Here is a 57,671-nt window from a genome sequence, read left to right as displayed (position 1 = left end):
TTGCTGTACAAGTTTAAAAAAAAGGACAAATGTGATATACTAAAGGACGAGTATTCTATTAGAATTGGAACAAATCATATGAAACAAACAATTATTCTATTATATGGTGGACGCAGTGCAGAACGTGAAGTGTCTGTCTTGTCAGCTGAGAGTGTCATGCGTGCGGTCAACTATGATCGTTTCACAGTCAAAACCTTCTTTATCAGCCAGTCCGGTGATTTTATCAAAACCCAAGAATTTACCCAAACTCCTGGACAAGATGAACATCTCATGACCAATGAAACGATTGATTGGGACAAGAAAATTGCTCCAAGTGCTATCTACGAAGAAGGAGCGGTTGTTTTTCCAGTTCTTCATGGACCTATGGGAGAAGATGGTTCTGTTCAAGGTTTCTTAGAAGTCTTGAAAATGCCTTATGTCGGTTGTAACATCCTATCTTCAAGCCTTGCCATGGATAAAATCACAACTAAGCGCGTTTTGGAGTCTGCTGGGATTGCCCAAGTTCCTTACGTAGCGATTGTTGAAGGGGATGACTTGGCTTCTAAGATTGCTGAAGTTGAAGAAAAATTAACCTATCCAGTCTTTACTAAACCATCCAATATGGGATCTAGTGTCGGTATTTCTAAGTCTGAAAATAAAGAAGAACTCCATCAAGCTTTAGAGCTTGCCTTCAAGTACGATAGTCGTGTCTTGGTAGAACAAGGAGTCAATGCACGTGAAATCGAAGTTGGTCTCTTAGGGAACTATGATGTTAAGAGCACGCTACCTGGTGAAGTTGTCAAAGACGTAGCCTTCTATGACTATGAAGCCAAGTATATCGATAACAAGATTACTATGGATATCCCAGCTAAGATTAGTGATGATGTAGTAGCAGTCATGCGTAAAAATGCAGAAACTGCCTTCCGTGCTATTGGTGGACTTGGCTTATCACGTTGTGATTTCTTCTATACAGATAAGGGAGAAGTTTTCCTAAACGAGCTTAACACTATGCCTGGATTTACCCAATGGTCTATGTATCCCTTGCTTTGGGACAATATGGGGATTAGCTATCCAGAACTAATCGAGCGTTTGGTTGACCTTGCTAAAGAAAGCTTTAATAAACGTGAAGCGCACCTATTGTAAAGATAGCTATAAGGGCGGGGAAGGACTCCTTGCCCCTTTTTAAAGGAGTAAATATGAAACTTACGATTCACGAAGTTGCGCGTGTCGTCGGTGCAAAAAATGATGTGACTAGCTATGTGGATAGTCCACTAGTTAAGGCAGAGTTTGATAGTCGATTGATTTCTGAGGGGGATTTGTTTATTCCTCTCAAGGGAGCGCGTGATGGTCATGACTTTATCGAGACAGCTTTTGAAAATGGCGCTGCTTTAACCTTATCAGAGAAGGAAGTAGAAGGCCATCCTTACATTTTAGTAGAGGATGTTTTGGTAGCCTTTCAAGCTCTTGCATCCTATTACCTTCAAAAGATTGGTGTCGATGTCTTTGCTGTCACAGGTTCAAATGGGAAGACTACGACCAAGGATATGTTGGCTCATTTGCTTTCAACAAGCTACAAAACCTACAAAACACAAGGGAACTACAATAATGAGATTGGCCTTCCCTACACGGTTCTCCATATGCCAGATGATACCGAAAAGCTGGTCTTGGAAATGGGGCAGGATCACCTAGGAGATATCCATCTTTTGTCTGAATTGGCTCATCCAAAAACAGCAATTGTGACCTTGGTTGGAGAAGCTCATTTGGCCTTCTTCAAGGACCGTTCTGAAATTGCAAAAGGGAAATTACAAATCGCTGATGGGATGGAAAAGGGTTCCTTACTTTTGGCGCCAGCTGATCCTATTGTAGAGGATTATCTACCTGCTGATCAAAAAGTAGTTCGTTTTGGTCCAGGTGCAGAACTCGAAATTACAGAATTGATTGAGCGTAAGGATAGCTTAACCTTCAAGGCCAATTTCTTAGAGCAGGCTCTTGACTTGCCAGTAACAGGTAAGTACAATGCGACTAATGCCATGATTGCATCTTATGTTGCTCTTCAAGAAGGAGTGACTGAGGAGCAAATCCGTCAAGCTTTCCAAAATCTAGAATTGACCCGCAATCGTACCGAGTGGAAAAAAGCAGCCAACGGTGCGGATATCCTATCAGATGTCTACAATGCAAATCCAACAGCTATGAAGTTGATTTTGGAGACTTTTTCAGCCATCCCAGCCAATGAAGGTGGCAAGAAACTCGCAGTTCTGGCGGACATGAAAGAACTTGGAGACCAGTCTGTTCAACTTCATAATCAGATGATTTTGAGCATTACACCCGATGCCCTTGATACCGTAATTTTCTACGGTGAAGACATTGCTGAATTGGCTCAACTAGCCAGTCAAATGTTCCCAATTGGTCATGTTTACTACTTCAAGAAAACAGCTGACGAAGATCAGTTTGAAGCTATGGTCAATCAGGTTAAGGAGAGTCTTGGCGCACATGACCAGATTCTGCTTAAAGGTTCGAACTCTATGAATCTAGCCAAGCTAGTAGAAAGCCTAGAAAATGAGCACAACTGATTTCGCCAAAGCTATTCAGAGAATGTTAGCTATCACTGATACTGGGTTGACCTATTCCAAGGATCCTTATGACCGTGAACGTTATGAGGATTTACGTCAGATTTTATGGAGTGTCTTGCAGGATCAAACGGAGCTCGATCAAGAGGAATTGACTGCAATTTTAAAACCAACAGGTAGCTATGCAACTCCTTTGATGGATGTAAGGGCATGGATTGTTCAAAATCAGAAGATTTGCCTGGTTAGAGGGCAAGGAGAGGATACTTGGGCATTACCTGGTGGCTTTTGCGAGGTAGGATATTCTCCCAAGGAAAATATCCGAAAAGAAGTTCAGGAAGAAACAGGCTTTTCTGCAGAAGTAGGCTCTTTATTAGCGGTTTTTGATACCAATCGCTTTCAACTTCAGAACAAACAGTATGCCAAGTTCGTCTTTGACTGTCACTTATTAGATGGACAATTTCAAGAAAATCAAGAAATTGCAGAACTTGAATTTTTTAATATCAAGAATCTCCCTCCCCTATCTGAAAAACGGATAACCCAAGAACAAATGGAAATTCTATGGCAGGTCTATCAGGGTGAGCGGGAACAATATGTCGATTAGAAGCTTTGTTTTATATTAAGATCGACAGTTTCTTTTACACAAAATTATATGAAATAAATGTAAGCTAGGCTCTATAGAGATGAGTAAGGGGCCTGCTTATATGAAAATGAGGAAAGTTACATGAATGTTTGGGATGCTTTATTTAGCACGCAGCCGACGGAGCCACCCCAGTTTGACCTTCTTTGGTATGGAAGTCTATTTACCTTATTAGCATTGACTGTGTTTCTTGCCTATCGTTATGGTGAGAAAAAGGCCTGTCAGCGATTTTTCCAGATTTTACAGGCGGTACAGCTAATCCTGCTCTACGGATGGTATTTAGTAAATCAGATGCCTCTAACTGAAAGTCTACCCCTTTATCATTGCCGTTTGGCTATGTTTGTAGTGCTTTTGACCCCGGGTGTCTCTAGAGTCAAACAGTATTTTGCTGTGCTGGGAACCTTTGGAACTTTGGCAGCTTTTATTTATCCAGTGCCAGATCCCTATCCCTTCCCCCACATTGCTATCCTGTCCTTTGTTTTCGGTCACTTAGCCCTTCTTGGAAATTCCTTGATTTATCTCTTGAAGGACTACGATGCTAGCTTATTGGACTTCAAACGAACCCTAATCATCACATCTTCCCTTAATGCTGTGATTTTTGTGGTTAATCTAATGACGGGTGGAGATTATGGCTTTTTGACAAAACCGCCATTGGTTGGAGACCACGGTCGTCTGATCAATTATCTTGTGGTTACGCTATTCCTGACTTGTGCCATTTATTTAGTCTCTAAAATTTTTCAGACAATCCTTCAGGAACAGGAAGAAAAAAGGTTGAGAATCTGGCAGAAATAAAAAAATATTTTCCCAATCTCTTGACTTTTATCTGAGAATTTTGATACAATAATAGACGGTATTGTTTACCCCATTTGTAAGGCCCCGGAACCTTTCAAATAACTTGCGGACCGGAACATCCGCCCTGTAAACAAAAACGATATTCATATAGGAGAAATCATGAACAAAACTACATTCATGGCTAAACCAGGCCAAGTAGAACGCAAATGGTACGTTGTTGACGCAACTGATGTACCTCTTGGACGCCTTTCAGCAGTTGTTGCTAGCGTACTTCGCGGAAAAAACAAACCAACATTCACACCACACACTGATACAGGTGACTTCGTAATCGTTATCAATGCTGAAAAAGTTAAATTGACTGGTAAAAAAGCATCTGATAAGATCTACTACACTCACTCAAACCACCCAGGTGGATTGAAATCAATCTCTGCTGGTGAACTTCGTTCTAAAAATGCAGTACGTTTGATCGAGAAATCAGTTAAAGGTATGCTTCCACACAATACTCTTGGCCGCGCTCAAGGTATGAAATTGAAAGTATTCGTTGGAGCTGAGCACACTCACGCTGCACAACAACCAGAAGTTCTTGATATTTCAGGACTTATCTAAGGAAAGGAACAATAAAGTATGTCACAAGCACAATATGCAGGTACTGGACGTCGTAAAAACGCTGTTGCACGCGTTCGCCTTGTTCCAGGAACTGGTAAAATCACTGTTAACAAAAAAGATGTTGAAGAGTACATCCCACACGCTGACCTTCGTCTTGTAATCAACCAACCATTCGCAGTTACTTCAACTGTAGGTTCATACGACGTTTTCGTTAACGTTGTAGGTGGTGGATACGCTGGTCAATCAGGAGCTATCCGTCACGGTATCGCTCGTGCCCTTCTTCAAGTAGACCCAGACTTCCGCGATTCATTGAAACGCGCAGGCCTTCTTACACGTGACTCACGTAAAGTTGAGCGTAAGAAACCAGGTCTTAAGAAAGCTCGTAAAGCATCACAATTCTCAAAACGTTAATCAATACGATTATATCAACGTTTACAGACATTCAAGAATTATCTCTTGGATGTCTTTTTTGTTTCAAAAAATCAAAGTTCACCCCAAAATTCACCCCATATTCACCCCATCAATTTTTTAAACTACGAAAAGCAATATCACCTACAGTCTGATTGACTTTATCTTTGATATTAACGTAAGTTTTTGTAATCTCTTTATCACTATGAGTAAGAGCTTCTGAGATGGCTTCAAGAGAAACACCTGCTTGTTTAGCAAGATGTTGGAATTTATGAGGTCCTTGATGGATATTATTTTTCTTCATAAGTATGTTATAATGTAGATACGATATGAAAAAATTAAGATATCTCTTTAAATGCTGTAAATGTCACTTTGTGTGAACATGAGTACATTTGAATTTAGAGAATGATAGGAGATGCTTTACAATGATAAGTTTAGAGCTGATGTCTGAAGAAAATAGCATAGATGTTTATTCTTTTGAAAAAGAAAATCGGGAGTATTTTGAGCGAAGTTTACCTCCTAGACCAGCTCACTATTTTGACTTAGAAGGTTTTAAAGAAATTACAAGGGAATTGTTAAGGGAACAAGAGAATCATGATGTCTATATGCATCTTATTAGAGATGCACAAGGTGTTATGGTTGGAAGAATCAATTTAAGTGTTTTAGGGAAGGATAGAAAAACAGCAGAACTTGGATATAGGATTGGAGAAAATGTTACCAATTTAGGTTATGCAAGTGAAGCGGTTAAACTCGTTTTAGAAAAGGCCTTTACTACTTATGGTTTACATAAAATCATTGCAGGAACGGCAACAGGCAATCTGGCCTCTCAGAGAGTGCTTTTAAAAAATGGTTTTACCTTTAGTAAAATCATAGAAAATGACTTTCAAATGCATAACGAGTGGATTCATACGGCAGTATTTGAGACAAGGAATCTATAGCATCATCATTACCAGTCGTTTGCCAAACCTCAATATTTCTAGTAGACATTCGTCTACTTTTTTTATATAATAAAACTAAACCAAAACGGTTGAAATTTAGAAATAGAATCAACCTACGATGAAACATCACACTAGGAGGGAAGTCATGTACCAACCAGAAAAACTTAAGGCTCGGAGAAAAGAGCTAAAGCTAACACAGAAGGAAATTGCAGAGCAGCTTGGCATTAGTTTTCAGGCTTATTCGGCTTGGGAACGTGGTGTCAAGGAGCCTTCTAAAGAGAAGGTTTCACAACTAGAAGAGATTTTAAAAGTACCAAAAGGTTATTTCACCCAAATTGAGATTGTTCGTATCTATAATAGCCTCTCTAGCCAAGGGAAAGAAAAGGTGGTAGTCTATGCTCGCAACCTGGTTCAAGAAGAACAAGCTAAGAAGGTAACGGCAATGCCAGAAAAACTTTTCGAGTATCATGTCTATGAACGCATGTCGGCGGGTATTGGAGCTTCAGTTTATGATGATCGAAACTTTGACACGGTTTACTTTAATGAAGAACTAGCTCACGATTTTGCTTCCTGGGTCTCTGGAGATTCTATGGAACCCAAGTATCAAAATGGTTCAGTGGCTCTGATTCGAGAGACTGGATTTGATTATGACGGTGCTGTCTATGCAGTGGTTTGCAACAACCAGACCTATATCAAACGGGTCTATCGAGAGGCAGAAGGTTTACGTCTGGTCTCAATCAATCCTAAATACAAGGATATTTTTATCTCCTATGAGGAAGATCCGAGGATTGTAGGCATTATCGTGGGTAATTTTGTACCGATGGAGGGATAGGCTATGGGCTACTTTGATTATTCCAGAGAGCCCAAAAGTGATATTGCCTTTATCGATATGAAGTCCTTTTATGCCAGTGTTGAGTGTGTGGAAAGAGGACTTCATCCTCTTAAAACCTCCCTTTGTGTCATGAGTCGAGCGGATAATTCTGTTGGGCTTATTCTTGCCTCCTCACCTATGTTCAAAAAGGTCTTTGGGAAAGCAAATGTAGGCCGTGCTTATGACCTGCCCTTTGATATTAAGACGCGTAAATTTTCCTACTACAATGCCAAAAAACAAGGCCTACCAACAGATCCAACCTACGTAAAATTTATCGAGGATTGGGCTCAAGTGACCGTCATTGTCCCTCCTCGGATGGATAAGTATATCGCAGTTAATATGGAAATTCAGCGCATTTTCCAGAATTATGCCAGTCCAGATGATATTTATCCCTACTCTATTGATGAAGGTTTCATTGACCTGACCAGTTCGCTCAATTATTTTATCCCAGACCAGCAGATTTCTCGCAAAGATAAGCTGGATATGCTTTCGGCTCGTATCCAGAGGGATATCTGGCGGCAAACAGGGATTTACTCGACGGTCGGCATGTCTAATGCCAATCCTCTGCTTGCTAAGCTGGCTTTGGATAATGAAGCCAAGCGAACACCAACTATGCGAGCCAACTGGTCTTACCAAGATGTGGAAGATAAGGTCTGGTCCATTCCAAAGATGACCGATTTTTGGGGGATTGGACATCGGATGGAGAAGCGCTTGAATGCCTTAGGGATTCGTTCAATTAAGGAATTGGCCAATAGCAATCCTGACGTTCTGAAGAAAGAACTTGGTCAAGCTGGACTTCGCTTATGGTTTCATGCCAATGGGATTGACGAGAGTAATGTTCATAAACCCTATAAGCCAAAATCTCATGGTCTGGGCAATTCGCAAATTTTACCGAGAGATTATGTTAAGCAGCGAGATATCGAAATTATACTCCGAGAGATGGCTGAGCAGGTGGCTATCAGGCTTCGAAGAGCTAGTAAAAAGGCGACAGTGGTATCTATTCATCTTGGTTTTTCTAAGCAGGAACAAAAACGCTCCATCCATACCCAGATGAAGATTGAGCCGACCAATAACACCAGTATTTTGGTCAGCTATGTATTGAAATTATTCCATAGTAAATACACTTCTGGTGCTGTTAGGAGTGTTGCCGTTAGTTATTCAGGATTTGTGGACGAATCCTTTGCTTTGATTTCGCTTTTTGATGATGTTGATAAGCTAGAAAAAGAAGAAAGGCTCCAGACGGCCATTGATTCTATTCGAGAGCAATTCGGATTTACTTCTCTCTTGAAGGCGACTGCCTTAGAGGATGCATCGAGAAGTATTGCCAGAAGTAAGCTGATCGGAGGGCATTCTGCTGGAGGATTAGATGGACTCAAATGATTGATCGTTCTTACTTACCTTTTCAATCCGCGAGGGACTACCAGGATCCAGGAATGCAGAAGTGGATGGGATTTTTCTTATCGGAGCATACGAGTTCACTCAGTGAAGAAAAAAATAGTGTCGATTTGTCGACTGATTTGACTCCAGTTGAGAAGTTGTTACTGCTTTCCCAACTATACGTCGGACGACTAAGAGGTTCTTTTGTGGTCAAGGAGAACAATCATAAAAGCACGATATTGGGTGAAGTAAGAGAATTATCTCCTCAAGAAATCTCTGTTAAAACGGATGAGGGTTATAGATTGATAAGGGTAGATGATATTCTCGCAATCCAATTATGTCAGGAGGAAGTTCATGACTAGAAAAGAGCTATATGAAAATAAATTGCAGATGGATTATTTCTCAGATGACTACATTCGTTTCGAGGAAGATTTTCAAAGGTATTCTGCCATGAATGTACCCCTGACTTTCCTGATTGACGACATTCTACGAACCATGGCCATCAACCAAAAGAACTACTTTGTCTTAAACAAGGAAAATGCCAAAGATGGTAGGGAGCATCGATTTTATTTTAGGGTGAAGATGTTCGAAAATAAAGCCGTTAGAGGTTTTAAGTATACTTTTTGTATTTAGACAACGAAGATGCTAGGATAAAAGTCTTTAAAATCAAAAAAACGCATACTATCAGGTATTGAAAAAACTTGATAATATACGTTTTATCATAGAAAGATCTATTTCATTTTCTATTAAAATTAAGTTATTGTCCAGCCGTCGATTGATTATTGCAGATTAACTTTATTTTTCAAGATATAGTAGGTTCCGAGATAGAAGGCTGCGCTGAGGATTAGGTCTTTAAAGATTTCAGCGGACATCATCATGCTATAATTCAAGCTTGGACTAAACATGTCGACAAATCCAAGGACTATGTGGATAACAATATAGGCTAAGACAGCGAGGGCTGTACGGTATTCATTAAAGAGCTGTCCAATTGAAATAGACAAGTAGATGCAAAGGATGCCTGCTACAGTGCTTATGAAAAATGAAATCAAGGTTAACCAGAAATTCTCGATATAATGTACGAATAAGTAATCAAAAAAGTAGGAATCAACCATATTTGGGTCAATGGTTGCAAAGATAATATAAATACTTAGGAAAAAAACTGCTGAACTGATTATAGACCAAATGAAGGCTCCCAAGAGTTTGGCTAAGATAATCTGGTGTTCGGAAACTGGCAAGGTCAAAGTGAGATAGCCTTGGCGATCGTAGACACTACCCTTGAAGCGACGGATGATCAAAATCAAGGTTGAAATACTTAAGGTAATAAGTAGTCCACCAAAAACTAGAGCCAGAAAAACTAACATAATCATTTGTTGATCGGGAGTATCGATAGATTTTAGGGAACTAGCTTGAGCCCCGATAAGGACAGAAAGTGCCAGTACAGCACCATAGAGGGCTAAATACCATTTGTTAACATTTTTAAATTCATAACGAACTAAATTCCAAAACATAATAATCTCCTTTAACTAGGCTTTGAATTCGTGGCGGAAGAGTTGGTCGATAGACTCTCCAGACTCATAGCGAATATCATCCACATTTCCTTGACGGACGACTTTTCCATCCTTTAGGAAGATAATTTCATCCAAGATTGGTTCAATATCTGAAATCAAGTGGGTTGAAATCAAGACAGTCGAAGTTGGAGAGTAGTTGTTGATGATAGTGTTCAAAATATAGTCACGCGCTGCGGGATCGACACCACCGATTGGTTCATCAAGGATATACAAACGAGCATCACGACTCATGACCAGAATCAACTGAACCTTTTCTTTGTTCCCTTTTGAGAGTTTCTTGAAACGGCTATTTTCATCGATACCAAGGTCACGAAGAAGACCTTGAGCACGTTCTAGATTGAAATCTTTGTAGAAGGTCTTGAAATAAGTGAGAGCTTCCTTGACCTTCATCTGCTCGTTGAGGTAGGTCGTGTCAGGTAGATAAGACACAATGGCTTTTGTTTCGGGACTAGGCTCCGTATTGTTGATAAGAATACGTCCTTGTTCAGGTTGGAGCAAGCCATTGATCAACTTAATCAAGGTTGTCTTTCCAGAACCATTTGGGCCAAGGAGACCAACAATCTTACCAGCTGGGATTTCAAGGGAAACATTTTTTAGGGCGGGATTTAGTCCATAGGATTTTGAAACATTTTCAAATTCTAATAAGGTCATAGTTTAAACTCCTTCAATATAATCTCTCAAAACAGTCGGTAGTTCTTCTTTTTCATAGCCAAATTCTACCATGCCTGTTACAAACTGTTGCAGCTGTTCTTCTGACAGTTGCTTACGGGATTGGAGGATCAAGTCCAAATCCTCTGTGACAAAGCGTCCAGATGTCCGCTTGGTATAGACAAAGCCTTCTCTCTCCAAGTCCGATAGGGCGCGCTGGATGGTGTTGGGATTGACACCTGCCTCGCTAGCCAATTCTCTAACGGTTGGAAGCTGTTGATTGGGCTCGAGTTTATGAGAAATAATCTGCAATTTGATTTTCTCCATAATCTGCAAATAAATGGGTTTATTGTTATCAAATGTCCAAGACATCACGATCTCCTTTCTAATTACCTTTGTGTTAATTCAATAATACAACAAAACAAAAAACTTGTCAAGCTAAAAGGAGAATTATTTTGGGAATTGTTTAAAAAATGGTATAATGAAAAGAAAACGACAAGGAGGGAAAGGCATGCGTTGTCCAAAATGTGGTGCTACAAAATCAAGTGTGATCGATAGTCGCCAGGCTGAAGAAGGAAATACAATCAGAAGAAGACGTGAGTGTGAAGAGTGTCAGCATCGTTTTACAACCTATGAACGTGTTGAAGAGAGAACACTAGTTGTGGTCAAAAAAGATGGTACACGGGAACAATTTTCAAGAGATAAAATCTTTAACGGGATTATTCGTTCAGCCCAGAAACGTCCAGTGTCCAGTGATGAAATTGGCATGGTGGTCAATCGCATCGAACAAAAACTCCGTAGTCGCAATGAAAATGAAATTCAGAGTGAGGTTATTGGCTCCTTGGTTATGGAAGAGTTAGCAGAGTTAGATGAGATTACTTATGTACGTTTTGCCAGCGTTTACCGTAGCTTTAAGGATGTGAGTGAGCTTGAAAGCCTACTCCAGCAGATTACACAATCCTCTAAAAAGAAAAAGGAAAAATAAATGAAGCCAAATGACCGTTTTTCTTTTGTAAAGAATAATCGGGTGTCGCAAGATACCTCATCAATGGTGCAGTGCTACCTCCCGATTATCGGTCAGGAGGCGCTGAGCCTCTATCTTTATGCTGTGACTTTTTGGGATGGTGGTCAAAAGGAACATCTCTTTGCAGCCATGCTCAATCATCTGAATTTTGGGATGGATACCCTTTTAAAGGCTTTTAAAACTCTGACAGCCATGAAATTGGTGACCCTCTATCAGCAGGGGGAGGCCTATAACTTGTTACTCCATCCTCCCTTATCAACTCAAGAATTTTTACAACATACAGTTTATCGGACCTTGTTAGAAAAAATGATTGGGGATAGTGCGGTTGCAGCCATGAGACAGGCAAGTATTGAGGGAGAGCCTATCTCGGTGGCCTTGAGTCAAATCTTTCCTCAGTTATCTGAGTCTGCGAGTCAAGAAACCTCTAGCAGTCAGCCTGCAGCAGATGATTTTGATTTGGAGCATTTCCGTCAGCTCATGGCTCGTGATGGTCTTCGTTTTCAAGATGAGACTTCGGATGTTTTGGCCTTGTTTGCAATAGCTGATGAGCAGAAATGGACCTGGTTTGAGACTTATCAAGTAGCCAAAGCTACAGCAGTGTCGCAAGTGATTTCTGTCAAACGCATCCGTGAAAAGATAGCGCAAAAGCCTGTGACTTCTGACTTTAGTCCCAAGGAGGCGACCATTATCCGAGAGGCTAAGAAAAAGACAGCCTTGCAGTTCCTTGCTGAGATTAAGCAGACTCGCAAGGGAAATATTACTCAGACTGAACGGGACCTTCTCCAGCAGATGGCAGCCTTGGGTTTGCTGGATGAAGTGATCAATGTTATCTTGCTCCTAACATTTAATAAGGTTGATTCAGCCAATATCAATGAAAAATACGCCATGAAGGTGGCTAATGACTACGCCTATCAAAATATTCGTAGTGCCGAGGAGGCTGTCATCCGTATTCGTGAACGTGGCCAAAAAGCAAAAACGCAAAAGCAGAATCAGACTGCCCCAGCAAAAACCAATGTGCCTAAATGGAGCAATCCTGAATATAAGAATGAAACCAGCGAAGAAACTCGCTTAGAACTAGAACGTAAGAAAAAAGAAATGTTAGCTCGATTAGAAAAAGGAGGAGACTAGATGGAAAGTGTCGGAGACGTACTTAAGCGTCAACCAAGCCGATTTCAGTATCAGGATTTAGTCCAGCAAATTGTGAAAGACCCTGATGTTGCGGCCTTTATCCAGAAAGAATCCCTCAGTCAGGAGGAGTTGAACCGAAGTATTTCCAAGTTTAACCAATACATCACTGAGAGAGATAAGTTCCTCCGAGGAGATACAGACTATATTGCCCGTGGCTACAAGCCTATCCTAATCATGAACCATGGCTATGCAGATGTCTCTTATGAAGAGACTCCGGAGCTAATCGCAGCAGAAAAAGAAGCGGCGATTAAAAACCGTCTCAAGCTAATCAATCTTCCAGCTAGTCTTAAAAAAGCTAGCTTAGCTCAAGTAGATTTGGATGATTTGGGACGCTTGCCAGTTTTTGAAAAGCTCCTAGCCTTTGTGGAGCAATATCCAGCTATTCGAAAAGGTCTCTACTTATATGGAGACTTTGGTGTGGGTAAAAGTTTCATGGCGGCTGCCCTAGCCCATGATTTGTCAGAAAAACGTGGTGTTTCATCAACTCTCCTCCACTATCCTAGTTTTGTCATCGATGTCAAAAATGCCATTGGTGATGGCAATGTTAAGACCTTGGTGGACGAGATTAAGCTGGCTGAAGTTTTGATTTTAGATGATATTGGTGCTGAGCAATCAACAGCTTGGGTGCGTGACGAGATCCTGCAGGTTATCCTCCAATATCGTATGCAGGAAGATTTACCGACCTTTTTCACCTCCAACTTCAACTTTGAAGATTTGGAGAAGCATTTCGCTAAAGGGAAAAACGGAAATGACGAAACCTGGGAAGCTAGACGCGTCATGGAACGCATTCGCTATTTAGCAGAGGAAACCAGACTTGAAGGAGAAAACCGCCGATGACAGAAACAATCAAATTAATGAAGGCTCATACTTCAGTGCGTAGATTTAAGGAGCAAGAGATTCCCCAAGAAGATTTAAATACCATTTTGTCTGCAGGACAAATGGCTTCTTCTTGGAAAAATTTCCAATCCTATTCTGTGATTGTAGTTAGAAGTCAAGAAAAGAAGGATGCCTTATTTGAGTTCGTTCCTCAAGAAGCGATTCGCCAGTCTGCTGCCTTTCTCCTCTTTGTCGGTGACCTGAACCGTGCAGAAAAAGGGACTCGTCTCCATACGGATGTTTTCCAACCTCAAGGGGTGGAAGGACTCCTTATCACTTCGGTAGATGCGGCTTTGGCTGGGCAAAATACCTTGCTTGCGGCAGAAAGCCTAGGCTACGGTGGAGTGATTATCGGTTTGGTGCGTTACAAGTCTGTTGAATTAGCAGAATTGTTTAAGCTTCCAGACTATACCTATCCAGTATTTGGGATTGCACTAGGTGTGCCAAATCAAAAGCATGATGTAAAACCAAGATTGCCACTTGAGAATGTTGTCTTTGAGGAAGAATACCAAGAGCAGTCAACTGAGGATATTGAAGCCTATGACCGTGTACAGACTGAATATGCAGGTGCGCGTGCGACTACAACTTGGAGTCAACGTTTGGCAGAGCAATTCGGCAATCCAGAACCAAGCTCGACTCGAGAAAATCTTGAGCAGAAGAAGTTATTGTAGAAAGTGAGAAAACATGGCCTTACCAACTGTTGCCATTGTGGGACGTCCCAATGTTGGGAAATCAACCCTATTTAACCGTATCGCGGGAGAACGCATCTCAATCGTAGAAGATGTTGAAGGTGTAACGCGAGATCGTATCTATGCCACAGGTGAGTGGCTTAACCGTTCTTTTAGTATGATTGATACTGGGGGGATCGATGATGTCGATGCGCCTTTCATGGAACAAATCAAGCACCAGGCAGAAATTGCCATGGAAGAAGCAGATGTTATCGTCTTTGTCGTGTCTGGTAAAGAAGGAATTACAGATGCGGACGAATACGTTGCCCGTAAACTTTATAAAACTCATAAACCAGTTATCCTAGCCGTTAACAAGGTTGACAACCCAGAGATGCGAAATGATATCTATGATTTCTATGCTCTAGGTTTGGGCGAACCACTACCGATTTCATCTGTTCATGGTATCGGGACAGGGGATGTGCTGGATGCTATTGTGGAAAATCTCCCGCATGAAGTCGAAGAAGAAAATCCAGATGTCATTAAATTCAGCTTGATTGGACGTCCAAATGTCGGAAAATCTAGCTTGATCAATGCCATCTTGGGAGAAGACCGCGTCATTGCTAGCCCTGTAGCTGGTACAACTCGTGATGCCATTGATACCCATTTTACAGATGCTGACGGTCAAGAGTTTACCATGATTGATACTGCTGGTATGCGTAAATCTGGTAAAGTCTATGAAAATACTGAGAAATACTCTGTCATGCGTGCCATGCGTGCTATTGACCGTTCAGATGTAGTCTTGATGGTCCTCAATGCCGAGGAAGGCATCCGTGAGTATGACAAGCGTATCGCAGGTTTTGCCCACGAAGCTGGTAAAGGGATGATCATCGTGGTCAATAAGTGGGATACTCTTGAAAAAGACAACCACACCATGAAAAACTGGGAGGAAGATATCCGTGAGCAGTTCCAATACCTGCCTTACGCACCGATTATCTTTGTATCAGCTTTGACCAAGCAACGTCTCCACAAGTTGCCTGAGATGATTAAGCAAATCAGTGAAAGTCAAAATACACGTATTCCATCAGCTGTCTTGAACGATGTGATTATGGATGCCATTGCCATCAATCCAACACCAACAGACAAAGGGAAGCGCCTTAAGATTTTCTATGCGACCCAAGTGGCAACCAAACCACCAACCTTTGTTATCTTTGTCAACGAAGAAGAACTCATGCACTTCTCTTACTTGCGTTTCTTGGAAAATCAAATCCGCAAGGCCTTTGTCTTTGAAGGAACACCTATTCACCTAATCGCAAGAAAACGTAAATAAAAAAGTAGAATCTGGAATGTCATTTCCAGATTTTTTTGATAGAATTAAGGTAAAGAAAACGCTATCGAAAAGAGGTGTCGATAATGAAACTGTCGTTTAATCAATTGATACTCTTATTTCCTTGCTTTTGCTTTTTCTATTGGATAGACAATGCTGATAGAAACAGTAACTTTTTCCCCATTATCTACTATTTCTACTGGATTTATTTTTCCCTTTTAGCTCTGTTTAGTCTGGATCTGACAATTTTTTCATTCTTATTTTTCCCTATTGTTCTCAAACATGAATCAGATATGAGTGCTTGGGGTGTTTGGTTGCTGTTGATAGTCCTATCTCTAGGCAGTGACTGGCTAGACTACATCTTCTTCAAAAAAATGTTTCGTTTGAGACGGGAGTTAGGGAAATCTAAAGGCGGAAGGCATTGATTTATACTCTTCGAAAATCAAATCCGCAAGGCCTTTGTCTTTGAAGGGACACCTATTCACCTAATCGCAAGAAAACGGAAGTAGTGGTTGTAAAAAAAACGATAGAACATCAAGACTTGTTCTATCGATAATCTACCCCATCAAATCATTTGCAAAAGATGTGAACAGGATTTGGTTTGAAGTATATTATTGAAATTGAAAAAGGATGGAATGATTTTCCATCCTTTTTTATAGCGGAATAAATCAATATTCCTAGGGGGACAATGTTTATACTCAATGAAAATCAAAGAGCAAACTAGGAAGCGAGCCGCAGGCTGTACTTGAGTACGGCAAGACGAAGCTGACGTGGTTTGAATTTGATTTTCGAAGAGTATTAATCTTTCTTACCTTTTAGTAAGAAGGTAGCCGATAAGGCTAGGCTGAGACTTGCCATAAAGAGGAGAGGGCTAGCTTGTTCACCTGTGGCTGGGAGTTGTTTGTCATTCGTAGAGACCTGATCATTGGCTTCATTACTTTCAACCAATGGTTTTGTAGTTTCTAGGTTTCTTTCTTCCGTATGAGCTGGAACAGGTTTAACAGTTGAGTCTTCTGTCTTGTAAACAATAGCGTAGGTGCTCACGTCAAAAGTAATAAACTCAATCATACCGTCTCGAATGGTGAATTCTTGTGGTTTTAATTCACTTGTTGAAGTTAATTGATAGAGTTCTTGAATATCACCGGATACTGGTAGTCGAACGAGTACAGCACCTTTTGGTTGAACTGGCTGTCCATCTTTATCCTTGAGTTGAAGAGCGTAAGCATCGTATTTCTTGCCCAAGAGTTCTTTATTTTCAACTTTTTGACTGTCGAGGTAGCTTGCGCCTCCTAGTTCAGTTGTTCCACTAATAACTTGAACTCTTGTAGTCTTGTCTTTCAATACTTTGAGTTTAAACTCAGGAACTGTGTTACTTGGCGCGGCTTGACCACTACCTGTCCCGATAGGGCCAGTGTATTCAGGTCTTTCCACAGTAGGTGCTTTCTGATTCCCAACAGTTCCGATAGGACCAGTGTATTCAGGTCTTTCCACAGTAGGCGCTTCCTGATCTCCAACAGTTCCGATAGGACCAGTGTATTCAGGTCTTTCCACGGTAGGTGCTTCTTGATCCCCAGCAGTTCCGATAGGACCAGTGTATTCAGGTCTTTCCGCAGTAGGTGCTTCTTGATCCCCAGCAGTTCCGATAGGACCAGTGTATTCAGGAATTTCCACAGTAGGTGCTTCCTGATCACTAGCAGTACCAATAGGATCTGTGTACTCAGGAATGGTTACTACTGGAGCAGGCTCATCCCCTTTACTTGTTTGGATTTTTTCTTCCACTGGACTGGTTTCATCCTTAGGAAATACTGTTACAACAGAGCTGCTTATTGTTTTTCCTTGGATAGCATAAGCTTCTATCGGATTGCCAGCTTTACGATCTGTAGTTTCAGGAATGTCTAGTTGGACCTTGTTATCCTTAATGGTTAGAACAGTTTGTTCACCTGATGTGACAAGATGGTCATCATCGACTTTTCTGAGTAGAAGAGGATCCTTGATACCAGGGAAGGTCACAGCGATTCCATCCCAATTACCAGTTGGTAGGGTTAAGGTAACAGTCTTATCTTTGGACTTAATAGGATCAAGGCTTGGGCTATCGAGAGACACAGATGGTGCCTTTAAGATATCAAAGGAATCAAGAGAAATTTTCTTTCGCCCTTCTGGAGAATTAGGGTCTACTTTCAAAGTTAGGACGTGATCACCATCAGCTAGATTGGTGAATTCACCAATCAAAGCTCCTTTTTCAGTCGCTCCTGGAGTGTAGAAGTCAAGGGCTGGCATCTCTTTTCCATCCAGTGTGACAAGTGCCTTGCCTAGTGATGCCGTTTTTAATCCATAGATTCGGATACCTGTTCCAGAGAATGGGATGGTTGCAGTGGCTTCAGAAGCAAGGCTATCATCAGCGTTGATGTCAGCGTATTTTTCTGTAGAAGCATAGAGTTCTGCATCGCTCCAATCCTTAAACATGGAACCATACTGGATACGAGGGTCACGGTCGTCGATTTTCTCAACAGTTGCTCCTTGGCCTGGGAAGACTTTGAAGTAATCGAGAGAAATTTTTGCACGCTCGTTTGTACGTCCTTTGTGCTCGCGCTTAACAGTGATGGTCATGAGGTGAGAACCTGAAGAAAGATTTGTGTAACGTCCTATTAATACACCTTTTTCAGTTGCTCCTGCTGTATAGAAGTCAAGTTCTCCAACAGATTTGCCATCGATTGTAACGTCAGCAAGTCCCAATTGAGATGACTTGAGTCCGTAGATTTCAATACCAGGTCCATTGAAAGGAATAGTTGCAGTCGCATCCTTATCGGAGTAATTTCCATTTGAGATATCGGCGTATTTCTCTGTTCCACCAAAAAGTTCTGAGTCAGCCCAGTTTCCATAGGCAGAGCCGTACTGGATGCGTTTGTCACGGTCATCCATCAACTCACTGAAGGCATCGATGGAGGCAGGATCTGAAACTGGTGTTGAGCGTTCTCCCAAAACTGCTTGAACCGTGTATGTATAAGCGTGGCTTGAATCAATTGAGCGATCGATGAAGTGAGTTTGATTGGTGATAAACTCACGAACGCTAGGAGTTTGACTGTTTTCATCCTTGCTTTCTCGTCGGATGACATAATGACTTGCTCCTTCAACTGTGTTAAAGTCGAGTTCGGCTGTGACGGAATCTTTTCGAAGGGCTGATAAGCGAGTCACTCGTCCAGGGAAGTTTTCAAATGTAATGACATCCCCCTTTTGAGTCGCAAGTTGGATACGGTTATCTTTGAGGCGACTAGCTTGAACTTCCTTGCCATTAATCTTGATGATACTAGATTCGATATTTGGATAGTCTACGACTAAGTCTCCACCAACATTAGAAAGGAAAGATAGCGTTTCAAGATTTTTCTCTTTCCATTTCATGCTGACTTCAAAGTTACCACGAGCGACTAAGCCTGAGACTTGACCGTCTTTCCAAGCATCTGGAAGGGCTGGTAATGGGGCAATGTAGCCTGTGTGAGACTGAAGGAGCATTTCTGCCATACCGCTGGTTGCGCCAAAGTTACCATCGATTTGGAAAGGCGCGTGGGTATCCCAGAGGTTTTCTAGGGTTGAAGATCTGAGCTGTTCTGCCAACAAACGGTGGGCACGATTTCCATCTAGGAGACGAGCCCAGAGATTGATTTTATTGGCCTTAGACCAACCAGTTCCACCATCTCCACGGTGATTTAGGGTTGCGCGTGCAGCTTCTAGATATTCAGGCTGATCCTTGCCAAATAGAGTACCTGGGAAGAGACCAACTAGATGGGAAACGTGGCGGTGGTGGTTTTCAATGCCTTCGTTAGTGAATTGTGGGCTGTCTTCTTCGTACCATTCCTTGATACGGCCGTCTTGGTTGATGTGAAGTGGTTTGAGCTTGTCAAATTTAGCCTTCACTTCTGTCACCAAATCTTGGTCGATCTTCAGATGATTGGCTGCTTCCATATAGTCGTGGAATAGCTGCCAAACTAGAGATTGGTCAAAGGTATTCCCAATCGTGATAGTTCCATGTTCTGGCGAGTAGGATGGAGAAGAAACCCAACGGTCACTAGCCTTGTCGTAGTGCAAGAAGGAATTCCAGAACTTGGCTGTTTCCTTGAGCATTGGATAAATCTTTTCTTTAAGATAAGTTTCATCCTTGGTGAATTTATAGTAGTCATAGACGTTTTGCATCATCCAAGCATTGGCAGCTGGAGACCAACCCCAATAGTAGTTCCAACCAGGAGTAGTCCAGCCAAATGGTGTCGCCTGAGTATGAACCAACCATCCATTTTCTTGACCTTCTTTGGATTCGATACCTGCATATTCTTTAGCAGCGATACGGCCATAATAGCGCATGTCATCGATATAATTGATCATTGGCTTAGCTGTTTCTGCGAGATTACTCATGTAGGCAGGCCAATAGTTCATCTGTAGGTTGACATTGAGGTGGTAGTCTGAGTTCCAAGGTGGATTATCTACAGCATTCCAGACACCTTGCAAGTTTGCTGGAAGTGCATCTGTCCGGTTACGAGAAGAACTGATTAGTAGGTAACGTCCGTATTGGAAGAAGAGTTCTTCTAGTTTTTGTCCTTTTGTTGGATTATAGGTTTGGAGAGCTTCTTTTGTAGTTTGATTAGACTTGCTACCGCCGAGGTTTAATTGAACACGATTGAAAAGACTTTGGTAATCCTTGATGTGATCATTTTTCAGAGTCTCATAGTCTTTGGCTTTAGCAGCTTCGACGATAGATTTGACAGTCTTTTCTACATCAATATCCTTGCGGTAATTGGTTTTCGGATTTTGAGCAAAATTGGTCTTGGTACTGAGTAGCAGTGTTGCATAACTTGCTCCCGTAACAGTCAAATAACCATCTTGAGCAGTGACTTGTCCATCTGTCTTGATACCAAGATAAGAGGCAAATTTAAGACCGTTGTCTTTGACAGTTCCCTTGAGCAAAATACCATTAGAATCAACGCTAACAGTCCCTTGTTTGTATTTAGAATTCTCCCAAGAATAATCTCCATTAGCAATCAAATCTTCAGTCAAGCTGTTCCAAAGGGTAAAATCAAGCGTCTTATCTCCCTTTTTAGTCAAATGGGTAACAGTGACGTCATCTGGATAACTAGAGAAGGTTTCTCGTTTGAAACTTGTCCCGTCTTGAGTATAGGAGGTAGTTGTGATAGCTTCAGAAATATCTAAGCCACGATGATAGTCAGTAACATTTTCCAAGCCCTTCTTTTGGTTATTAAAGACCATGAAGATATCACCGAAGGCTAGGTAGCGACCGTATTGGGCATTGTTTGGCCCAACCAAATTTCTCTCTGCTAGTTGTTTGGCTTTTTGACGGTCACCGTCTTCTAAGGCCTTACGAATTTCGGCTAAGACTTTGTAGCGGTCCTTGTAGTTTCCTCCGTTGTAGTCTTGACTATCTGGCTGTGGGCCTCCAGACCAAAGTGTTTTTTCGTTGTACTGGATTCTTTCTTCACCGATGAGTCCGAAAACCTTGGCACCCATTTCCCCATTTCCGACTGGGAGGGCTTGTTTTTCCCATCCATCATAGGAAGGAGCAGTTGGTTGGTTGTAATGTAATTCGTAATGTTCTTGCTTGTTCACAGGAAGTTCTGGCTTCTCGCTCTCCTTATTGTCAGCAGGGGCGGTAGTTGCACTTGTCTCTGACTGACTACTAGTTTGAGGTAGTTCTGCCTCAGGGGTTGTTTGCTTTTCAGCTGATTCAGCTATAGGTTGAGTCTCTGTGTTAGAAGCAAGAACTTCCTCTACTTTCGTATCCGGTTTAGCAGAGGTTTCAGTAATTGTTGCCTCACTTTCCGTAATCTCGACACCATCAGCAGCAACACCCTGTGCTGCTAAAAAAACAGCACCAAGTAAAACAGAGGCAGCTCCGACACTTAGTTTGCGGATGCTATACTTACAGGCTTTTTCCCAATATCTTTTATCCACAAAATTCTCCTTTCTTAAATCTGTAAGCGCATACATTCTTTTTTTAAAAAAAATAAGTCTTGCAGAAATATGTGTGATTTTTTCAGATAATCTTAATATAACAAATAAACAAAACTATTGCAAGGGCTTACAAGGTAAATGGACTTTTTTTACCAAATTTTAGTGCTTCTATTTTTTTATAAAAATCGAACTTAAAAATGATTAGATATGAAATGAAATATGAGGAATTAGCCATCTGAAAGCGTAACTCAAACTAGTCAGGCGTAGGACTTTATGGTATAATATAGAAGATTCAAAAAGAAACAGGAGAAATGTTATGAACCTTATTTTAGCAATTGTATTGATTCTTTTGGCTTTTCTAGGAGGAGCTCTTGGAGGTATGTACTTGGTGCGCAAGCAAATCGAAAAAGAATTTGCGGATAACCCACGTTTGAACGCAGAAGCAGTTCGTACTCTCTTGAGTGCAAACGGTCAAAAGCCTAGTGAAGCCAAGGTACAACAAGTTTACCACCAAATCATTCGCCAACAAAAAGCAGCCCTTGCTAACAATAAAAAGAAATAAATAGGAAAAGTCTGGGATGAAAGTTCCAGACTTCTCACTATGTTTGACTGATATTTAGAGACAAGACTTTTTCCTTGCATTCTATTGATATTTGATTATGATTAAGAAGGAGACAGTTGGAAACTGACCAGTCTGTCAGAGATTCCAGAAAGAAATGAATAATAATGAACTATCAATCAGAAAAAATACTAGAAAGAAGACTGTATGGATAATCGACCGATTGGTTTTTTGGATTCGGGCGTTGGAGGTTTGACGGTTGTACGTGAACTCATGCGCCAGCTTCCCCATGAAGAAATCGTCTATATTGGAGATTCGGCACGGGCTCCTTATGGTCCCCGTCCTGCTGAGCAGATTCGTGAATATACTTGGCAACTGGTCAACTTTCTTTTGACCAAGAATGTTAAGATGATTGTCATTGCGTGTAATACAGCAACGGCAGTCGTTTGGGAAGAGATTAAAGCTAAGTTGGATATTCCGGTGTTGGGTGTGATTTTGCCTGGTGCATCAGCAGCTATCAAAGCGAGTCAAGGTGGGAAGATCGGTGTGATTGGAACCCCGATGACGGTAAAATCAGATATTTATCGACAAAAGATTCATGATCTAGACCCAGATTTACATGTGGAAAGCTTGGCCTGCCCTAAGTTTGCTCCCTTGGTCGAGTCAGGTGCTCTATCGACAAGTGTGACCAAGAAAGTTGTCTATGAAACTTTGCGTCCCTTAGTCGGAAAAGTAGATAGCTTAATTTTGGGCTGTACTCATTATCCACTCCTCAGACCTATCATCCAAAATGTCATGGGGCCTAAGGTTCAGCTGATCGATAGTGGAGCTGAGTGTGTACGTGATATCTCAGTCTTGCTCAATTACTTTGAGATTAACCGTAGCCGAGATGCGGCGCCCCTTCAACACCGTTTTTATACAACTGCAAATAGCCAAAGTTTTGCCCAGATAGGAGCAGAGTGGCTGGAAAAAGAGATTCATGTGGAGCATGTAACATTATGACAAACAAAATTTATGAATACAAGGATGACCAAGACTGGTATGTTGGATCCTACAGTGTTTTTGGTGGCATTCGGACTTTGACGGATGATGAGTTAGAGTTTCCGCTATTTGATTTGGCCAAAATCTTTCGAGATGAGGAGCGAGGATTTCCACTTTCAGTCACTGTTTTACGATATGGTTCAGCCTATCGCTTACTCTCTTTTGTGGTGGATATTCTCAATCAAGAAGTGGACCGAAACTTGGAAGTCATTCAACGTCAAGGTGCCTTGCTCTTAGTGGAAAACGGACAACTTCTGCATGTAGAATTGCCTAAAGAAGGAGTCAATGTTCAAGACTTTTTCGAGACAAATAAAGTCAGAGAAACCTTGTTGATTGCAACTCGTAACGAAGGGAAGACCAAGGAATTTCGTGCTATCTTTGACAAACTGGGTTATGACGTAGAAAATCTCAATGATTATCCAGACCTGCCTGAAGTTGCTGAAACGGGTATGACCTTTGAAGAAAATGCTCGCCTCAAAGCAGAAACTATTTCCCAATTAACAGGTAAGATGGTTTTAGCTGATGACTCTGGGCTCAAAGTCGATGTGCTTGGTGGTCTCCCAGGTGTCTGGTCAGCTCGTTTCGCAGGAGTCGGCGCAACTGACCAAGAAAATAATGCGAAACTCTTGCACGAATTAGCCATGGTTTTTGAACTCAAGGACCGTTCAGCTCAATTCCACACAACCTTGGTCGTAGCTAGCCCAGGTAAGGAAAGCTTGGTTGTCGAAGCTGACTGGCCAGGTTACATTAACTTTGAACCTAAGGGTGAAAATGGTTTTGGCTATGATCCGCTCTTCCTAGTAGGAGAAACCGGTAAATCATCAGCTGAATTAACCCTCGAAGAAAAAAATAGTCAATCCCACCGTGCCTTAGCCGTTAAGAAACTTTTGGAGGTATTTCCATCATGGCAAAGCAAACCATCATTGTAATGAGTGACTCCCACGGAGATAGCTTGATTGTAGAGGAAATCCGTGACCGCTATCTGGGGAAAGTTGATGCCATTTTTCACGATGGTGACTCGGAACTTCGCCCAGATTCACCACTCTGGGAAGGAATCCAAGTAGTCAGAGGAAACATGGACTTTTATTCAGACTATCCAGAACGTTTGGTGACTCAACTGGGTCCTACCAAGATTATCCAGACTCATGGACATTTGTTTGATATTAACTTCAATTTCCAAAAGCTTGATTTTTGGGCTCAAGAGGAAGATGCAGATATCTGTCTTTATGGGCACTTGCATGTTCCAAATGCTTGGATGGAAGGGAAGACCCTTTTCCTAAATCCTGGTTCTATCAGTCAACCACGTGGAACTATCAGAGAATGTCTTTACGCCCGTGTAGAGATTGATGATAGCTACTTTAAAGTGGACTTTTTGACACGAAACCATGAGGTCTATCCAGGCTTATCCAAGGAGTTTGCTCGATGATTGCCAAAGAGTTTGAACAGTTTTTACTGGAGCAAGAGGAAACCTTTTTAACTCCTGCTGAAAATTTGGCTGTGCTCATTGATACCCACAATGCAGATCATGCAACTCTCCTCCTTAGCCAGATGACCTATACCAGAGTGCCAGTAGTGACTGATGAGAAAGAATTTGTCGGAACCATTGGACTTAGAGACATTCTGGCCTACCAGATGGAGCAGGGCTTGAGTCAGGAAGCCATGTCAGATACGGATATCGTACACATGACCAAGAAGGACGTAGCAGTTGTCAGTCCAGACTATACACTGACGGATGTTTTACATAAGTTAGTGGATGAGTCTTTCCTACCAGTCGTTGATAAGGAAGGTATTTTCCAAGGCATTATCACACGGAAATCAATCCTTAAGGCTGTCAATGCTCTCTTGCATGATTTTAGTAAGGAATATGAGATTCGAAGCAAATGAGAGAAGGAATTTCAGCATTTTTAGAAGAAAAACAAGGTTTGTCTGTAAATTCTAAGCAATCCTATAAGTATGACTTGGAGCAGTTTTTAGATCTTATTGGAGAACGAATTTCTGAGACAAGTTTAAAAATCTACCAAGCTCAACTATCTCAGTTTAAAATCAGTGCCCAAAAGCGTAAGGTTTCTGCTTGCAATCAATTTCTTTACTTTTTATACCAGAAGGGGGAAATTGCTACCTTTCATCGTTTAGAATTGCCTAAACAGGCTGAGAAAAAGCAAGTTCAGTCAGAACTTTTAGACCTCAGTTCTTTCTGGCAAGAAAGTGCCTATCCAGAGGGACGCTTGTTGGCCTTATTGATAGTGGAATTGGGCCTCTTACCAAGTGAAATTCTAGTCTTAAAAACGAGTGATGTGAACCTAGATTTCCAAGTATTGAGAATCAATAAAGCTTCTCAACAAAGAATCTTGAGTCTTCCCACAAAATTGCTTGCAGAGTTAGAGCCCTTGATGGGACAGACCTACCTCTTTGAAAAAGCTGGGAAACCCTACTCGCGTCAGTGGGCCTTCCGACAGTTAGAGGCCTTTCTAAAAGAAAAAGGTTTCCCAGACTTATCGGCTCAAGGATTGAGAGAACAGTTTATACTAAGACAAATCGAAGAAAAGGTTGACTTGTACGAAATCGCCAAAAAGTTGGGCTTAAAGACAGTCCTAACCTTAGAAAAATTTAGATAATGGATATTAAATTAAAAGATTTTGAAGGGCCTTTGGATCTTCTTTTGCACTTGGTTTCAAAGTACCAGATGGATATCTATGATGTGCCGATTACAGAGGTTATCGAGCAATATCTAGCCTATATCTCGACCTTACAAGCTATGCGTTTAGAAGTGGCAGGCGAATACATGGTCATGGCTAGCCAACTCATGCTAATCAAGAGTCGCAAGCTCTTGCCGAAGGTTGCAGAAGTGACGGACCTAGAGGATGATCTGGAGCAGGACCTCCTTTCTCAGATCGAAGAATACCGCAAGTTTAAACTCTTGGGTGAGCATTTGGAAGCCAAGCATCAAGAACGAGCTCAGTATTACTCAAAAGCACCTACAGAGTTGATTTATGAGGATGCTGAACTTGTTCATGATAAGACCACAATCGATCTTTTCTTAACCTTTTCAAACTTGCTGGCCAAGAAAAAGGAAGAATTCTCGCAAAGTCACACAACGATCTTGCGAGATGAGTATAAGATTGAGGATATGATGGTTATCGTCCGAGAAGCCTTGGTTGAAGGTGAGCAATTATGCTTGCAAGATTTTTTCAAGGAAGCTCAGAATGTTCAAGAGGTTATTACCCTCTTTTTGGCAACCCTAGAGTTAATCAAAACTCAGGAACTGATCCTCGTGCAAGAGGAGAGTTTCGGAGATATCTATCTCCTGAAAAAGAATGAGGAAAATCAAGTAGAGCAGAGTCGATCTTGATAGAGAGGAAATATGAGTACTTTAGCAGAAATAGAAGCGCTCTTGTTTGTAGCGGGTGAAGAGGGGATAAGGATTCGCCAGTTGGCTGAGCTCCTCTCTTTGCCACCGACTGGGATTCAGCAGAGTCTAGAAAAATTAGCCCAAAAGTATGAAAAAGACCAGGATTCCAGTTTAGACTTGATTGAGACAGGTGGTGCCTACAGATTGGTAACCAAGCCTCAATTTGCAGCCATTTTGAAAGAATACTCTAAGGCACCCATCAACCAGAGCCTATCTCGAGCTGCCCTTGAAACCCTGTCCATCATTGCTTACAAGCAGCCTATCACACGGATAGAGATCGATGCTATTCGGGGGGTTAATTCAAGTGGAGCGCTAGTTAAGTTGCAAGCCTTTGACTTGATAAAAGAAGACGGGAAAAAAGAGGTTCTTGGACGTCCTAATCTCTATGTAACGACGGATTATTTCCTAGATTACATGGGCATTAACCATTTGGAAGAATTGCCCGTGATTGATGAGCTTGACATTCAAACACAAGAAAGCCAATTATTTGGTGAAAGGATAGAAGAAGATGAGAATCAATAAATATATTGCCCACGCAGGTGTGGCCAGTAGGAGAAAAGCAGAAGAGTTGATCAAGCAAGGATTGGTGACGGTTAACGGCCAAGTGGTTCGTGAACTAGCAACGACCATCAAGTCAGGCGACAAGGTCGAAGTTGAAGGTCAACCCATCTATAACGAAGAAAAGGTCTACTATCTGCTTAACAAACCACGCGGAGTGATTTCCAGTGTGACAGATGACAAGGGACGTAAGACGGTTGTAGATCTCTTACCCAATGTCAAAGAGCGTATCTACCCTGTGGGACGTTTGGACTGGGATACATCTGGAGTTTTGATTTTGACCAATGATGGGGACTTTACAGATGAGATGATTCACCCTCGTAATGAGATTGACAAGGTCTATGTTGCGCGTGTGAAAGGAATTGCCAACAAAGAAAATCTTCGTCCCTTGACTCGAGGGGTTGAGATTGATGGCAAGAAAACCAAGCCGGCTGTTTATGAGATTCTTAAAGTGGATCCAGTCAAAAATCGCTCAGTAGTGCAGTTGACCATCCATGAAGGACGTAACCATCAGGTTAAAAAAATGTTTGAAGCTATCGGTCTCCAAGTAGATAAACTGTCTCGGACACGTTTTGGACATCTAGACTTGACAGGACTTCGTCCAGGAGAATCACGCCGTCTCAATAAAAAAGAAATCAGCCAACTACACACCATGGCTGTAACAAATAATAAATAATGAAAAAAATCTTAATTGCGCCAGTGCGCTTTTACCAACGCTTTATCTCGCCAGCCTTTCCACCGTCTTGCAGATTTGAGCCTACTTGTTCAAACTATATGATTCAGGCAATTGAAAAACATGGATTCAAGGGAGTTTTGATGGGCTTGGCTAGGATATTACGTTGCCATCCTTGGTCTGAAACGGGTAAAGATCCAGTACCAGACTACTTTTCATTAAAGCGAAATACAAGAGAAGAAGGATCACATTTGTGATTCTTTTATTGTTATAAGAGTAAGTTACTTGGTAAAATGTTGATTTCCACTACCTTTCTCCTATAAAAAGTGGTAAAATGGTTGAAAGAAAGAAGGGATAGAAATGACAACATTATTTTCTAAAATCAAAGAAGTAACAGAACTTTCCGCTATCTCAGGTCATGAAGCACCTGTTCGCGCTTATCTTCGTGAAAAATTAACACCTCACGTGGATGAAGTTGTGACTGATGGCTTAGGTGGTATTTTTGGGGTTAAACATTCAGAAGCAGTCGATGCACCTCGTGTTTTGGTAGCCTCTCACATGGATGAAGTTGGTTTCATGGTTAGTGAAATCAAAGCGGACGGGACCTTCCGAGTAGTCAGCATTGGTGGTTGGAACCCTATGGTTGTCAGCAGCCAACGCTTTAAACTCTTTACTCGCCAAGGACGTGAGATTCCAGTAATTTCAGGTTCAGTTCCTCCACATTTGACTCGTGGCACAGGTGGACCAACCATGCCAGCTATTTCAGATATCGTTTTTGATGGTGGTTTTGCAGATAAGGCTGAGGCTGAAAGTTTTGGTATCCGTCCTGGAGACACAATTGTTCCAGATAGTAGCGCAATCCTAACTGCTAATGAAAAAAATATTATCTCAAAAGCATGGGATAACCGTTACGGTGTTCTCATGGTTAGCGAGTTGGCTGAAAATTTGTCAGGTCAAAAACTAGGTAATGAACTTTACCTTGGTGCTAACGTCCAAGAAGAAGTTGGACTTCGTGGTGCCCATGCATCTACAACAAAATTTGATCCAGAAGTATTTCTTGCAGTGGATTGCTCACCAGCAGGTGATGTTTATGGTGGTCAAGGGAAGATTGGTGATGGAACCTTGATTCGTTTCTACGATCCAGGTCACTTGCTTCTCCCAGGCATGAAAGATTTTCTTTTGACAACTGCTGAAGAAGCTGGAATCAAATACCAATACTATTGTGGAAAAGGTGGTACAGATGCAGGAGCAGCTCATTTGAAAAATGGTGGTGTTCCATCTACAACAATCGGTGTCTGCGCTCGTTATATCCACTCACACCAAACACTTTATGCCATGGATGACTTCTTAGAAGCTCAAGCTTTCCTACAAGCCTTGGTTAAAAAATTAGATCGCTCTACTGTAGATTTGATCAAAAATTATTAAACTGAAAAGATGGAGGTGATAGGTATGGAAGAACCAAACCTAGAAACCTTGATACGAGACCTTTACAATCATGCCCGTCAAAACTTGAGTGAAGATTTAGTGGCTGCACTCCTAGAAACTGCTAAGCAGTTGCCCAGCACCAATGAACGCTTGCTAGCAGTCCGACTTTCAGGGCTAGTCACACTTGAACTTCTCAAGAATCCCAAGACTCCTGCGCCAGAGTTAGTCAATCTGGCCAGCTATATCCAAAAGGAAGAAGCTAGGTACAAGGGCGCAGCTGCCTCTTCCATTATGATTGGAGAACTATTTAAAATGCTTTGATTCGTTCGAATCAAAGCATTTTTTATCTTAAATTTGTTCAGCCAAAACTTTTTCAGCAAGGTTCATAGCGTGATCTGACACACGAGTGTAGTGTGAAATAATATCAATAAAGTTGACACCAGCTTGGGTAGAACATTCGCCGTTGTTGAGGCGTTTGATGTGTGTCTTACGAAGGACGCGTTCCATCTTGTTGATGGCTTCATGGCGTTCAATAAGAGATTGAGCTTTTTCAAGGTCATTGTTTTCAACACTCTCAAGAGCATCTTTAACGAAATCGCTTGTTTGACGGTAAATATCTTCCAACTCTTCTAGGGCTGAGTTAGAGAATTGAACATTCTTGCGTTGCAAGTAGTCGTTAAGATTAATCAAAGCTTCAGCGTGGTCACCGATACGTTCCAAGTCTCGAGAAGAGTCAAGGATGTTGGTTAAGACTTCACTCTCTTTTTGACTCAATGCTTCACTAGATAGACTAATGAGGTAACGTGTTAATTTCTCGTCGATTGTGTTGATAGCTTCTTCTGTCTTGTGTCCTTTTTCAGCTACTTTTTCATTAGAATTGATAATGTAGTCGTAAGAAAGGTCAAATGCTTTAACCGCATAGTTTCCTAGGTGCAAGAGTTCTTTCTTGGCATTTCCTAGGGCGATAGAAGGGGCTTGCTTGATGAGTTGTTCATCCAAGTAAAGAGGTTCGTATTTAACAACTTCGTCTTCACCAGGGATTAGCTTAGTAACAAAGTAGGCCAAGGCACCGATGAATGGGAATTGTACAATGGTATTACTTACGTTGAAGGCACCGTGTGAGAAGGCAATCGTCATCTCAGGTGAGAGGTGAAGTAGTGCCTGGAAGTACTCGATCATCGCAGTGAATGGGCCTAACAAGATCAAGCAGAGGATGGTTCCTAAAACGTTAAAGGTAACGTGTGTTGCTGCAACCCGTTTAGCAGAAACATTTGCTCCGGCTGCTGCGATAATAACTGTTAAGGTTGTACCGATATTATCTCCGAATAGGACTGGTAGTGCCCCTTTGAGGTCGAGGAATCCACCTGCATAGAGACCTTGTAGAATCCCGATGGTTGCAGAAGATGCCTGAATCAGAACGGTAATGACAGCACCAGCCACAACTCCCAAGATAGGATTTTGCCCCAAGGTAACCATGTATTCCTTAAACTGAGGCAAGTCTTTAAGAGGGCTCATCCCAGCACTAATGAGGTTGAGGGCGTAGAAGATACCACCCACACCAAAAAGGATACGTCCAATATTATTTGCAGTACGGTTTTTTGTAAAGAATAAGAACATGGTTCCAAGGAAAATCAAGGGTAGGGCATACTCGCCAAGTTTGAAACCGATGATGAAGGACGTTACGGTCGTTCCAATATTGGCTCCCATGATAATCCCGATGGCCTGTCTAAGGGTGAGGATACTAGCACTAACCAGTCCAACCGTAATAACCGTTACACCTGTACTTGACTGGATGAGGGCAGTGACGACAATCCCCACTAAGACCCCTAAGAAGGGATTACTTGTGTACTTATCAATGTAATAACGAAGGCGGTCTCCAGCAGCTTGTTGCAAACCGTCTCCCATGGTCTTGATACTATACAAAAATAGTCCCAGACCACCTAAAAAGTGAAAAATAATTTCCTGCCAATTAATGGACATTTTCTTTTTCCTCCGAAAAATAATCGCGGAATTTCTCCCATTCTATTTTAAAGGATAAAAGTAAATCTAACAAGTAGTAAATGCTCTTTTTTGAGAAAAATGTTGTTTTAATTCGAAAAATGGCAGATGATTGTCTAATTTATATTAATTCTTCACTTCTTTATAGTTCTTGAAGGGCTAGTGTTGACTCTTTTTCTAAATATCGTAAAATAAAAATGACCTGTTCTGTGTATTTTTTGGAACAGCTACTTTTTTAATTCAAAAATAAAGCGCTTACTTTCAAGAGGAAGTCAAAGGAGAAAAAGATGAAGAATCCATTTTTTGAAAAACGTTGTCGCTATAGTATTCGAAAATTGTCAGTGGGTGCCTGCTCATTGATGATTGGTTCAGTTCTATTTGCAGGCCCAGTTTTGGCAGAAGAGTCTGTCGTTCCAGAAAACGGAACAACTACAGCAGTAGCTTCAGAGCAACCGTCAACCACTGCTCCAGCAGAAGCAACTACACCAGCACCAGAAGTATTGAAAGAGCTAGAAGAGAGGGAAGACAAGGCAAGTGAGCAACCAGTTTCAGAAGAAAAGCCAACCTTGGATCAGTTGACTGCAGGTGATAAGGAAGCAACTAGTCCAGCTGCTGAAACTCCTAAGGCTGAAGAAGCGCCTGCTACCACAGAAAATAAGCCAGAAGAAAAAGCAACAGTCTCTGACGTTCCTAAAAAAGAAGAAAAAAGTCTTCGACCAAAAGAAATTAAGTTTGACACTTGGGAAGATTTGTTGAAATGGGAACCAGGTGCCCGTGAAGACGATGCTATTAACCGATCTTCAGTAGAACTAGCCAAGCGCTATCGTGGACATGTTGTCAATGAAAAAGCTAATAAGGATGCCAAGGTTGAAGCTCTTGCCAATACCAACTCTAAGGCCAAAGACCACGCTTCTGTAGGTGGTGAAGAGTTTAAGGCCTATGCTTTTGACTACTGGCAATACTTGAATTCCATGGTCTTCTGGGAAGGGCTTGTTCCAACTCCAGACGTGATTGATGCTGGTCACCGTAATGGTGTTCCTGTATTAGGAACTTTGTTCTTTAACTGGTCTAACAGTATTGCAGACCAAGAAAAATTTGCTGCAGCCCTTCAACAAGACGAAGACGGAACATTCCCTATCGCTCGCAAGTTGGTTGATTTGGCTAAATACTACGGCTTTGATGGTTACTTTATCAACCAAGAAACAACAGGTGATATCGTAACGCCTCTTGGTAAGAAAATGCGTGACTTCATGCTTTATACCAAGGAATATGCTGCTAAAGTCAACCATCCTGTCAAGTATTCATGGTATGACGCCATGACCTATGAATATGGTCGTTATCACGAAGATGGACTTGGTGAATACAACTATCCATTCATGCAAAAAGAAGGGGACAGGGTTCCTGCAGATCACTTCTTTGCCAACTTTAACTGGACTAAAGAGAAAAATGACTACTCTGTAACAATGGCGCAATGGCTAGGACGCAGTCAGTATGATGTTTTTGCAGGTTTGGAATTGCAACAAGGTGGTTCTTACAAGACAAAAGTGAAATGGGATGCCCTTTTTGATGAGAATGGCAAACTTCGCTTATCACTTGGACTTTTTGCCCCAGATACTATCACGAGTCTTGGGAAGACAGGAGAAGACTATCACAAGAATGAAAATATCTTCTTCACAGGTTACCAAGGAGATCCAACTGGCCAAAAACCAGATGACAAGGACTGGTACGGGATTGCCAACCTCGTAGCTGACCGCACACCAGCAGTAGGCCGTACTTTTACAACATCCTTTAACACAGGACATGGTAAAAAATGGTTTGTGGACGGTAAAGTTTCCAAGGATTCTGAGTGGAACTATCGTTCTGTATCAGATATCTTGCCTACATGGCGTTGGTGGCAAACATCATCAGGAGCTAAGCTCCAAGCTGATTACGATTTTGAAGATGCCTACAATGGCGGAAATTCACTCAAGTTTGCGGGTGATTTAGCCGAAAATACCAACCAAGATGTTCGTCTTTACTCTACAAAACTGGAAGTGACGGATAAAACAAAACTTCGGGTTGCCCATAAGGGTGGTAAGGGAAGCAAGGTTTATGTAGAGTTTGCCACTCAGAAAAACTATACTTATGGTGGTGAGAATGCTCGTAAAGAACTGACTCTATCTGACGATTGGACAAAAGACGAATTTGACTTGAGTGCCTTGGCAGGTCAGACCATTTACGGTATCAAGCTTACTTTCGAAAATACTGCTGCCCTTAAGGATTATCAATTTAACTTGGGTGAGTTGACTGTGTCAGATAATCAAGAGGCTCCTCAGGCTCCAACTGCTCTTAAAGTAGCCAAACAATCTCTCAAAAATGCCCAAGAAGCGGAAGCCATTGTCCAATTTACTGGTAATAAAGATGCTGATTTCTATGAAGTTTATGAGAAGGATGGCGATGCTTGGCGTCTATTGACAGGTTCATCTGCAACTACGATTTACCTACCAAAAGTTAGCCGTTCAGCTAGTGCAACTGGTACTAGTCAAGAGTTGAAGGTTGTTGCAGTTGGGAAGAATGGCCTTCGTTCTGAAGCAGCAACTACAAACTTTGACTGGGGAATGACTGTCCAAGACACAAGTCTTCCAAGACCTCTAGCTGAAAACATCGTTCCAGGAGCTACTGTTATCGGAAGTACCTTCCCAAATACAGAAGGCGGCGAAGGTATCGAAGGTATGTTGAATGGTACGATCACCAGCCTATCTGATAAATGGTCTTCTGCTCAGTTGAGTGGTAGCGTTGATATTCGATTGACACAACCACGCCGTGTCGTTAGATGGGTCATGGACCATGCAGGTGCTGGTGGAGAATCTGTTAATGACGGCTTGATGAATACGAAGGACTTCGACCTCTACTACAAGGATGAAGCTGGAGAATGGAAACTAGCTAAAGCAGTTCGTGGCAATAAAGCCCATGTTTCAGATATCACCCTTGATAGCCCAATCACTGCGCAAGACTGGCGCTTGAACGTCATCACGTCTGACAATGGAACACCATGGAAAGCTATCCGTATCTACAACTGGAAGATGTATGAAGCTCTTGATACGGAGAGTCAAAACATTCCAATGGCTAAAGTGGCAGCTCGTGTCCTAACGGACAATAAGATTCAGCTTGGCTTCTCAGAAGTTCCTGCAGGGGCTACCATCACAGTCTATGACAAGGCAGATTCACAAACTCCAATCGCTACCTTAAATACAGCAGTTGGAGGAGATTTGGCGACAGATCCATTGAGCTTTGAAAAACGTCCGAGCCTTCTATACTACCGTACACAATTGCCAGGTAAAGAAATCAGTAATACCCTTGCTGTAACGATTCCTCAGGATGAGAGAAAGATTAAGGTTGTCAGTCTAGAAGTGGCACCTAAAAAGACAACTTATCAAGTTGGTGAGGAATTGAATCTCAAAGGTGGTCTCCTTCGTGTCAAATACGAGGGTGAAGAAGCAGACGAAGTCATCAACCTTAGTCATGCAGGTGTTACTGTTAATGGCTACGATGCTCATCACCATGGTGAACAAGAGTTGACAGTGAGCTATCTTGGTCTTCCAGTTGCAGGAAGCTTCAAGGTTCAAGTCACCGGTGAAGAAGCTGGTCCAAAAGAAGTCGCAGCCTTGTATATTAGCAAGCAACCGAAAATTGATTACTTTGTAGGCGATACTCTTGACTTATCAGAAGGACGTTTCAAGGTCTTGTATGATGATGAAACGGAGACTGAACATAACTTTACAGACCAAGGAGTTGAAATTACAGGCTATAATGCTCAAAAAACAGGCCGTCAAAAACTTCAGTTACACTATCAAGGACAAACTGTCGACTTTGATGTTCTAGTATCACCTAAAGCGGCTGTCAACGACGAATATCTGAAACAAGAAATCACATCTGCTCAAGGACGCAAAGAAACAATAGCTTATACATTTGCTGATGCAGCAAAACAAGCAGCTCTAGTTGAGAAGATTGATGCAGCAAAAGCGATTTTAGAAAATCATGATGCTAGTCAAGAAACAGTCAACCAAGCCTTGAATGACTTGAAACAAGCAGGTACTGAATTGGATGGCAATCAACGTTATCAAACTGCTAGAGAAGAATTGGAAAGCTTGCTCGAATCCGTCATTGAAAAAGATCCTCAATCTGAGTTGATTACGGAAGCTGAAGCTTTGTTATCTTCACAAACGCCAACTCCAGAAGCATTTGCAAACCTCAAGGAAGAACTCAATAAAAAACTCCTTGTTAAAGAAAGCCATCATGTGGGTAGCCTAGAAGAAGGTGAAACTGCGCCAACAGTTGAAGCACTACCTGAATTAGTGGTTGAGACAGAAACTCAAGCATTCGAGCGTCAAGAACGTCCGTCAGGAGACCTCTTGTTGGGTGAACGTCGAGTCGTTCAGGCTGGTGCAGAAGGACAAATCCGTCATTTGATTGAAGTGGATGCCAAAGGCAACCGTACTCTTCTTCAGACAGAAGTCGTCAAGGAAACAGTGGCAGAGATTACTGAGGTTGGTACTAAGATTGAAAGTAGCACTCAACCGCTTGACGGTCCAAAAGTCTTAGAAGTTAAGAAACCAAGCTTGGTTGTGGAAGAAAAAGTTCTTGCCTATGGACATGAAGAACGAGTAAATCCTAGCCTCCCAGTAGGAGAACGTCGCTTGGTTCAAGTAGGAGTTGCAGGCCTTCGTAGAAACCTTGTGGAGATTGATTCTGAAGGACATCGCAATCTTAAGGGGACAGAAGTTCTCAAGGAAGCCGTAACTGAAATTGTTGAAGTCGGTACAAAAGTAGTTAAAGTACCAGGTGACAGACCAGTTACACCTGCTCCAGCTACTCAAGATACTAAGAAGGAAACTACAAAAACAGAACCTAAGACTGAAACATCCGTTTCTCCAGTTCAAGTAAGCCAAGTGGCGAAGCAAGAACCAGCAAAAGCAGAAGTACAAGTACAAGCTGAAAAGACTGAAGGAAAACAACTTCCAAATACAAGTGCAGAAGTAGATGCAAACCTCCTAGCCCTTGGCTTGGTCGGAGTTCTAGGTGGCTTTGGACTACTCACTCAAAAGAAAAAAGAAGATTAAGATAGAGAGTGTATCTAACACTGACTTCATATAATAAAAAGATTTGACTTTTAAGTGTCAAATCTTTTTGTATAGGGGAGGAGAATAAAAATGGTAGAGTATTCTGTCGTAGTTACATGCACTGTCCTTAATTAATCGAGAAAAATTGTTGTGGATAAAAGTTTAAGGTTTTGCTATCTCTTTTATTGATTTTGTGATATAATTAACACGTAAAAAAAATTAAGGAGTCTTTCCAAATGGCAAAATTGACTGTTAAAGACGTTGAGTTGAAAGGGAAAAAAGTTCTCGTTCGTGTTGACTTCAACGTTCCTGTAAAAGATGGCGTGATTACTAATGACAACCGTATCACTGCAGCTCTTCCAACTATCAAGTACATCCTTGAACAAGGTGGACGTGCGATTCTTTTCTCTCACCTTGGACGTGTAAAAGAAGAAGCAGACAAAGCTGGTAAATCACTTGCTCCTGTAGCTGCTGACTTGGCTGCTAAATTGGGTCAAGAAGTTACTTTCCTTCCAGGTGTAACTCGTGGTGCTGAATTGGAAGCAGCTATCAACGCTCTTGAAGATGGACAAGTTCTTTTGGTTGAAAACACTCGTTTTGAAGATGTTGACGGTAAGAAAGAATCTAAAAACGATCCTGAACTTGGTAAATACTGGGCATCACTTGGAGATGGTATCTTCGTAAACGATGCATTCGGTACAGCTCACCGTGCACACGCATCTAACGTTGGTATCTCAGCAAACGTTGAAAAAGCAGTTGCAGGATTCCTTCTTGAAAACGAAATTGCTTACATCCAAGAAGCTGTTGAAGCTCCAGAACGTCCATTCGTGGCTATCCTTGGTGGTTCAAAAGTTTCAGACAAGATCGGTGTTATCGAAAACTTGCTTGAAAAAGCTGATAAAGTTCTTATCGGTGGTGGTATGACTTACACATTCTACAAAGCTCAAGGTATCGAAATCGGTAACTCACTTGTAGAAGAAGACAAATTGGATGTTGCGAAAGCTCTTCTTGAAAAAGCAAACGGCAAATTGATCTTGCCAGTTGACTCAAAAGAAGCTAATGCATTTGCTGACTACACTGAAGTGAAAGACACTGAAGGTGAAGCAGTAGACCCAGGATTCCTTGGTTTGGATATCGGTCCAAAATCTATCGCTAAATTTGACGAAGCTTTGACTGGTGCGAAAACAGTTGTATGGAACGGACCTATGGGTGTATTTGAAAACCCTGACTTCCAAGCTGGTACAATCGGTGTGATGGACGCTATCGTGAAACAACCAGGCGTTAAATCAATCATCGGTGGTGGTGACTCAGCTGCCGCAGCTATCAACCTTGGACGTGCAGACAAGTTCTCATGGATCTCTACTGGTGGTGGAGCTTCAATGGAACTTCTCGAAGGTAAAGTTCTTCCAGGGCTTGCAGCTTTGACTGAAAAATAAGAATATAGAAAAGGAGGACTCAGGTTCTCCTTTTTTTGCGCTCTTTTAAAGTTTGGGAGTACCGAGGGATAATTGGACAGAATCCAAAAAAAACAGTAAAATAGAGGAATACCAATCTAAATGAAATTTGAGTGATAATCGTGGAAAAAAGAGAGAATCTTACAAAAACAGCTATTTGCGGTATTATCAATGTCACCCCAGATTCTTTTTCTGACGGAGGCCAATTTTTTGCTATTGAGGAAGCCTTAAAACAGGCTCGAAAATTGATAGCTGAAGGTGCCACTATCTTAGATATCGGTGGAGAATCTACTCGACCTGGAAGTAGCTATGTTGAGATTGAAGAGGAAATCCAGCGTGTGGTTCCAGTCATTCAGGCTATTCGTCAAGAAAGTGATGTTCTGATTTCGGTCGATACTTGGAAGAGTCAGGTGGCAGAAGCAGCTTTACAGGCTGGTGCCAATATAGTCAATGACATTACAGGCCTCATGGGTGATGAGAAGATGGCAGAGGTGGTTGCTAAGACTGAAGCTCAGGTGGTCATCATGTTCAATCCAGTCATGGCACGCCCTCAGCACCCTAGTTCACTCATATTTCCTCATTTTGGCTTTGGAGAGACTTTTACAAAGGAAGACTTGGCTGAATTTGAACAACTATCAGTTGAAGAATTGATGACAGCTTTCTTTGATCGTGCTCTAGTAAGAACGGAAAAAGCAGGGATTTCGAAAGAAAACATCATGCTGGATCCAGGGATTGGCTTTGGTTTGACCAAAAAGGAAAATCTCATCCTCCTACGTGACCTTGATAAGCTTCACGAGATGGGCTATCCTATCTTTTTAGGAGTCTCACGCAAGCGCTTTGTCATCAATATTCTAGAAGAAAATGGATTTGAAGTAAATCCAGATACTGAAGCTGGCTTCCGCAATCGTGATACGGCTTCGGCTCATGTAACCAGTATTGCTGCTAGACAAGGTGTTGAAGTGGTGCGCGTGCACGATGTAGCCAGCCACAAGATGGCAGTCGAAATTGCGTCTGCTATCCGTCTAGCAGACCATGCGGAAAATTTAGATTTGAAACAATATAAGTAAGATGAATAAAAACGAAACCAATCAGTGGATAGCTAACTATCGGACAGACCAACCGCACTTTGGTTTGGAGAGAATGATGAAGCTATTAGCCCTACGAGGCAATCCCCATCTTAAGCTTAAGGTTATCCACATCGGAGGAACCAATGGCAAGGGCTCTACTATAGCCTTTTTGAAAAATATGCTGGAAAAGATGGGGCTAAGAGTTGGAGTCTTTAGCTCACCCTATCTGATTCATTATACCGACCAGATTGCCATTAATGGGAAATCTATCCCAGAAGCAAGATTAGAGTCCTTGATGGCGGATTATCGTTCACTACTTGAAGGAGAGCATGCTCAAGCCTTGCAAGGAACGACAGAATTCGAGATTATCACTGCCATAGCCTATGACTATTTTGCATCTGAACAAGTCGATGTGGCGATTATGGAAGTTGGTATGGGCGGACTTTTGGATAGTACCAATGTCTGTCAACCCATTCTAACAGGGATCACGACCATAGGATTGGATCATGTAGCCCTACTGGGTGACAGTCTAGAAGCCATCGCAGAGCAGAAAGCAGGGATTATCAAACAAGGAATTCCTCTAGTGACTGGTCACATTGTCCCAGAAGCCTTGGCTGTGATAGACCAAATTGCAGAGGAAAAACAGGCTGCTAGAATTTTTTATGGAAGAGATTATCAGGTAAGCCATCATGAGAGTATTGTGACTGGAGAGGTCTTTGACTATACAAGTGCTGTTAGACAAGGTCGTTTCCAAACAGGATTGCTTGGTTTGCACCAGATAGAGAATGCAGGGATGGCGCTGGCCTTGTTAGATAGCTATTGCCAAGCGACTGGTCGAGAATTGCCAGATAATGCTTTAGTGGCTCAAGCTTTGGAAGAAACAAGATGGCCTGGACGCTTGGAAGTTGTTTCTAGAGAACCCTTGATGATTTTGGATGGAGCACACAATCCTCATGCCATCAAGGCCTTGTTGGATACCTTGAAAAAACGCTTTACGGACTATCAGAAGGAAATCCTCTTTACTTGTATCAAAACCAAGGACTTGGAGGATATGTTGGACTTGCTAGAAACCTTGCCCGGTACTAAGATTACGCTAACTCATTTTGAGGATAGTCGGGCGACGGATGAAAAAGTCTTGAAAGAGATGTCTGATTCTAGAAATCTCAACTACCAAGATTGGCAAGAATTTCTAGACCAAAAATTATCAGAAAATGAAGAGAAAAAAACAGTTAGGATTATCACGGGCTCATTATACTTTTTAGCCCAAGTGAGAGCCTACCTAATGGAGGGGAAAAATTAGAATGGATACACAAAAGATTGAAGAAGCTGTAAAAATGATTATCGAGGCAGTTGGTGAGGATGCAAATCGCGAAGGCTTGCAGGAAACACCAGCCCGTGTCGCTCGTATGTACCAAGAGATTTTTTCAGGTCTTGGGCAAACTGCTGAAGAGCACCTGTCAAAATCTTTTGAGATTATCGATGACAATATGGTAGTGGAAAAGGATATCTTTTTCCATACCATGTGTGAACATCACTTCTTACCATTTTATGGTCGAGCTCACATTGCCTATATCCCAGATGGGCGTGTAGCAGGTTTATCAAAGTTAGCTCGTACTGTGGAAGTTTACTCTAAAAAGCCACAGATTCAAGAGCGTTTGAATATCGAAGTTGCTGATGCCTTGATGGAGTATTTGGGTGCTAAGGGAGCTTTTGTTGTCATTGAAGCAGAGCATATGTGTATGAGTATGCGTGGTGTTCGAAAACCAGGAACTGCGACCTTGACTACAGTAGCTCGTGGTCTATTTGAGACAGATAAGGATCTTCGGGATCAGGCTTATCGTCTGATGGGACTATAAAAAATCCGCGTCAAGCGGATTTTTCTAGAAAGGACTAGTTATGGATCAACTGCGAATTAAAGACCTAGAAATTTTCGCCTTTCATGGACTCTTTCCTAGTGAGAAGGAACTGGGGCAGAAGTTTGTCGTTTCAGCCACCCTATCCTATGATATGACCAAGGCTGCGACAGACTTGGATTTAACTGCTTCTGTCCATTACGGAGAACTTTGCCAGCAATGGACGACTTGGTTTCAGGAAGAAAGCGAAGACCTGATTGAAACAGTAGCCTACAAACTAGTAGAGCGTACTTTTGAGACCTACCCTATCGTTCAAGAGATTGAGCTGGAACTAAAAAAACCTTGGGCACCTATCCATCTTCCGCTGGATACTTGTTCAGTAACCATCCACCGTCGCAAACAGCGTGCCTTTATCGCTTTAGGAAGCAATATGGGGGATAAGATGACTAATCTCCAGCAAGCGATTGACAAAATGCAAGCTCGTGGCATCCACATTCTCAAAGAGTCTAGTGTGATTAGGACCGAACCTTGGGGTGGTGTGGAGCAGGATAGTTTTGCCAATCAAGTCATTGAAGTGGAAACCTGGTTGCCAGCTCCAATCTTGTTAGAAACCTTATTGGCTATTGAGGCAGAAATGGGACGGGTCAGAGAGGTGCATTGGGGACCTCGCTTGATTGACCTGGATTTGCTTTTTGTAGAGGACCAAGTCATCTATACAGACGACCTCATCTTGCCTCATCCTTATATTGCTGAGCGCCTCTTTGTTTTAGAGTCTTTACAGGAAATAGCTCCGCATTTTATTCATCCAACGCTGAAACAACCGATTTGCCACTTGTATCGTCAATTGGAGAAAGAAAATGCCTAAGTTTTCTGAAACTTATAGTAAATGGAGAAGTCTAGGGGAGGGAATGCTAGCTATTATCCTAGGTCTTCTCTTGATTTGTTTTGGGCAGATTGTACCGAGACTTGGTTATCAACTCTTGATGGGTTATTTTTCTTTGTCGGCTGTTTGGCATTTATTGACACGATGGTTTCAGGAGAAATCCCGTAGAGAAAATATTTTTGTAACACTAGCCAAGCTCTTTCTTGCAGTCATCCTATTTGATTCAGTCATCCTGCAAGGAATAGCTCTCTATCTCCTTGTGATGATTATCGGAGGTTATCAACTGTTTACAGGTCTAATCAGTCTGATTACTTGGTTGATTTACCGAAATAATCATATCCATCCGAGGCTCAATTACTTATTTGATGCTTTGTGGATGATGGGATTTGGTCTCTATAGTATCTCCCCTTTTCATGATGCGACAAATTTTGAGTTGCTCCTGTTAGGTTTTTACTTAATCATGTTGGGAGCGAGTAGTGTCAGGGATGGTTTCTATTTCGAAAAAGGGAGAAGTAATCCCAAGCTGAAGCGCAGAATGAGAATGACACTGCCTATATTCATGACAGCCTTGATTCCAATCAGCACTTTACGACGATGGAATGAAATGTTATCTACTCATCAGACGGAAGAAAGCGAAGTACATTCAGAGAGAAAGAATGACCAGACAGTTGATATGGAAATTTTTATCCATGCTTCAGAATCATCATTCTTTTTAGCCATGGGGCATGTGGATATCTGCTATCAAGGTCAGGTTATTTCCTATGGTTCTTATGATCCGCACTCGGAACGTTTATTTGGGATGATAGGGGATGGAGTTTTGTTTAAGGCCAATAAAGAGAAATACATCGAACTCTGTAAGAGAGAAAGTCAGAAAACTCTATTTGCCTATGGCTTAAGCTTGTCTGAGCAACAGAAAAAAGCTATAGAAGAACAACTGAGAGAAATTGAAGAACTCTTAATTCCTTGGGAACCAAGTTCTCAACTCATGAAAAGAAGAGAAGGGGAGATCAAGCATACCTACTCTTATCAGCTGAAACACGAGGCTGATGCCACTCTTTATAAGTTCAGTTCGTCCAAGTTTAAGACCTATTTTGTTCTCAGCACAAATTGTGTTTTATTAGCTGACTCTATCGTGGGTAAAGCTGGAACAGACATTCTCAGCCCCCAAGGATTTATCGTCCCAGGAACTTATCAGGATTATCTTGACTTAGAATACACCAAACCAAGTGGTATAGTAGTCAGTCGTTCCATTTATTAGCAAAAAGAAAACTCTAGTTTCCCTAAGTAGATAGAGGAGACTAGAGTTTTTAAAATAGGTCATTTTCTTCTGGTAGGAGAATGGTTTCCTTTCCGTCCATATCCATGACCAGAACTTTAGGTGGATAGAGTGGGTCAAAGGGATGATTGAAGTCGAAGTCAATCGTTGTTGGTAGATGTTGACTAGAAAAACGAAAAGTGATGGAGCCTTCATGATTCAAAAGTCGAAATTCCAATTCATCTTCTAGCTCAAAAACATGCTTTAAAAAATGATCGATTATATACCAGATTGAATCGATAACATCGTCGGGTAAATTGGTCACCACACCGAAACTGGCGCATCGTCTATGAGAATCTGTAAAAGCCATCCCTATCTCCTGATTGATTTTCTTATTATCATACTGCAAACTGCTAGAAAAATCAAGAAAAGTCAACTACCTTTAAAAATATGAGAATGATTTTGAAATTTTTTCAACGAATCTTCATCAAATGCTTGAAAATGCTTACAATTAGTGGTAAAATGAGAACAGTAGAATCATGAAAACAAAATTTTCAAAGTAGAAAGGAAACGGAATGAACACAGATGATACAGTAACAATTTATGACGTTGCCCGAGAAGCGGGAGTGTCAATGGCGACTGTCAGTCGTGTTGTCAATGGCAATAAGAATGTCAAGGAAAACACCCGTAAGAAAGTTCTAGAGGTCATTGATCGCCTTGACTACCGCCCTAATGCAGTAGCTCGTGGTCTAGCAAGTAAGAAAACTACAACAGTTGGAGTTGTTATTCCAGATATCACAAACACTTATTTCTCTACCCTTGCTAAAGGGATTGATGATATCGCGGAGATGTACAAATACAATATCGTCCTTGCCAATAGCGACGAGGATGATGAAAAGGAAGTATCTGTGGTCAATACTCTCTTTTCTAAACAGGTGGATGGCGTTATCTTCATGGGTTATCATTTAACGGAGAAGATTCGCTCAGAGTTTTCACGCTCACGCACACCTGTGGTTCTTGCAGGAACAGTGGATGTGGAGCACCAGCTTCCAAGTGTCAATATTGACTATAAACATGCTACTGTTGATGCAGTCCGTCATCTTTTGAAGCGAAACAAAAAAATTGCCTTTGTTAGTGGACCATTAGTGGATGATATTAATGGTAAGATTCGCTTGGCTGGTTACAAAGATGCTTTGAAAGAAGTGGGAATTAACTATAGTGAAGGCCTTGTTTTCGAATCAAAATACCGTTATGATGATGGCTATGTCTTGGCAGAACGTTTGATTTCTTCTAAAGCAACAGCAGCGGTTGTAACAGGAGATGAACTAGCAGCAGGTGTTTTGAACGGACTTGCTGACAAGGGAGTTTCTGTACCGGAAGACTTTGAAATTATCACCAGTGATGATTCACAAATCGCACGCTATACTCGTCCAAACCTAACCACCATTGCGCAACCTTTGTATGATCTTGGTGCTATTAGTATGCGTATGTTGACTAAGATTATGCATAAGGAAGAGTTAGAAGAACGTGAAGTTCTTTTGCCACATGGTTTAGTTGAACGTCATTCAACTCGTAAAGATTAACAAGAAGAGGTCGGGATAAAAATCCCGACCTCGCCTTTTAGTAGCAAAAACTTTTTGGTCAATAGTTCAAGCATCAAGTTGATGGTAGAAGGCTTGCGGGGTGACTAGAAAACAAGACTTGATCTAGTAATTTCTATCTCACCGACTTTTTTATACTCAATGAAAATCAAAGAGCAAACTAGGAAACTAGCCGCAGGCTGTACTTGAGTACGGCAAGGCGACGTTGACGAGGTTTGAATTTGATTTTCGAAGAGTATTATCCTTCCATATAGGCTCGTAATTCCTCTCCTGTGAGGCCAGCATTGATAGCAATGAGGAGTTTGAGACGAGCCTTTTGAGCGTTTAACTCTTTGACAAAGAAGACACCAGCATTTTGCAGGCAAACGCCACCACCTTCATAGGCATAAACAGGTTCGGCAATCCCGTTAAAACAACGAGAGACCAAGGCGATTGGGAGTCCTTCTTGGATAAGGGCGTTCAATTTTTGTGCTGTTTCCTTGGGAACATTTCCAGCACCAAAAGCCTGAATAATAAGTCCATCCAGTTGGTCAACGGGAAGTAAATCAAGGAGTTCTTCTGTCATACCGGCATAGACAGGGATAATAGGGACCAAGCCTTGAATCTTATCAAGGTCAAAACGAACACGGGGTTCAGCTGTTTTGAAGTAGAGAATCTCGTGTTTCATGATGAGCCCAAGAGGGCCATGGGTCGGCGTTTGAAAGGTGCTAACATTTGTTGTATGCGTCTTGGTCACATACTTAGCAGCGTGAATTTCGTCATTCATCACGACCAAGACACCCTTATCAGCAGCCTTATCGTCACTCGCTACGCGAAGGGCACTGAGATAATTGTAGACGCCATCGCTTCCAAGCTCGTTGGAACTACGCATGGCCCCTGTTAGCACGATCGGTTTGTGAGGAACCTCCATAGTATCAAGGAAATAGGCAGTTTCCTCCAAGGTATCTGTCCCATGTGTAATCACGAAACCGTCATAATAATCAGCCTCCTCTTTAATTTTTTGATAGAGGGCCAGCATATGCTTGGGTTTAATATGGGGACTTGGCAGATTAAAAAAGTCGAGAGCATGGACTTCAACTCCCTCAAGTGGATTGGATACATGATTCATAGGGTTGTCTTGACTAGTCACAACAGCACCAGAGTCATCGGCTTGCATGGAAATAGTACCACCCGTATGTAAAACAAGGATTTTCTTAGGCATGATTTACTCACTCTTTCTGAAATGTGGTATAATCATTGTATCACAAAAGGGGAGATTGAGGTAGGATGGAAGTCAAAGCTGTTTTTTTTGATATCGATGGAACACTGGTCAACGATCGCAAGAGTGTTTTGAAATCCACTAAGGATGCGATTAAGATTGTAAAGGAACAGGGAGTACTTGTTGGAGTAGCGACAGGGCGAGGACCTTTTTTTGTTAAGGATTTAATGGAAGATTTAGATCTGGATTTTGCTGTAACCTATAACGGCCAATATATCTTTAATAAAGACAGAGTCTTGTTTACAAGTCCTCTTTCCAAATCTCATTTACGGCAGTTGATAGCCTATGCTAAAAAAGAGGGCAAGGAGATTGCTTTGGGGACTAAGGATGCCATGCTGGGTTCAAAAATCATGTCTTTTGGTCTTGGTTCTTTTTCGCAAAGAGTGAGTCGTTTTGTTCCCTCTATGTTGACCCGTACAGTTAGTCATTCCTTTAATCGAATGGTGAGTAAGGTCGTTCCTCAGAAGGAAGAAGACTTGCTTCAGTTGATGAATCAGCCCATTTATCAAGTTTTGATGCTAATGACACCAGAAGAATCTGAAAAAGCGGCAGCTGATTTTCAAGACTTGAAATTGACTCGTAGTAATCCTTTTGCGGCTGATGTCATCAACCAAGGGAATTCCAAGCTAGAAGGCATTCGCCGAGTCGGAAAAGAGTATGGTTTTGATCTCAATCAAGTCATGGCCTTTGGTGACTCGGACAACGACCTAGAGATGCTGGCGGGTGTTGGGATGTCAGTCGCTATGGGCAATGGTAGTAGCAGTGTCAAAGAAGTCGCTAAGCATATCACAACCAGCAACCAGCAAGATGGGATTCACAAAGCTTTAGAGCATTTTGGTGTTCTGGCTTCAGAAAAAGTCTTTGTCAGTCGTGATTACCATTTTAATAAGGTCAAGACCTTCCACCACATGATGGATGAACGAACTCAAGAGGAGCCTCAAGCTTGGGACTTAGAAGGAGCCACCCATAGAGCAGGATTTAAGATAGAAGAGTTGGTGGAGTTTGTCCGAGCTGCTAGCTCTTCTGAAGAAGATTTTGAACAGGCAGTAGGACAGTTACACCAAGCTCTTGATCAAGCAGCAGAGAAAGTAGTCAAGAAGACACCTGCTAAGCAAGATTTGGTAGGACAAGTAGATGCCTTGATTGATACTTTGTACTTCACCTATGGTAGCTTTGTTTTGATGGGGGTGGATCCAGAGCGGATTTTTGACATTGTCCATCAAGCAAATATGGGTAAAATATTCCCTGATGGAAAAGCTCATTTTGATCCAGTGACCCACAAGATCCTAAAACCAGATGACTGGGAAGAAAAATACGCTCCAGAACCTGCTATTAAAAAGGAGATTGAGCGCCAGATAAAGGCCTATGAGCGCCATAAGGAAAGAGAAGATAAAAAATAGGCGATCGCAGAGGAAGCCTGGAATGATGTTTTGAGTTCCTAGTTTCAACTACGACATCAATAGTTTATAAAAAAATGAGGTTAGGAGAAAAATCCCAACCTCATTTCTGTTTTTATTACAAAGTTTTATCCTTATCTCTAACGACGAGAAGGTCAACGCTGGTATGGCGTAGGATATATTCTGATGAAGAACCAACTAGCAGGCGCTCAAAGGCATTGAGTCCTGTTGCTCCAACCAAAATCAAATCAACCTTTTCTTTATCTGGAATTGTTTTAGCTAAGAGAGTTTTAGGATTTCCCATCTCAATAACAACTTTAATGTCTGTGAGCCCAGCATCTTTTGCACGTTTTTCGTATTCAGCCATCAAATCGTTGGCCTCGACTTGCAATTCTTCGTAAACTTCGGCATCAAATGTTGAGATGCTTTGAAGAGCACGTGTGTCAATGACATGGGCAATAGTTAGTTTTGCTTGGTTACGCAGTGCTGAATGAACCCCTTTGATGAAAGCCAAGTCAGCTTCCTTAGAACCGTCAACCGCTACCATGATGTTTTCATAACGTTGTGCCATAGCAAAAACCTCCTCATTCTTATTACCTTCATTGTATTCCTTTTCACTAAAAAAGTAAAGTAAAAAACGATAGGAATATAGATGCTTTTTGACTTTGACTTGGAGTTTGTTATAATAAAAAGAGAAAAGCTAAGAGGAAGAGATATGACAAAAATCGCAGTATTATCGGATATACATGGCAATACGACAGCTTTGGAGGCTGTTCTGACAGATGCGCAGAAGGCGGAGGTTGATGAGTATTGGCTCTTGGGAGATATCCTCATGCCTGGAACAGGACGAAAAAATATTCTCCAGATACTGGACACTTTACCCATCACCCTTAGAGTTTTAGGGAATTGGGAGGAGAGCTTATGGCGCGCTTGCCATCGTCAGTTGGATGAAAGTAGACCCAGTCATCGTTATCTCCTGCGCCAGTGTCAGTATATTATGGAAGAACTCAGTGTTGAGGAGATTGAGGAACTGCAGGACTATCCCTTGCAAGTGCATCGTCAGTTTGGAGATTTGAAGCTAGGGATTAGCCATCACTTGCCTGATAAAAATTGGGGACGAGAACTGATTCATCTTGGAAAGCAAGAGGACTTTGACCGTCTTGTCACCAATCCTGACTGCGATATTGCCATTTACGGGCATATCCATCAACAGTTTCTTCGTTATGGTAGTGGTGGCCAGCTCATCCTGAATCCAGGTTCCATTGGGCAACCCTTCTTTTTATCTGAAAATTTACGCAAGGACTTACGTGCTCAGTACATGATTTTAGAGTTTGATGAAAAAGGCTTGAAAGATGTCGATTTCCGTCGGGTTGATTATGATATTGAGGCAGAATTACAACTAGCCAAAGAGTTACAATTACCCTACTACCAAGTTTATTATGAAAGCTTGGTTAATGGGATTCACCATACCCATAATCAGGAACTACTTCATGAAATTGCCCAAAGTCAAGGGCATGATGCAGAACTAGATGACTGGCTGAGTGGTAACTCTTGACATTACAACTACAAGAGATATAATAAATATAAAAAAACGAACTAGTCTAATAGAAAAAGGAGAACCTTATGCAAATTTCAAGTCGATTTACCATCGCGACCCATATGTTGATTATCATAGCCTTAAAAGGGAAAGAAAGTAAGGTGACTAGTGATTTTCTTGCTAGTAGCGTTGGAGTTAATCCTGTCATTATCCGTAAGACCTTGTCTCAACTGAAAAAAGCTGAGTTGATTTCAGTTGCGCGTGGAACTGGTGGAGCGGCAATTATCAAAAATCTAGAGGATATCAGTCTTTTAGATGTTTACCAAGCAGTTGAATGTCTAGGAAAGACTGGTCAACTCTTTAGTTTTCACGATAATCCCAATCCAGCCTGTCCAGTTGGCGCAAATATCCATGGAGTTTTAGATGAGAAATTACAAAAGATTCAGCTCGCCATGGAGCAGGAGCTGAGCCAAACCAGCCTTGCCCAAGTAGTGGCAGATGCCGAAGCAAGGATAGAGAAATAGAAACTATACAAGTAGCAGAAAGAGTCTTTTCGGTTTAAAGCACTAAATTTCCTTTTTTAAAAATCAAAATAGTAAAAAGCGAAGATACCAGAATTTCGATAGTTAGAGTTATGGTATCTTCGCTTTTATAGGTTATGGGAATTGTTCTATAAGATTCTAATGTCTGAGCAAATCTATTCTTCAATAGACTTTCTTAAAGTTTACCAATTGAGATAGTGTTCAGTTGGTTAATAACCTGAAGATTGGACATGCGACCGATATTGATTAGATTTGGATGTTTTAGTCCATCTATATCGAAGTTTGTTAAAATGGCATCATATCCAGCATTCATAATCTCATCAACATCTAGTGTCTCCTTATCCCAAGTTTCAAATTGGATATTTTTAGAGGTGTAGAATGTATAAAGAGAGATTAAAGCATGAGGGTGGGCAAAGTCAAACTCACTCAAAACAAGGACACGAATGTTACTATGAGCTTCTAACAGTTGTTCCATCAAATCTGAAGCGTGGGTGAAAAGGGTATAGACAAGGTGAACAACTGCATAGGCATGTTCTTTTTGTCCCAGGCTAGACTTGTAGCGCATCATTTCGAAAACAGATGCTTCATAAAATTCAGGGAAAAATTTCTTAATTTTGTTGAGAGCATAGGATTTGTTGTGTGAAATGATGGATTCGGAGTTGATTTCTTGACGTTCAAGAAGGGCGGTGTTGTGCAAATGCCAGACTAGTTCATCTGTATTTGAAAATTGAACGCCAAACTCACGTGTTAAGTTATCAAGGACATCTCGGGCAGCGTGGTAAGATCGGTTGACTTGTTTATCAACTGATCGTGCATCTAGGAATTCCTCAACTGTAAAGAAGATTCCTTCTTGGGTATAAGAGTAAAACAGTTGATCTAAAGTGTCACGGTTAATTTCAATGTTCAGCCCCTTAGCCAGAGGTTCAAGCTGGTTCTTAAATTCAGAGAGTTGGTCATATAAAGGGAGAACACTTGAAGAATCACCTGCTGTTTGAATAGTAGCACCAATTCTAAAACGGTGCAAATTAACAGCGACTAGTGTTTCTATCTGAAATAGGTTTGCATAGTTGGCAGGGAAGCCTGTTATATCTAGGAAGAAACGAACAAATCCTTCGATATCTTCCTTAGAATCAATAAACGGCCATTTGAAGTAACCATAGGCTTCATGGAAGTACTGGGCGAAAAAGAAGCGGATGTCTCTTTCATCACCAATGATAGAGATTGGAGTGACCTTGAGTTTGAAGCGGTAATTGTTTTGCAAGACACTGTTAATCTCAGCGACTTTCTTGCGAAGTGCAGGTAGTGAAACATCGAGTGTTTGGGCTAGATGTTCGTAGGTAAACGGTGCTTCTAATAAAAAGAAGGCTTTTAATACCTGAAAGTTAGAAGAATTTTGTAAAACGTGGCGGTAAATTCGTTCAATACCTAGATTGCCATTATTAGCTAGTCTGATACCAGCGGTTGAAGATTGAATTTCAAAGCAAGAGAGGACATCACGCATTTCCTTGATATCGCTTTTAATGATACGAGTGTTGATATCGAGAGCTTCTGCTAAAGGGTCCAGATGAATCCAGCTTGGATTTTCAAATAAATATTCTAAAATCCTTAATTGCCGTTGTTCTTTTTGAGTTAATAATGTTCTCATTGAGTTTCTCCTATACTATACTGTTTATGAATATTCGGGATAAATTTCAATTACCCTCTATTATATCACAGGATTTATAAAAAGAATAAAGATTATGCTCGGAATTATTTTCTTTAGAAAATTTTAGTATAAAAAGAGAGTAAAATCAAAAAAAAAAAAAAAATAAATACCCTTTCATTGACTATACATCGGGGGTGTTGTATAATGATAGTGTATGTAGAAAACATGCTTTTATTTTATAAAAGGAGACAATGTCATGTATTTTAATCGTAAAAATGCAACTCAAAAGAATTGGCGTATGATTAAAAAAGGAAAACACTTCCTTTTTGGTTGTTCGCTTGTTTTTGCAGTTGGGGCAACTTTGGTGACTCCAACAGTTAAGGCGGATACAGTTGCTGGTAAGGGGGAGGTAGAAACCACCACTACCAACTCAGATAGCAAGGCCAGCCCTGATGAAGAGGTGGGGAATTATAAAGCGCCCGCTACTGTAGCAACTCAACCAGTAGCAGTTGAAGAGGCGGTTGTAGCAGAGAAACCAACAGTCAAAGTGGTTAACAAAGAAGCTTTGACCCAGTTGGTTGAAGAAGTGAAAGGCTTGGACAAGACAGGAAAAACAGAAGATTCTCTTTCTCGTTTAAACACAGCGCTTGAACAGGCTCAAAAGGTTTTGACAAATGCAGAAGCTAGTCAAGATCAAGTAGATGCAGCGGTTGCTAGTCTCAAAGAGGCAGTAGCTCAACTTGCTGCCAAAGAAGAAAAAGTAGCAACAGTAGTAACAGAAGAAAAAGCTGAAGTAGCAGAGGAAAAGACTGAGGCTTCAGAAGAAAAAGCTGAAGAAACAGACCAAAATACAGAAACTTCAGCCACTCAACCTAAGTCAAGAAGCCGTCGAGCGGCGGGACAAGAACGTGCTCAAGATCGTTCGATGGAAGGAAGAGATATTAAATATGTCTGGCAAAATAGACAGGCTACGTTAAATGGTGGAGATCCAACTCAACGTGCTAAGATCGAGTACAGACAACTAGATGACTATGAGGTTGTCAATGGGAAAACAGTACCTACTGACCCATCTGGTCAGGGGCGCCCGGTTCTTGAGTGGACTGTGACCTTTAATGAGGCCCAGTATGATAAACCAGGAGGCTACTGGTATTTCACAATCCCTAAAAACGTATCGGATCCTTATAATTTTGTTACAGATTATGACGGTGTCTACATAAATCGATATGGTTGGAAGGATGCAAATAAGGAGTCTGGTGCTGGAATAGCACGCGCAGAAGGGGTTCAGTATATTGACGATGGCAATAAACTTGAGATGCGTGTGAAAAATTCTACCGGATCTAAAGACTATAATAAGGTCGATGGTTTGAGTGGTGTTATGGGCAATTCCAAGAAGGTCTACGTCCTTCAAACAAGTATTTACTCAGGTGTTCGCAAGTTTACTGTTCGCTACCGTACAGTGGTTGAAGACCCATCACAAACAATTTCTTATCTTGCAGGTGTCGAATCATCAGGGAACCTACCAAGATTTAACTGGAATGCGATCTCAGGTAAGTACGACAAGCACTTGGTTAGTCAGGTTGCAACACCAAGCGTAACTCCAAACTTGACCAATACTTCTGTCAACGTTCCTGTTCAGACAGTAGCTTCGACTTCAAGCACTCTTTCAGGTACAGGAACTCCAGGGGCAACTATCAAACTTTATATTGATGGTCGTGAACAAAATATCGGCAATGTCACTGTTGACAACGATGGAAACTGGACTACAGGAGAGCTTCCAACAGCCTTGAACAACAACCAAGGTGATGGTACAACTATTAAACCACGTCAAATAGTACAGGTGAGTCAAACTGTGAACGGAACTGAAAGTAGTCGCCGTACAGTACCGGTATCTGTCGGTATGACAACAGTTGAACCTTCAAGCTTGTCTACTAATCAAGATGCTGTTATTGCAGGGCAAAAAGAGGTGACTCTTAAGGTTCCTCACGATGCAGGGATTGCTTACTTGCGCTATACAAATACTGCAGGACAAACGGTTGAGATTCCAGTTAAACGTGACAATGCCTCAGCTGCATGGGTGTCACAGAAGTCAGATAAGGCAACTGTAAAATCATACGCACATGGTAAGTTTGAAGATACGATTGTCCTTACAATGGCTGATAAGATTGCTGGTACAGAAGTATCATCTATCTCAAACGTGGTGGAAGGTGGTTTCTCAAGTGTGGCTGGATGGGAACCACGCTCAGTAGAAAACCAAGCACCAACTATTGCATCAGCAGTTGAAGGAAACGAAAAAACTGTTGCTCAAGGTGCTCAACTTGACCTTGCATCTCTTGTGACAGTAGCAGATAAAGAAGATGATGCTCAAGCAACCCTAGGTGATAAGGTTCATGCTGAAGTTGTTTCAGTAAATGGTAACACAGCAACTAAGACAGTTGATACAAATACCCAAGGCACTTACACAGTTAAGTATAAAGCCGTTGATAGCCAAGGTAAAGAGTCAGGTGAGATTGAAGTTACTGTAGTTGTAAATCCTGCACGTCAAAACGAGGCTCCAACAGTAGAGATTCCGTACTCTAATAAAGCTGATAAAGAAGTTTATGTATATGGTGGGGAAGAAAACTCATTCGATATCAAGTTCAAAGATGATAGCGGAAAAATTGCAAGTGCTACTGTAAAACAAGGAGGTAACAAGGACTTTGGTTCTGTTGCTGGCGAAGCAGATACCATCAACACTCAATATGGATTTAAAGCAAATGTTATCTCTAGTGAAACACCAGCAACAGCAGATGCACCAGCAGTTATTACTTATAGAGGTACACCAGCAGCGACAGATGGTTTGACACAAGATAGACTAACTGCAGCAACTAAAGGCGAAAATCCAGATGGTTTGGTTTTAGGCTGGCGTTATGCCACTGCGACTGATACTGATGGTGCCCTTATTGAAAATAAAGCCACAGGTGGCTCAACTGCAACTGATCCAGGTGCATTCCGTGTCGTGCTTAAGCCACAAAATCAAAAATATGATATTGCTACTCCAACCGAAAAAGTTACTGTAGCAGATCCAGCTAACGTGACCGAAGCTGAGCTAGCTAAAATCAAAGAAAAAGTACAACTTGAGTACTCTAAAAACAACGATGATGCGAACTTAGCAGACAAAAAAGGTACAACAGCTGATAAAACTAATAAGATTCAATCAGTCACAAAAGATGCTGATGGAAATCTTGTAGTAACCTATGCAGATGGCTCTATAGATAAAAAACCATTATCAGAATTCGTAAACGTAGCTCCAACAGTAGAGATTCCTTACTCAAATAAAGATACTAAAGAAGTTTATGTATATGGTGGGGAAGAAAGCTCATTCGATATCAAATTCAAAGATGATAGCGGAAAAATTGCAAGTGCTACTGTAAAACAAGGAGGTAACAAAGACTTTGGTTCTGTTGCTGGCGAAGCAGATACCATCAATACTCAATACGGATTTAAAGCAAATGTTATCAATGCTGAAACACCCGCAACAGCAGATGCACCAGCAGTCATTACTTATAGAGGTACTCCGGCAGCGACAGATGGTTTGACACAAGACAGACTAACTGCAGCAACTAAGGGAGAAAATCCAGCTGGTTTGCCTTTAGGATGGCGTTATGCGACTGCAACTGATACAGATGGTGCACTGATTGAGAATACAGCCACAGGTGGCACAACTGCAACTGACCCAGGTGCATTCCGTGTCGTGCTTAAGCCACAAAATCAAAAATATGATATTGCAACTCCGACCGAAAAAGTTACTGTAGCAGATCCAGCTAACGTAACCGAAGCTGAGCTAGCTAAAATCAAAGAAAAAGTACAACTTGAGTACTCTAAAAACAACGATGATGCTAACTTAGCAGACAAAAAAGGTACAACAGCTGATAAAACTAATAAGATTCAATCAGTCACAAAAGATGACAATGGAAATCTTGTAGTAACTTATACAGATGGCTCAATAGATAAAAAACCATTATCAGAGTTTGTAAACGTAGCTCCAACAGTAGAAATTCCTTACTCAAACAAAGATACTAAAGAAGTTTATGTATACGGTGGGGAAGAAAACTCATTCGATATCAAGTTCAAAGATGATAGCGGAAAAATTGCAAGTGCTACTGTAAAACAAGGAGGTAACAAGGACTTTGGTTCTGTTGCTGGCGAAGCAGATACCATCAACACTCAATATGGCTTTAAAGCAAATGTTATCTCTAGTGAAACACCCGCAACAGCAGATGCACCAGCAGTCATTACTTATAGAGGTACTCCGGCAGCGACAGATGGTTTGACACAAGACAGACTAACTGCAGCAACTAAGGGAGAAAATCCAGCTGGTTTGCCTTTAGGATGGCGTTATGCGACTGCAACTGATACAGATGGTGCACTGATTGAGAATAAAGCCACAGGTGGCTCAACTACAACTGACCCAGGCGCATTCCGTGTCGTGCTTAAGCCACAAAATCAAAAATATGATATTGCAACTCCGACCGAAAAAGTTACTGTAGCAGATCCAGCTAACGTAACAGAAGCTGAGCTAGCTAAAATCAAAGAAAAAGTACAACTTGAGTACTCTAAAAACAACGATGATGCGAACTTAGCAGGCAAAAAAGGTACACCAGCTGATAAAACTAATAAGATTCAATCAGTCACAAAAGATGACAATGGAAATCTTGTAGTAACTTATACAGATGGCTCTATAGATAAAAAACCATTATCAGAATTTGTAAACGTAGCTCCAACAGTTGAACTTCCATACTCAAATGAAGCTAATAAACAAATCTATGTTTATACAGGTGAAAACACTGATCTAACTTTCAAAGGTACGGATGAAAAAGAAGTTAAAGATCTTTACCTACGTGGACCTGGAGATGTTTCATGGAATAACGCGAATAAATATGGATTTACAACAGGTAAAGTTGAAAATGGCGCAGTGACTGGAGAAGGTTCAGTATCTGAAGATAAGACATCAGCTACTATCAAGATGACTGGTACTACAAACCTTAAAGCTGGTCAAGAGTGGACAAGTTTTATCGTTTCTAAAGACAACAATGGCGAACTTTCAAACACTGATTACAGAGCGCTAGATGTAGATCCTAACGCTAAAGAAAAACCAGGATATGTTCGATTTGTAGTTAAAAATCAAACATCTAAATACGATATAGCAACTCCAGCTCCAGCTGATAAAGTTGAAGTAGCAGATCCAACTAAGGTAACAGACGCTGAGTTAGATAAAATCAAAGAAAAACTGCAAATTGAGTATGCTCAAACTAATGATGATGCCAACTTTGCAGACAAAAAAGGTAAAACTGTAGATGCTGAAGATGCTAAGACTAAGATTAAATCAGTAGAAAAAGATAACGCTGGAAATCTTGTAGTAACATACACTGACGGTTCTACAGATAAAAAACCATTATCAGATTTTGTAGTCAAAGATACCACAGCACCAGCGAAACCAGTTGTGAACACAGACCTAACAGGTAAAGCCGGCACTAAGATCCCAGTTGAAGTGACAGCAGAACCAGGATCAACAGTTGAGTTGTTCGACAAAGATGGTAACAAGATTGGTGAAGGCGTAGCTGATGAAAATGGTAAAGCTAAAATCACACCAACTGTAGATATTCCAGAAGGTAATGTGACAGCTAAAGCTACAAAAGATGGTCAAACATCAGATGCAAGCGCACCAAAAGAAGCTACAGCAGCAACACCAGCGAAACCAAGCACACCAGTTGTAGATACAGACCTTACAGGTAAAGCAGGAACTAAGACACCAGTTGAAGTGACAGCAGAACCAGGTACTAAGGTAGAATTGTTTGACAAAGATGGTAACAAGATTGGTGAAGGCGTAGCTGATGAAAATGGTAAAGCTAAAATCACACCAACTGTAGATATTCCAGAAGGTAATGTGACAGCTAAAGCTACAAAAGATGGTCAAACATCAGATGCAAGCGCACCAAAAGAAGCTACAGCAGCAACACCAGCGAAACCAAGCACACCAGTTGTAGATACAGACCTTACAGGTAAAGCAGGAACTAAGACACCAGTTGAAGTGACAGCAGAACCAGGTACTAAGGTAGAATTGTTCGACAAAGATGGTAACAAGATTGGTGAAGGCGTAGCTGATGAAAATGGTAAAGCTAAAATCACACCAACTGTAGATATTCCAGAAGGTAATGTGACAGCTAAAGCTACAAAAGATGGTCAAACATCAGATGCAAGCGCACCAAAAGAAGCTACAGCAGCAACACCAGCTAAACCAAGCACACCAGTTGTAGATACAGACCTTACAGGTAAAGCAGGAACTAAGACACCAGTTGAAGTGACAGCAGAACCAGGTACTAAGGTAGAATTGTTCGACAAAGATGGTAACAAGATTGGTGAAGGCGTAGCTGATGAAAATGGTAAAGCTAAAATCACACCAACTGTAGATATTCCAGAAGGTAATGTGACAGCTAAAGCTACAAAAGATGGTCAAACATCAGATGCAAGCGCACCAAAAGAAGCTACAGCAGCAACTCCAGCGAAACCAAGCACACCAGTTGTAGATACAGACCTTACAGGTAAAGCAGGAACTAAGACACCAGTTGAAGTGACAGCAGAACCAGGTACTAAGGTTGAATTGTTCGACAAAGATGGTAACAAGATTGGTGAAGCTACAGCAGGAACAGATGGTAAAGCAACCATCACACCAACTGTAGATATTCCAGCAGGTAATGTAACAGCGAAAGCTACAAAAGATGGTCAAACATCAGATGAAAGTGCACCAAAAGTAGCTACAGCAGCAACACCAGCGAAACCAAGCACACCAGTTGTAGATACAGACCTAACAGGTAAAGCAGGAACTAAGACACCAGTTGAAGTGACAGCAGAACCAGGTACTAAGGTTGAATTGTTCGACAAAGATGGTAACAAGATTGGTGAAGCTACAGCAGGAACAGATGGTAAAGCAACCATCACACCAACTGTAGATATTCCA

At 41.5% G+C, this 57,671-nt stretch carries 51 protein-coding genes; 41 read left to right on the top strand and 10 right to left on the bottom strand.

Annotated features, from left to right (window positions below):
- The first annotated feature begins 78 nt into the window (after positions 1–78).
- The 6 genes from TZ96_RS01950 (at position 79) to rpsI (ending at position 4,992) form a co-directional block, all read left to right on the top strand.
- Positions 79–1,122: a D-alanine--D-alanine ligase gene (locus TZ96_RS01950; RefSeq protein WP_045762679.1), complete on the top strand. Its 1,044-nt coding sequence runs from the start codon at positions 79–81 to the stop codon at positions 1,120–1,122.
- A 53-nt stretch (positions 1,123–1,175) separates the two neighbouring features.
- Positions 1,176–2,549 carry a UDP-N-acetylmuramoyl-tripeptide--D-alanyl-D-alanine ligase gene (locus tag TZ96_RS01945; protein WP_045762678.1) on the top strand — a complete coding sequence of 458 codons (1,374 nt, stop codon included), beginning with the start codon at positions 1,176–1,178 and terminating at the stop codon, positions 2,547–2,549.
- Entirely contained in the window at positions 2,536–3,147 is a 612-nt protein-coding gene (locus tag TZ96_RS01940) for an NUDIX hydrolase (RefSeq protein ID WP_045762677.1), read from the top strand. Before TZ96_RS01945 ends, TZ96_RS01940 begins: the two co-directional genes overlap by 14 nt.
- Before the next feature lie 120 nt (positions 3,148–3,267).
- Positions 3,268–3,975: a TIGR02206 family membrane protein gene (locus TZ96_RS01935; protein ID WP_045762676.1), complete on the top strand. Its 708-nt coding sequence runs from the start codon at positions 3,268–3,270 to the stop codon at positions 3,973–3,975.
- 159 nt (positions 3,976–4,134) lie between these two features.
- The gene (gene rplM / locus TZ96_RS10405) at positions 4,135–4,581 is read left to right on the top strand and encodes a 50S ribosomal protein L13 (protein ID WP_001044622.1); all 447 of its coding nucleotides are present in this window, start codon (positions 4,135–4,137) and stop codon (positions 4,579–4,581) included.
- Between the two features lie 18 nt (positions 4,582–4,599).
- Positions 4,600–4,992, top strand: a complete 393-nt coding sequence (gene rpsI / locus TZ96_RS10400; RefSeq protein WP_000075973.1) for a 30S ribosomal protein S9 — start codon at positions 4,600–4,602, stop codon at positions 4,990–4,992.
- A 109-nt stretch (positions 4,993–5,101) separates the two neighbouring features.
- On the opposite strand, the gene TZ96_RS01920 is transcribed toward rpsI, so the two are convergent.
- Positions 5,102–5,293, bottom strand: a complete 192-nt coding sequence (locus TZ96_RS01920; RefSeq protein WP_045762675.1) for an integrase — start codon at positions 5,291–5,293, stop codon at positions 5,102–5,104.
- A gap of 121 nt (positions 5,294–5,414) precedes the next feature.
- Here TZ96_RS01920 and TZ96_RS01915 point away from each other — a divergent pair, with 121 nt between their 5' ends.
- The 5 genes from TZ96_RS01915 to TZ96_RS01895 all read left to right on the top strand — a co-directional run bounded on the left by TZ96_RS01915 (position 5,415) and on the right by TZ96_RS01895 (position 8,808).
- On the top strand, positions 5,415–5,927 hold the full coding sequence (locus TZ96_RS01915; protein ID WP_045762674.1) for a GNAT family N-acetyltransferase: 513 nt from the start codon (positions 5,415–5,417) through the stop codon (positions 5,925–5,927).
- A 145-nt stretch (positions 5,928–6,072) separates the two neighbouring features.
- On the top strand, positions 6,073–6,759 hold the full coding sequence (locus TZ96_RS01910; protein ID WP_045762673.1) for an XRE family transcriptional regulator: 687 nt from the start codon (positions 6,073–6,075) through the stop codon (positions 6,757–6,759).
- 3 nt (positions 6,760–6,762) lie between these two features.
- The gene (locus tag TZ96_RS01905) at positions 6,763–8,178 is read left to right on the top strand and encodes a Y-family DNA polymerase (RefSeq protein WP_045762672.1); all 1,416 of its coding nucleotides are present in this window, start codon (positions 6,763–6,765) and stop codon (positions 8,176–8,178) included.
- Positions 8,175–8,537, top strand: coding sequence for a hypothetical protein (locus TZ96_RS01900; protein ID WP_045762671.1), 363 nt, complete (start codon positions 8,175–8,177; stop codon positions 8,535–8,537). The genes TZ96_RS01905 and TZ96_RS01900 overlap by 4 nt, the downstream gene beginning before the upstream one ends.
- Positions 8,530–8,808, top strand: coding sequence for a DUF5960 family protein (locus TZ96_RS01895; protein WP_045762670.1), 279 nt, complete (start codon positions 8,530–8,532; stop codon positions 8,806–8,808). Before TZ96_RS01900 ends, TZ96_RS01895 begins: the two co-directional genes overlap by 8 nt.
- A 146-nt stretch (positions 8,809–8,954) precedes the next feature.
- Here TZ96_RS01895 and TZ96_RS01890 read toward each other — a convergent pair whose 3' ends face one another.
- From TZ96_RS01890 to TZ96_RS01880, 3 genes are read right to left on the bottom strand one after another with little or no spacing between them, the layout of a single operon-like run.
- On the bottom strand, positions 8,955–9,683 hold the full coding sequence (locus TZ96_RS01890) for a membrane protein (RefSeq protein ID WP_045762669.1): 729 nt from the start codon (positions 9,681–9,683) through the stop codon (positions 8,955–8,957).
- Between the two features lie 15 nt (positions 9,684–9,698).
- Entirely contained in the window at positions 9,699–10,394 is a 696-nt protein-coding gene (locus TZ96_RS01885) for an ABC transporter ATP-binding protein (protein ID WP_045762668.1), read from the bottom strand.
- Positions 10,395–10,397: 3 nt separating this feature from the next.
- Entirely contained in the window at positions 10,398–10,763 is a 366-nt protein-coding gene (locus TZ96_RS01880; protein WP_000119157.1) for a GntR family transcriptional regulator, read from the bottom strand.
- A 139-nt stretch (positions 10,764–10,902) separates the two neighbouring features.
- On the opposite strand from TZ96_RS01880, the gene nrdR reads away from it, so the two are divergent.
- From nrdR to TZ96_RS10900, 6 genes are all read left to right on the top strand, one after another.
- Positions 10,903–11,376 (top strand): transcriptional regulator NrdR, encoded by a 474-nt coding sequence (gene nrdR / locus TZ96_RS01875; protein WP_001203674.1) that lies wholly within the window; start codon positions 10,903–10,905, stop codon positions 11,374–11,376.
- A complete protein-coding gene (locus TZ96_RS01870) occupies positions 11,377–12,543 on the top strand; it encodes a DnaD domain protein (protein ID WP_045762667.1) in 1,167 nt (388 codons plus the stop codon). It abuts the gene before it with no gap.
- A complete protein-coding gene (gene dnaI, locus TZ96_RS01865) occupies positions 12,544–13,440 on the top strand; it encodes a primosomal protein DnaI (RefSeq protein ID WP_045762666.1) in 897 nt (298 codons plus the stop codon).
- Positions 13,437–14,150, top strand: coding sequence for an NADPH-dependent oxidoreductase (locus TZ96_RS01860; protein WP_045762665.1), 714 nt, complete (start codon positions 13,437–13,439; stop codon positions 14,148–14,150). Before dnaI ends, TZ96_RS01860 begins: the two co-directional genes overlap by 4 nt.
- Positions 14,151–14,163: 13 nt before the next feature.
- Entirely contained in the window at positions 14,164–15,474 is a 1,311-nt protein-coding gene (gene der, locus TZ96_RS01855) for a ribosome biogenesis GTPase Der (RefSeq protein ID WP_045762664.1), read from the top strand.
- 83 nt (positions 15,475–15,557) lie between these two features.
- A complete protein-coding gene (locus TZ96_RS10900; protein WP_045762663.1) occupies positions 15,558–15,896 on the top strand; it encodes a hypothetical protein in 339 nt (112 codons plus the stop codon).
- A gap of 373 nt (positions 15,897–16,269) precedes the next feature.
- On the opposite strand, the gene TZ96_RS10395 is transcribed toward TZ96_RS10900, so the two are convergent.
- Complete coding sequence (locus tag TZ96_RS10395) at positions 16,270–21,423, bottom strand: SIALI-17 repeat-containing surface protein (RefSeq protein ID WP_080936294.1); 5,154 nt, start codon at positions 21,421–21,423, stop codon at positions 16,270–16,272.
- Between the two features lie 316 nt (positions 21,424–21,739).
- Here TZ96_RS10395 and TZ96_RS01840 point away from each other — a divergent pair, with 316 nt between their 5' ends.
- The 12 genes from TZ96_RS01840 (at position 21,740) to TZ96_RS01785 (ending at position 29,409) form a co-directional block, all read left to right on the top strand.
- Complete coding sequence (locus TZ96_RS01840) at positions 21,740–21,985, top strand: YneF family protein (RefSeq protein ID WP_001048970.1); 246 nt, start codon at positions 21,740–21,742, stop codon at positions 21,983–21,985.
- A 204-nt stretch (positions 21,986–22,189) separates the two neighbouring features.
- Positions 22,190–22,984, top strand: coding sequence for a glutamate racemase (gene racE, locus TZ96_RS01835; RefSeq protein WP_045762662.1), 795 nt, complete (start codon positions 22,190–22,192; stop codon positions 22,982–22,984).
- On the top strand, positions 22,981–23,952 hold the full coding sequence (locus tag TZ96_RS01830; RefSeq protein ID WP_045762661.1) for a nucleoside-triphosphate diphosphatase: 972 nt from the start codon (positions 22,981–22,983) through the stop codon (positions 23,950–23,952). The genes racE and TZ96_RS01830 overlap by 4 nt, the downstream gene beginning before the upstream one ends.
- Entirely contained in the window at positions 23,928–24,449 is a 522-nt protein-coding gene (locus tag TZ96_RS01825) for a metallophosphoesterase (protein ID WP_004251713.1), read from the top strand. Before TZ96_RS01830 ends, TZ96_RS01825 begins: the two co-directional genes overlap by 25 nt.
- Positions 24,446–24,907 (top strand): cyclic-di-AMP-binding protein CbpB, encoded by a 462-nt coding sequence (cbpB, locus tag TZ96_RS01820; protein WP_045762660.1) that lies wholly within the window; start codon positions 24,446–24,448, stop codon positions 24,905–24,907. Before TZ96_RS01825 ends, cbpB begins: the two co-directional genes overlap by 4 nt.
- Entirely contained in the window at positions 24,904–25,638 is a 735-nt protein-coding gene (gene xerD / locus TZ96_RS01815; protein ID WP_045762659.1) for a site-specific tyrosine recombinase XerD, read from the top strand. The genes cbpB and xerD overlap by 4 nt, the downstream gene beginning before the upstream one ends.
- Positions 25,638–26,372, top strand: coding sequence for a segregation/condensation protein A (locus TZ96_RS01810; protein WP_045762658.1), 735 nt, complete (start codon positions 25,638–25,640; stop codon positions 26,370–26,372). Before xerD ends, TZ96_RS01810 begins: the two co-directional genes overlap by 1 nt.
- A 12-nt stretch (positions 26,373–26,384) precedes the next feature.
- Positions 26,385–26,954, top strand: coding sequence for an SMC-Scp complex subunit ScpB (scpB, locus tag TZ96_RS01805; RefSeq protein WP_045762657.1), 570 nt, complete (start codon positions 26,385–26,387; stop codon positions 26,952–26,954).
- Positions 26,941–27,666 (top strand): pseudouridine synthase, encoded by a 726-nt coding sequence (locus TZ96_RS01800; protein ID WP_045762656.1) that lies wholly within the window; start codon positions 26,941–26,943, stop codon positions 27,664–27,666. Before scpB ends, TZ96_RS01800 begins: the two co-directional genes overlap by 14 nt.
- The gene (gene yidD / locus TZ96_RS01795) at positions 27,666–27,920 is read left to right on the top strand and encodes a membrane protein insertion efficiency factor YidD (protein ID WP_045762655.1); all 255 of its coding nucleotides are present in this window, start codon (positions 27,666–27,668) and stop codon (positions 27,918–27,920) included. The genes TZ96_RS01800 and yidD overlap by 1 nt, the downstream gene beginning before the upstream one ends.
- A 103-nt stretch (positions 27,921–28,023) precedes the next feature.
- Positions 28,024–29,088 carry a glutamyl aminopeptidase gene (gene pepA / locus TZ96_RS01790; protein ID WP_045762654.1) on the top strand — a complete coding sequence of 355 codons (1,065 nt, stop codon included), beginning with the start codon at positions 28,024–28,026 and terminating at the stop codon, positions 29,086–29,088.
- 24 nt (positions 29,089–29,112) lie between these two features.
- On the top strand, positions 29,113–29,409 hold the full coding sequence (locus TZ96_RS01785; RefSeq protein ID WP_045762653.1) for an enterocin immunity protein: 297 nt from the start codon (positions 29,113–29,115) through the stop codon (positions 29,407–29,409).
- Between the two features lie 27 nt (positions 29,410–29,436).
- Here TZ96_RS01785 and TZ96_RS01780 read toward each other — a convergent pair whose 3' ends face one another.
- On the bottom strand, positions 29,437–31,068 hold the full coding sequence (locus TZ96_RS01780) for a Na/Pi cotransporter family protein (protein ID WP_045762652.1): 1,632 nt from the start codon (positions 31,066–31,068) through the stop codon (positions 29,437–29,439).
- Between the two features lie 305 nt (positions 31,069–31,373).
- Here TZ96_RS01780 and TZ96_RS01775 point away from each other — a divergent pair, with 305 nt between their 5' ends.
- The 7 genes from TZ96_RS01775 (at position 31,374) to TZ96_RS01745 (ending at position 42,700) form a co-directional block, all read left to right on the top strand.
- Complete coding sequence (locus TZ96_RS01775; RefSeq protein ID WP_045762651.1) at positions 31,374–36,185, top strand: endo-beta-N-acetylglucosaminidase; 4,812 nt, start codon at positions 31,374–31,376, stop codon at positions 36,183–36,185.
- A 236-nt stretch (positions 36,186–36,421) separates the two neighbouring features.
- Positions 36,422–37,621: a phosphoglycerate kinase gene (locus tag TZ96_RS01770; RefSeq protein WP_001096781.1), complete on the top strand. Its 1,200-nt coding sequence runs from the start codon at positions 36,422–36,424 to the stop codon at positions 37,619–37,621.
- Between the two features lie 140 nt (positions 37,622–37,761).
- Positions 37,762–38,706, top strand: coding sequence for a dihydropteroate synthase (gene folP / locus TZ96_RS01765; protein WP_045762650.1), 945 nt, complete (start codon positions 37,762–37,764; stop codon positions 38,704–38,706).
- A gap of 1 nt (position 38,707) precedes the next feature.
- Complete coding sequence (locus TZ96_RS01760; RefSeq protein WP_045762649.1) at positions 38,708–40,006, top strand: bifunctional folylpolyglutamate synthase/dihydrofolate synthase; 1,299 nt, start codon at positions 38,708–38,710, stop codon at positions 40,004–40,006.
- A gap of 1 nt (position 40,007) precedes the next feature.
- Entirely contained in the window at positions 40,008–40,562 is a 555-nt protein-coding gene (gene folE / locus TZ96_RS01755; RefSeq protein ID WP_000380927.1) for a GTP cyclohydrolase I FolE, read from the top strand.
- Between the two features lie 40 nt (positions 40,563–40,602).
- Positions 40,603–41,424 (top strand): 2-amino-4-hydroxy-6-hydroxymethyldihydropteridine diphosphokinase, encoded by an 822-nt coding sequence (gene folK / locus TZ96_RS01750; RefSeq protein WP_045762648.1) that lies wholly within the window; start codon positions 40,603–40,605, stop codon positions 41,422–41,424.
- Positions 41,417–42,700, top strand: coding sequence for a hypothetical protein (locus TZ96_RS01745; RefSeq protein WP_045762647.1), 1,284 nt, complete (start codon positions 41,417–41,419; stop codon positions 42,698–42,700). The genes folK and TZ96_RS01745 overlap by 8 nt, the downstream gene beginning before the upstream one ends.
- 49 nt (positions 42,701–42,749) lie before the next feature.
- Here TZ96_RS01745 and TZ96_RS01740 read toward each other — a convergent pair whose 3' ends face one another.
- Positions 42,750–43,067, bottom strand: coding sequence for a DUF960 domain-containing protein (locus TZ96_RS01740; protein WP_000885928.1), 318 nt, complete (start codon positions 43,065–43,067; stop codon positions 42,750–42,752).
- A gap of 205 nt (positions 43,068–43,272) precedes the next feature.
- Between TZ96_RS01740 and ccpA the strand changes: the two genes are divergently transcribed.
- The gene (gene ccpA, locus TZ96_RS01735) at positions 43,273–44,280 is read left to right on the top strand and encodes a catabolite control protein A (protein WP_045762646.1); all 1,008 of its coding nucleotides are present in this window, start codon (positions 43,273–43,275) and stop codon (positions 44,278–44,280) included.
- Between the two features lie 256 nt (positions 44,281–44,536).
- Here the strand turns inward: ccpA and TZ96_RS01730 are convergent, their stop codons facing one another.
- Positions 44,537–45,499: an asparaginase gene (locus TZ96_RS01730; protein ID WP_045762645.1), complete on the bottom strand. Its 963-nt coding sequence runs from the start codon at positions 45,497–45,499 to the stop codon at positions 44,537–44,539.
- Between the two features lie 65 nt (positions 45,500–45,564).
- On the opposite strand from TZ96_RS01730, the gene TZ96_RS01725 reads away from it, so the two are divergent.
- A complete protein-coding gene (locus TZ96_RS01725; protein ID WP_045762644.1) occupies positions 45,565–46,956 on the top strand; it encodes a Cof-type HAD-IIB family hydrolase in 1,392 nt (463 codons plus the stop codon).
- 115 nt (positions 46,957–47,071) lie between these two features.
- Here the strand turns inward: TZ96_RS01725 and TZ96_RS01720 are convergent, their stop codons facing one another.
- Positions 47,072–47,524 carry a universal stress protein gene (locus tag TZ96_RS01720; protein ID WP_045762643.1) on the bottom strand — a complete coding sequence of 151 codons (453 nt, stop codon included), beginning with the start codon at positions 47,522–47,524 and terminating at the stop codon, positions 47,072–47,074.
- A 144-nt stretch (positions 47,525–47,668) separates the two neighbouring features.
- Between TZ96_RS01720 and TZ96_RS01715 the strand changes: the two genes are divergently transcribed.
- Complete coding sequence (locus TZ96_RS01715; protein WP_045762733.1) at positions 47,669–48,508, top strand: metallophosphoesterase family protein; 840 nt, start codon at positions 47,669–47,671, stop codon at positions 48,506–48,508.
- A gap of 68 nt (positions 48,509–48,576) precedes the next feature.
- Positions 48,577–49,014, top strand: coding sequence for an Rrf2 family transcriptional regulator (locus TZ96_RS01710; RefSeq protein WP_045762642.1), 438 nt, complete (start codon positions 48,577–48,579; stop codon positions 49,012–49,014).
- Between the two features lie 193 nt (positions 49,015–49,207).
- On the opposite strand, the gene TZ96_RS01705 is transcribed toward TZ96_RS01710, so the two are convergent.
- Entirely contained in the window at positions 49,208–50,677 is a 1,470-nt protein-coding gene (locus TZ96_RS01705) for a M protein trans-acting positive regulator PRD domain-containing protein (protein WP_045762641.1), read from the bottom strand.
- Between the two features lie 256 nt (positions 50,678–50,933).
- Here TZ96_RS01705 and TZ96_RS01700 point away from each other — a divergent pair.
- Positions 50,934–57,671, top strand: a 6,738-nt coding sequence (locus tag TZ96_RS01700) for a hypothetical protein (RefSeq protein WP_045762640.1), incomplete at its 3' end; no start/stop codon positions are given.

The organism is Streptococcus infantis (assembly GCF_000963255.1).
GTDB classification, from domain to species: Bacteria; Bacillota; Bacilli; order Lactobacillales; family Streptococcaceae; genus Streptococcus; species Streptococcus nidrosiense.
The sequence above is the reverse complement of the archived record's forward strand: the minus strand, read 5'-3'. Positions and strand labels throughout refer to the sequence as shown.

Excerpts from the sequence above, each read along its gene's own strand:
- TZ96_RS01950 (WP_045762679.1), top strand. The coding sequence starts at position 79 with ATGAAACAAACAATTATTCTATTATATGGTGGACGCAGTGCAGAACGT.
- TZ96_RS01945 (WP_045762678.1), top strand. The coding sequence starts at position 1,176 with ATGAAACTTACGATTCACGAAGTTGCGCGTGTCGTCGGTGCAAAAAAT.
- TZ96_RS01940 (WP_045762677.1), top strand. The coding sequence starts at position 2,536 with ATGAGCACAACTGATTTCGCCAAAGCTATTCAGAGAATGTTAGCTATC.
- TZ96_RS01935 (WP_045762676.1), top strand. The coding sequence starts at position 3,268 with ATGAATGTTTGGGATGCTTTATTTAGCACGCAGCCGACGGAGCCACCC.
- rplM (WP_001044622.1), top strand. The coding sequence starts at position 4,135 with ATGAACAAAACTACATTCATGGCTAAACCAGGCCAAGTAGAACGCAAA.
- rpsI (WP_000075973.1), top strand. The coding sequence starts at position 4,600 with ATGTCACAAGCACAATATGCAGGTACTGGACGTCGTAAAAACGCTGTT.
- TZ96_RS01920 (WP_045762675.1), bottom strand. The coding sequence starts at position 5,293 with ATGAAGAAAAATAATATCCATCAAGGACCTCATAAATTCCAACATCTT.
- TZ96_RS01915 (WP_045762674.1), top strand. The coding sequence starts at position 5,415 with ATGATAAGTTTAGAGCTGATGTCTGAAGAAAATAGCATAGATGTTTAT.
- TZ96_RS01910 (WP_045762673.1), top strand. The coding sequence starts at position 6,073 with ATGTACCAACCAGAAAAACTTAAGGCTCGGAGAAAAGAGCTAAAGCTA.
- TZ96_RS01905 (WP_045762672.1), top strand. The coding sequence starts at position 6,763 with ATGGGCTACTTTGATTATTCCAGAGAGCCCAAAAGTGATATTGCCTTT.
- TZ96_RS01900 (WP_045762671.1), top strand. The coding sequence starts at position 8,175 with ATGATTGATCGTTCTTACTTACCTTTTCAATCCGCGAGGGACTACCAG.
- TZ96_RS01895 (WP_045762670.1), top strand. The coding sequence starts at position 8,530 with ATGACTAGAAAAGAGCTATATGAAAATAAATTGCAGATGGATTATTTC.
- TZ96_RS01890 (WP_045762669.1), bottom strand. The coding sequence starts at position 9,683 with ATGTTTTGGAATTTAGTTCGTTATGAATTTAAAAATGTTAACAAATGG.
- TZ96_RS01885 (WP_045762668.1), bottom strand. The coding sequence starts at position 10,394 with ATGACCTTATTAGAATTTGAAAATGTTTCAAAATCCTATGGACTAAAT.
- TZ96_RS01880 (WP_000119157.1), bottom strand. The coding sequence starts at position 10,763 with ATGTCTTGGACATTTGATAACAATAAACCCATTTATTTGCAGATTATG.
- nrdR (WP_001203674.1), top strand. The coding sequence starts at position 10,903 with ATGCGTTGTCCAAAATGTGGTGCTACAAAATCAAGTGTGATCGATAGT.
- TZ96_RS01870 (WP_045762667.1), top strand. The coding sequence starts at position 11,377 with ATGAAGCCAAATGACCGTTTTTCTTTTGTAAAGAATAATCGGGTGTCG.
- dnaI (WP_045762666.1), top strand. The coding sequence starts at position 12,544 with ATGGAAAGTGTCGGAGACGTACTTAAGCGTCAACCAAGCCGATTTCAG.
- TZ96_RS01860 (WP_045762665.1), top strand. The coding sequence starts at position 13,437 with ATGACAGAAACAATCAAATTAATGAAGGCTCATACTTCAGTGCGTAGA.
- der (WP_045762664.1), top strand. The coding sequence starts at position 14,164 with ATGGCCTTACCAACTGTTGCCATTGTGGGACGTCCCAATGTTGGGAAA.
- TZ96_RS10900 (WP_045762663.1), top strand. The coding sequence starts at position 15,558 with ATGAAACTGTCGTTTAATCAATTGATACTCTTATTTCCTTGCTTTTGC.
- TZ96_RS01840 (WP_001048970.1), top strand. The coding sequence starts at position 21,740 with ATGAACCTTATTTTAGCAATTGTATTGATTCTTTTGGCTTTTCTAGGA.
- racE (WP_045762662.1), top strand. The coding sequence starts at position 22,190 with ATGGATAATCGACCGATTGGTTTTTTGGATTCGGGCGTTGGAGGTTTG.
- TZ96_RS01830 (WP_045762661.1), top strand. The coding sequence starts at position 22,981 with ATGACAAACAAAATTTATGAATACAAGGATGACCAAGACTGGTATGTT.
- TZ96_RS01825 (WP_004251713.1), top strand. The coding sequence starts at position 23,928 with ATGGCAAAGCAAACCATCATTGTAATGAGTGACTCCCACGGAGATAGC.
- cbpB (WP_045762660.1), top strand. The coding sequence starts at position 24,446 with ATGATTGCCAAAGAGTTTGAACAGTTTTTACTGGAGCAAGAGGAAACC.
- xerD (WP_045762659.1), top strand. The coding sequence starts at position 24,904 with ATGAGAGAAGGAATTTCAGCATTTTTAGAAGAAAAACAAGGTTTGTCT.
- TZ96_RS01810 (WP_045762658.1), top strand. The coding sequence starts at position 25,638 with ATGGATATTAAATTAAAAGATTTTGAAGGGCCTTTGGATCTTCTTTTG.
- scpB (WP_045762657.1), top strand. The coding sequence starts at position 26,385 with ATGAGTACTTTAGCAGAAATAGAAGCGCTCTTGTTTGTAGCGGGTGAA.
- TZ96_RS01800 (WP_045762656.1), top strand. The coding sequence starts at position 26,941 with ATGAGAATCAATAAATATATTGCCCACGCAGGTGTGGCCAGTAGGAGA.
- yidD (WP_045762655.1), top strand. The coding sequence starts at position 27,666 with ATGAAAAAAATCTTAATTGCGCCAGTGCGCTTTTACCAACGCTTTATC.
- pepA (WP_045762654.1), top strand. The coding sequence starts at position 28,024 with ATGACAACATTATTTTCTAAAATCAAAGAAGTAACAGAACTTTCCGCT.
- TZ96_RS01785 (WP_045762653.1), top strand. The coding sequence starts at position 29,113 with ATGGAAGAACCAAACCTAGAAACCTTGATACGAGACCTTTACAATCAT.
- TZ96_RS01780 (WP_045762652.1), bottom strand. The coding sequence starts at position 31,068 with ATGTCCATTAATTGGCAGGAAATTATTTTTCACTTTTTAGGTGGTCTG.
- TZ96_RS01775 (WP_045762651.1), top strand. The coding sequence starts at position 31,374 with ATGAAGAATCCATTTTTTGAAAAACGTTGTCGCTATAGTATTCGAAAA.
- TZ96_RS01770 (WP_001096781.1), top strand. The coding sequence starts at position 36,422 with ATGGCAAAATTGACTGTTAAAGACGTTGAGTTGAAAGGGAAAAAAGTT.
- TZ96_RS01760 (WP_045762649.1), top strand. The coding sequence starts at position 38,708 with ATGAATAAAAACGAAACCAATCAGTGGATAGCTAACTATCGGACAGAC.
- folE (WP_000380927.1), top strand. The coding sequence starts at position 40,008 with ATGGATACACAAAAGATTGAAGAAGCTGTAAAAATGATTATCGAGGCA.
- folK (WP_045762648.1), top strand. The coding sequence starts at position 40,603 with ATGGATCAACTGCGAATTAAAGACCTAGAAATTTTCGCCTTTCATGGA.
- TZ96_RS01745 (WP_045762647.1), top strand. The coding sequence starts at position 41,417 with ATGCCTAAGTTTTCTGAAACTTATAGTAAATGGAGAAGTCTAGGGGAG.
- TZ96_RS01740 (WP_000885928.1), bottom strand. The coding sequence starts at position 43,067 with ATGGCTTTTACAGATTCTCATAGACGATGCGCCAGTTTCGGTGTGGTG.
- ccpA (WP_045762646.1), top strand. The coding sequence starts at position 43,273 with ATGAACACAGATGATACAGTAACAATTTATGACGTTGCCCGAGAAGCG.
- TZ96_RS01730 (WP_045762645.1), bottom strand. The coding sequence starts at position 45,499 with ATGCCTAAGAAAATCCTTGTTTTACATACGGGTGGTACTATTTCCATG.
- TZ96_RS01725 (WP_045762644.1), top strand. The coding sequence starts at position 45,565 with ATGGAAGTCAAAGCTGTTTTTTTTGATATCGATGGAACACTGGTCAAC.
- TZ96_RS01720 (WP_045762643.1), bottom strand. The coding sequence starts at position 47,524 with ATGGCACAACGTTATGAAAACATCATGGTAGCGGTTGACGGTTCTAAG.
- TZ96_RS01715 (WP_045762733.1), top strand. The coding sequence starts at position 47,669 with ATGACAAAAATCGCAGTATTATCGGATATACATGGCAATACGACAGCT.
- TZ96_RS01710 (WP_045762642.1), top strand. The coding sequence starts at position 48,577 with ATGCAAATTTCAAGTCGATTTACCATCGCGACCCATATGTTGATTATC.
- TZ96_RS01705 (WP_045762641.1), bottom strand. The coding sequence starts at position 50,677 with ATGAGAACATTATTAACTCAAAAAGAACAACGGCAATTAAGGATTTTA.